The organism is Vogesella aquatica (assembly GCF_028548455.1).
GTDB classification, from domain to species: domain Bacteria; phylum Pseudomonadota; class Gammaproteobacteria; order Burkholderiales; family Chromobacteriaceae; genus Vogesella; species Vogesella aquatica.
On the sequence record NZ_JAQQLF010000017.1, the window covers coordinates 1 to 55,502 of the forward strand.

A 55,502-nucleotide genomic window follows, 5' to 3' on the forward strand; every position below is an offset into this window, starting at 1 on the left:
GTGTAGTTTGACGATCATGGATTGGGTGCTCGGGAGAGTTGTAGCAGGATACCCATGACTTCTCGTGCTGTGTTCAGTTTGAGTAGCCGATTGCTTATATGATCGTCAGGGATGCGACAGCTATACCCCTGCCAAGGCACAATTTCATTTGAGGGCCGCCATGCCATTCCCGGAACGCGATCAATTTCCCGAGTCACTTGAAACCGACAGGTTGCTTGTCCGGGTTGCGCGCCCCGGCGATGGGCAGATGTTCAATGCCGCAATCGTGGAGTCCCGTGAACAGCTCAAACAATGGCTTGGCTGGGTTGACCCGCCGCCGTCGTTGCGTGAGTCGGAGGCTTCCTGCTGCCGGGCGTTCGCCCGCTTTCTGCTCAACGAAGACCTGATGGTTTTCTTCATTGATAAAGCATCAGGCGAGCTGGTGGGCGGCAGTGGCTTGCACAATCCCGACTGGGTGCTGCGCCAGTTTGAGGTGGGTTATTGGGGGCGCAGCAGCTTTCTCGGCCAGGGCTTTATCACGGAAGGGGTGGCTGCCCTGACGGAGTACGCGCTGCAACAACTGGGCGCAAGCCGCGTGTTCCTTACCACCGACGAACAGAACCGGGCAAGTTGGCGCCTGGCAGAGCGGGCCGGGTTTCAACTGGAAGGCACCTTGCGTCATGATCGTCTTAACATTCAGGGCCAACTCAGGGATACCCGTGTTTACTCCCGCGTGCAACATGGTCGGCAGGGCTGAATGACATGAAGTCCAACGTTTACCGCGTTTTCAAGCAAGCTGGCATGGTTTGCTGTGATGGTGCCCGGTAAACGTTGGGCTTTGCTACGCGCAACCCAAGCTGCGCGTTGAACCCACGCTGTGCTTCGGGGTTTCCCGTGCCAAAGGGCAACCATCCGCCGCGACAGCCGGGCCTCGCAAACAGGGTGGCCTGCGGCCAACCTGCCGTGCCTGCCGCTCAGGCAGGGGGCGGCTGGCTTACAGCATTGCCGGACCGTCCACGTCGCCGTCCACGCCGGCCAGCGGGCCCAGTAGCTGCTGTTGCTGGTAGTGGTGGCACCAGCTCAGGTAGTCGTCTATCGGCATGGGTTTGCTGTAGTAGTAGCCCTGCCCGATATCGCAACCCAGCAGCCACAGCTGCTGCATGGTTTCCTGGTCTTCTATGCCTTCGGCTACCACCATCAGGCCCAGGTGGTGGGCCAGGTCGATAGTGGATTCCACAATGGCCATATTGCCGCGGTCGTCTACCAGCTGGCTGATGAAGCGCTGGTCGATCTTGAGCTCCTGCACCGGCAGGTGTTTCAGATAGCCCAGCGAGGAAAAACCGGTGCCGTAGTCGTCTATGGCCAGGCGCACGCCCAGCGCCACGATGTCTTGCAGGATGGCCAGGCCTTTTTCCGGCGCGCTCAGCATCAGGCTTTCGGTGACTTCCAGCCGTACCAGGGCGGGGTTGATGCCGGTTTCCTGCAGCAGCTGGCGCAGCATGGGCAAAAGCTCGGTATCAAACAGGCTGCGCACCGACAGGTTTACCGACACGGCCACACCGGGGAAGTCGGTTTGCCATAGTGCGCACTGGTGCAGCGCCTCGCGTATGGTCCAGCGGGTGAGGGGTTTGATCAGGCCGGAGCTTTCGGCAATGGGGATGAACTCCAGCGGCGAGATGAAGCCTTCTTCGGGGTCGAACCAGCGCGCCAGTGCTTCGGCGGCTACCAGCTTGCCGGTGCGGATATTGATCAGCGGCTGAAAGTGTTGCGTCAGCTGGTTTTGCGCCATGGCGTCGCGCAGCCGGCCAAAACGGTAGTGGTAGCGTACAAAGGCTTCGTCCTGGCTGGCGTCGTACATGGTGGCGGCTTGCCCGTGCTGCAGCGCTTGCAGCATGGATTGCTCGGCCTTGTGCAGCAGCGCTTCCGCGCTGGCGCCGTGCCGCGGGTACACCGCAATGCCGGCGGTGTAGTCGATGTGTACCGGGAAGCCGCGTATTTCAAAATCCAGATTGTAGCTGCCCACCATCTGGGTGGTTTTTTCCAGGTCAAACTGCGGTTTGCGCATGTGGAATATCACCAGCAGCTCTTCGCGGGCAATGCGCGCCAGCATGCCACCTTCGCCCAGTAGCTGTTGCAGGGTGCCGGTAATGGCTTGCATCAGTTCATTGGTGGCGTCGCTGCCGATGATGTTGCTGATTTCCGGCAGCCGCGACAGCCGCATGGCAATCACCAGCAAGCCGCCATGCCGCGACTGCGCCTGGCCGATTTCATCCTGCAGCAGCGGCAGGATGCGGGTGCGGTTGGGCAGCTTGGTTACCGGGTCGTGCAGGGCCAGAAACTGTAGCTGGTCCAGGTAGTGCTGGGCGGTGGCGGTATTGGCCAGCACGCCTTCGTGCAGCTTTTCCTGAAAGCGGCTACGCAGCAGGTTAAAGCAGGCGGCAATCACCGACACAAACAGCAGCGACGACAGATAGTGCGGGATCTGCACCGGGTCGTAGGGGTAGGCCAGTGCCGTGCCGCGCAGCGCCAGCAGCAGCACGCCTACTTCTAGCAGGAACAGGCCACTCCACAGCCAGCCTTTGCGCTGGCCTTTGATGAAAAAGGCCATGAACGGGAAGCTGTACGCCCAGAACAGGCCGGTGCCGCCCACGCCACCCACCACCACCAGCGCGCCAAATACCACCACGCCGCATAGCATCAGCAGGTTTTCGGCCCAGCGCAGATGTTGGCCGCGCCGCGCCAGGCGGATGGCAGGCAGCAAGAGCAGCAGGGCGCTGGCGGCTTCTATTGCGCCCAGCAGCGGGTAGGGTGCCAGCAGGGTGTTGAACAGGGAAAACAGCAGGGCAACGACAAAGCCGATGGGGGCAATGGTCAGCACATTATCCCTGCGCTCTTGTTGGCCCAGGATTTCCTTGCTGCCCTGGCCCAGCAGGCTGGAGACAAAGCGCCACGGTTTGGGTGCGTGTTGTTCGGGTGTCTTGGGCATGGCGTGCTTGGCGTTCGGTGTCGTAGCGGTATGAATTGTGCGTAATTTTCTCATGCCATCAGGCAGGTGTCTGTTTTATAGACATAGTTTCTCATGTTGATTGCATGGTTCGCGATATTGGCGCTGAAAGCAGGGTGCGAACCCCACATTGGCGACCTATCCTTCCGGCGAAGTACTTACACTAGCGACTTGTCGATTCCGGAATGTATCCCATGCTGCGCACTGCCTTGCTGTTGTTTTGCCTGTGTTTTGCCGCCCCCGTTCAGGCGCTGTCGGTAGTGTTCATCAATCCGGGGCATGCCAATGAAACCTACTGGTTTACCGCTAGCCGCTGCATGCAGGCAGCGGCAGAGGACCTGGGCATCAGCTTGCGCGTCGAGTATGCCGCACGCAATTACAAGCTGGCGCTGGAGCATGCCCGGGCCCTGGCTGGCCTGCCGCCAGCGCAGCGGCCGGACTATGTGATCTTGAGCAATGAATTTGGCACGGCTGCCGAAATGGTCAAGCTACTCAGTGATGCCGGTATCAAAAGCTTTCTGGCTTTCAGCGGGCGTGGTGCCGGCGCCGCTGGTGAAGAGCTGGGCAAGCCCCGGCAGAAATTCCCCTTGTGGCTAGGCTCGCTGGAACCGCGCGCCAGCGACGCAGGCTACCTGACAGGCCAGACGCTGATTGCGCAGGCGCGCCGCGCCGGTGTGCCACGTATTCACGGCAAAATGCCCATGCTGGTGATCGGCGGGGATCGCAGTACGCCCACATCAGTGTTCCGGCTGCAGGGTTTGTATCAGGCAGTGCGTGATGCCGGCGACGTGATTGTGGTGCAAGAAGTGATGGCCGCGTGGGATCGCCAGCGTGCTGCGCAGCAGGCCAGCTGGCTGTACCGCCGCCATCCGCAGGTGCGCATGGTGTGGGCCGGCAGCGACCAGATGGCCATGGGGGCCATGGCCCAGTGGCGGGCGCGCGGCGGCCAGCCGGGCAAAGATGCCTTTTTCAGCGGTATCAATACCTCGCCGGAAGCGCTGCAGAGTTTGAGCGACGGTAGCATGACCACGCTGGCGGGCGGCCACTTTGTTACCGGTGCCTGGGCGCTGGTAATGTTGTACGACTACGAGCACGGCAAGGACTTTGCCAGCGAGGGGCTGGAGCTACAGCGCCCGCTGTTTGTCCGCTTTGACGCCGCCTTGGCGCAGCGCTACCTGAAAGCCTATAGCGATGCCGACTTCAGCCGGGTGGACTTTGCCCGCTTTAGCAAGGTAAAGAACCCTGCCATCCAGCGCTATCGTTTCAGCTTCCAGGCCTTGCTGCCCTAGGCCGGACTGGCGCTGTCGCTAAAATGACACGCCATCCATTGTTGTATCTCTTCCACAAACAGCCTTACCTTCAGTGCATTACGGCGGGCGGCCGGGTATACGGCGTATACGTGGTCGCGCCCGAAGCTCTCGCCCGTGCAGTGGTAGTCTGCAAAGACCTGTTGCAGTTTTCCTGCCCTGATGTGGTGCAGTGCACTCCACCGAGGGCAGGGCAAAATGCCCTGCCCGGCGCAGGCTGCATCCAGTAACAGGTCAAAATTATCCGAGCGGATACGCCCTTGTGGTTCTACCCGCAGGCTGTGGCCATCGCGGGCAAAAAACCAGGCCGGGTTCAGTAGCGGGTGGCGGTATACCAGGCAGCGGTGTTGTACCAGATCTGCCGGGCTGTGCAGTGGCGGCGCACTGGCCAGATAGGCGGGGGAGGCGCACACCATCACGCGGTTATCGCCTATTACCTTGGCAATCTGCCCGGGCAGGTCGTGGTGCCCCAGGCGCAGCGCCAGGTCGTAGTTCTCGGCTACCAGATCTACGTAGCGGTCAGCCAGGCTGATATCCAGCTCTACCTCGGGATAGCGTTGCATGAAAGCCGGGCAAAAGCCGGACAGCACGGCGCGGCCAAACGATAGCGGCGCGGTGATGCGCAGCACCCCGCGTGGCTCACCGTCCAGCTCACGCAGGCGTTGGCCGACCCGCCCTAGCTGCTGCATGGCCTCGCTGGCGGTTTCCAGATAAATGCGCCCCGCTTCGGTCAGCGCTACCTGACGCGTGCTGCGCGTCAGTAGCCGTGTGCCGAGTGATGCCTCCAGCGCATTGAGTGCCTTGGTCATCGCCGACGGGCTCTTGCCCAGTTTTAGTGCGGCGCGCGACATGCTGCCGGTTTCTGCTACCGCAATAAACGCTTGTATCGCCTGAAAGGTATCCATCAGTTTTTCCATCCGGGAAAAAAAGAACTGCGTGCTTCGTACTTTATCCTGCCGCGCACTTGCGCTCATGATGTTTTTACCGCGGCACGCATTGTGCGCACCATACCAGGGAGAGAGTCATGAAAACTACATTGAAAGCCCTTGCTGTCTGTACTGCAGCGGCCTGTATGCCGCAGCTGGCACAGGCGGCCGGCACCTTGAACATCTACAACTGGGGCGAGTACTTTGCCGCGGATACTATTGCCGGATTCGAAAAAGAAACCGGCATCAAGGTGCGGCTGGACGTGTACGACAGCAACGAGGTGCTGCAGACCAAATTGCTGGCCGGTGGTAGCGGCTACGACCTGGTGTTTCCGTCGAATGACTTTTTGACCCGGCAAATCCAGAGCGGCGTGTACCAGAAGCTGGACAAACGCAAGCTGCCCAACCTGAAAAACCTGGACCCGGCATTCGTGCCCAAGGTGGATAGCGTGGACAAGGGCATGCAGTACAGCGTGCCGTATATGTGGGGCACCACCGCCATTGGCTACAACGTGGACAAGGTGAAGAAAGCACTGGGCGGCCAGCTACCGGCCAATACGTATGATCTGCTGTTCAAACCCGAGGTGCTGGCCAAGCTGCAGGGCTGCAATGTGGCCTATAACGACGCCGGCAGCGTAATGCTGCCGATGGCCATGCGCTACCTGGGGCTGGACCCGAACAGCACCAGCGCCAAGGACTACGACGCCGCCTACGCGGTGCTGGCCAAAGCCCGCCCGTACGTAAAGCGGCTGATCGCCACCCCGGTGATGAATGACCTGGCCAACGGCGAGGTGTGCGTCACCACCGGTTACTCCGGCGCTGTGCTGGTAGCCAAGCTGCGCGCCAGGCAGAACAAGAATGGCCAGAACATCGCCTACACCATTCCGCAGCAGGGCGCGCCGATGTGGTTCGACAGCATGGTGATCCCGAAAGACGCCAAGAACGTCGATAACGCCCACCTGTTCATCAATTACCTGCTGCGCCCGGACGTGATCGCCAACATCAGCAATGCGGTGATGTACCCCAGCCCCAACGCACAGGCGGCCAAGCTGATGAGCAAAGACCTCACCGGCGACCCGATGATCTACCCCGACGCCGCGCGCATGAAAAGCTTCTGGGTACAGCGCCCGCTGGAGCCTGCCGTGCAGCGCATCCAGACCCGGCTGTGGCAGAAATTCAAGACCGGCCGCTAGGAGCAAACCATGACACCCACCACCGGTTTTCTCTACGACACGCTGTTTTTGCAACATAACGCGGGCCGCCAGACCTACCACGGGGCCCATGGCGCTGCCGACGCCGGCGCCGAGTTCGACTGCCCCGAGCGGCTGGCCTACACCAAGGCGTTGCTGGACGCCACCGGCATGACGGCGCGGCTGCAACCGCTGGCCTACCAGCCGGCCGACGACGCCACACTGCTGCGGGTGCACACCCCGGCCTACCTGGCGCAGCTGGCGGCCAACTGTGCCGCTGCGGATGGCGATGGGGTAGTGCTGGGCCCCGACGCACGGGGCGGCCCGGCCACCGAGCGCATCGCCCGCGCCGCCGCCGGTGCGGCCTGCGCCGCCGTGGACGCAGTACTACAAGGCCAGGTTGGCCGCGCCTACGCGCTGATCCGCCCGTCCGGCCACCACGCCGGGCCCGACTACGCCATGGGCTACTGCTACTACAACAACGTGGCGGTGGCGGCGCGCCACGCCCAGGCCCGTTACGGCCTGCAGCGCATCGCTATCATCGACTGGGACGTACACCACGGCAACGGCACCCAGCACGTGTTCGAGGCCGACCCGCAGGTGCTGTTCTGCTCGCTGCACGAAGAAGGCAACTACCCGCTGGAAGGCGGTAGCGAGGCGGACCAGGGGCAGGGCGACGCTGCCGGCTACACGCTGAACATCCCGCTGCCGGCCGGCAGTGGCTACGCCGCCTACGCGCTGGCGTTCGAGCAGGTGTTGCTGCCGGTGCTGCAGCACTTCCGCCCCGAGCTGATCCTGGTGTCGGCCGGGCAGGACGCCAACGCCTATGACCCGCTGGGCCGCATGCGCCTTACCCGCCCCGGCTACCGCGCGCTGGCGGCCAGCCTCACCGCTGCGGCGGGTGAGCTGTGCCAGGGCCGCATCGTGATGCTGCAGGAGGGTGGCTACAGCCTGCCGTACCTGCCGATTGCCACCCTCGGCGTGATCGAGGGCTTGAGCGGCCAGCAGGTGGATTTTGACGACCCGCACTGGGTGCCGGACCGGCCGCTGACCAGCAACGAAGCCGCCGCCGTGGCGCGTGCCCGCGACGCCCAGCGCCGGTACTGGGCACTGCAAGGAGAGCAAGATGCGTAATGTGACTGTGGCCACTACCCAGATGGCCTGTAGCTGGGACCGTGCGGCCAACCTGGACCGCGCCGAAGCCCTGGTGCGCGCTGCGGCGGCGCAAGGGGCGCAGGTGATCCTGCTGCAAGAGCTGTTCGAAACGCCGTACTTCTGCATCGACCAGCGCCACCACCACAACGCATTGGCGGCGCCGTTCGACGGCCACCCATGGCTGGGGCGCTTTGCCGCGCTGGCGCGCGAACTGCAGGTGGTGCTGCCGGTAAGCTTTTTCGAGCAGGCGGGCAATACCCAGTTCAACAGCCTGGCCATGATCGACGCCGACGGCAGCGTGCTGGGCCACTACCGCAAGATGCACATTCCGGACGGGCCGGGTTACAGCGAGAAGTTCTACTTTGCGCCCGGCGACCTGGGCTTCAAGGTGTGGGACACCCGCTACGGCCGGCTCGGCGTCGGCATCTGCTGGGACCAGTGGTTTCCCGAAACCGCGCGCAGCATGGCGCTGATGGGCGCCGAGCTGCTGCTGTTTCCTACTGCCATCGGCAGCGAACCGCACGACCCGGCCATCCAGTCGCTGCGCCACTGGCAGAATACGCAGCGCGGCCACGCCGCGGCCAACGTGATGCCGCTGCTGGCCAGCAACCGTGTCGGCACCGAGCACGGCGAGGCCGGCACGCATATCATCTTCTACGGTGGCTCGTTCATCGCCGGCGAAGACGGCGAACTGCGTGCCGAGGCCGGCAGCGAGGATGGCACCATCCTCACCGCCACCTTCGACCTGGACGCGCTGGCGGCCAAGCGCCGCGCCTGGGGCGTGTTCCGTGACCGCCGCGTCGAGCACTACGGCACGCTGCTGCAGTACGCGGTTTGACCTGGCCACCCCGGCCCCGTGTTGCCTGTTTGCCAGGCGGCACGGGGCGTTTTCATGCCGCTGGCTGGCAGGCAGTAGCCGCGCCGGCCGGCTGGCGCTGGCGGTGTGCCAGCCACACAAAGCCGGCGCCCAGTAGCGACAGTGCCATCATCACCACCAGCAGCGCATCCGGTGGCCACCTCAGCAGCACTATGCCGGCCAGTGCCGGGCTGATGGCGCCACCGGCCTGGGCCAGGTTTTGTGCGCCGTAGTAGCTGCCGCGCAGGTGTTCCGGCGCGATGGCATCGATGTACAGGTACTCGGCCGGCACCAGCAGGATCTCGCCCAGCGTGAACACCACCATCCACCCCGCCCACGCCCACAGGCTGTCGCTGAGCGCACAGCCGGCCAGCCCGGCCGCCAGCAGCAGCGACGACGCCATGATCCAGCGCAGCAGAGTGTGCGGCCGCAGCAGTTTGCCCAGCGGGTACTGCAATAGCACCACGGTCAGCGAGTTGGTGGTAATCAGTACCGACATCCAGCGCAGCACCTCGGCGTCGCTAAGCGTCTGTAGCAGGTACAGCGCCAGGTAGTCGGAAAAGCGCGCCTGCACCATACAGGCCAGCAGGCTGCCAATGGTGAACAGGATTAGCGTGCGGTCGCGGCGCAGCAGCTGCAGTGTGGCGGCAAAGTCTGGCGCCGGTGCGGCGGACGCTGCGGCCAACTTGCCGGCAGGCACGCCGCGCAGCAGCGGCAAACAGGCCAGCACCAGTGCCGCCGCCAGCCAGAACGCCAGTGCCGCTTGCGTGGCGGCCACCAGGCTGGCCAGCAGCGGCCCGGTGGCGTAGCCGACATTGGCCAGCGTATAGCGCAGCGAAAAGGCGCGGCTGCGCTCGGCGGGTGGCAGCAGTGCCGCCAGTAGCGCCTTCAGCGTGATGCCAAACAGCACCAGCGCGCTTTCGGTGAGCAGCAGCGCGCCGGCGGCGGCCAGTGGCTGGCGGCAGAACGGTAGCAGGGCAAAGCCCGCCGCCATCAGCAGCAGCGCGGCCAGTAGCAGCCGGCGCGGCGCCAGCCGGTCTACCAGATAGCCGGCGTACAGGCTGCCCAGCGTGGCCAGCAACAGCACGCCGCCCAGCAGCAGGCCGATGTCACGCGGGCCCAGCGCCAGCTGGCGGCCCAGGGTCAGTACCAGCAGCGGCGATACCAGCGCACGCGCCACCGACAGGCCAAAGCTGCACGCCAGCAGGCGGCGTACGGTTGCAGGAAAAGCCATGAAGCAGCTCCTTGTGGATGATGGCGCCAGTGTGCAAGCAAAAGATGAAGTCAAAAACGGAAGCTTGCCGCATAATTTACTTCCCCTTTTTTGCGAGCACCGTCCGCCATGCGCCTGCACGAGCAATACCGGCTGCTGCAACAGCACTACGGCGAACAGCCGGTCAGCCCCGGCGTAGCCGAGCTGGCGGCGCTGCTGGCGTGCAGCCCGCGCAATGTGCGGCTGTAGCTGGCCAAGATGCAGCAGCAGGGCTGGCTGGCGTGGCAGCCGGGGCGCGGCCGCGGCCACCGCTCGGTATTGCAGTGCCTGCAACCGCCGCAAGACCTGCAATGGCAGCGCACCCACCGCCTGCTGCAGCGCGGCGAGCTGGAGCAGGCCTTTGCCAGCCTGCCGGCCGCCGGGCGCAGCCAGCTGATGGCGCAGCTGCCGGCCTACCTGGGCGCCAGCGCCAACCGCCGCCAACTGCGCATCCCCATTCACCGCCCGCTGGCCACGCTGGACCCGCTGCACGTTACCAGCCGGCTGGAAGCGCACCTGGTGCGCCAGGTGTTCGACCGCCTGTGCAGCTTCGACATTGCCACGCAAACGCTGCAGCCGGCGCTGGCGCACAGCTGGCAGGCCGACGCCAGCGCCAGGCAATGGCGCTTCTGGCTGCGGCCTGGCGTACAGTTTCATGACGGCAGCCCGCTGGACGCGTGGGCGGTAGCGGCCAGCGTACAGCGCCTGCACGAGCAAGCCGGCCCGTGGATGCAGCAGTACCGCGGCCTGCGCGCCATTCGCGTGCACGACGCGCTGTCGCTGAGCTTTGATCTGGCCGACACCGACTGGCTGTGGCCGCAGCGGCTGATTACCGCCAACGCGTCCATCGTGCCGGTGCGCCGTGGTGACGATTTTGCGCAGCTGCCGGTGGGCAGCGGCCCGTTCCGCGTTGCCCGCCACAGCGCGCAGCGGCTGAGCCTGGAGGCCAACCTGCGTTACTACCGCGAGCGCCCCTTGCTGGATGGCATCGACCTGTGGGTGCTGGCGGCGCCGGCCGGTACCGACTTTCACCTGCGGCTGGACCAGCCGGTTAGCGGGCGCAGCCAGCCGCTGCAGTCGGCGTGTACCTATCTGCTGGCCAACACGCGGCGGCCGTGGTGCCGCAACGACGCCCGCCGCCGCGCCTTGCTGCACTGGCTGTCGCAGCCACCGCTGGTGGCACCGGATGACCCCTTGCGTGAGCCGGCTAGCGGGCTGCTGCCGGACTGGCAGCAGCCCGGTGTACAGCCAGCCGCAGCGCCGCTGCCGGCTGGTCAGGTGCTGACGCTGGTGACCTACGAGCTGGCCAGCTTCCAGCCGCTGGCGCAGGCCATTGCCGACAGGTTGGCCGCAGCTGGCGTCGGCTTGCGCATCCGCACGCTGGACTACCCGCGCTACGAACGCTTTGCCGACTGGTGGCAGGATACCGACTTGGTACTGAGCAGCGAGGTGCTGCACGACGACCGCGACTACAGCTGTTACGAGTGGCTGGGCGGCAACCCGCTGCTGCGGGCGGCGCTGGGCGAGGGTGGCGCGGCGCGCATGGCGGCGGCGCTGCAGACGGTGCAGGCCACGCCGTCGCGTGAGGCGCGCATGCAGGCCTACCAGCGCATTGCAAACTGGCTGGTGGCCGAAGGCTGGCTGTTGCCGCTATCGCACGAGCGGCAAGGCGTGGCAGCCAGCCCCCGGGTGGGCGGGCTGGCGCTGGGGCTGAACGGCTGGATGGATTTTGCCAGCCTGTGGCTGCGCGACGACGACGGCTAAGCCGACTGCGGCCAACCCTGCGCTGGCAAGGTTGGCCGCAGCGCCCCTTATTTCACGCGGTACACCTGGCCGCTGTGCGCGCCCTCTACGCTTTTGCTGAACGCCAGCGCGGCGCGGGCGGCCGGTACCGGCTCGAAGCCGCGGAAGAACGGCGCGTACACCGGCATGGATTCCACCAGCACGCCGGGGCTGACGACATTGATGCGCAGGCCGCGCGGCAGCTCGATGGCGGCGGCGCGGGCAAAGCCTTCCAGCGCCGCATTCACCATGCTGGCGCCGCTGCCGGCCACGATGGGCTCGTCGGCCAGCACGCCGCCGGTGAGGGTAAAGCTGCCGCCGTCGTTAAGGCGGCGCTGGCCGGCCAGCACCAGGTTCACCTGGCCCATCAGCTTGTCGTCCAGGCCTACGCGGTAGTGCTCGGGGCGGAAGTCGGCCAGCGGGGCAAAGTGCACGTTGCCGGCGGCGCTGACCACCGCGTCCAGCGGCCCGGCGGCGTCGTACAGCGCTTCCACACTGGCCATGTCGGCCAGGTTGACGCGCAGCGTGCCGCTGTTGCGGCCGGCGGTGATGATTTCATGGCGTTGGCCCAGCTCGGCGGCGACGGCTTGGCCCAGGGTGCCGTGGGCACCGATCAGCAAGATACGCATGGTGTGTTTCCTTGTGCTTGTTTACGTATCGCCATGTTATCTTGGCTGATTGGCGCGATAATCCGGGTAAAAGTGGAATGACTGTCAACCTCAAGAAAACAATCGACCTGATCAGCGAAGCGCAGCAGCTGCAGTGGGCAATGGCATTCACCGCCGTGGTGGAAGAGGGCAGCTTTACCGCCGCCGCGCAGCGCATGGGGGTGAGCAAGGCGCTGCTGAGCCGCCAGGTGCGGCAGCTGGAGCAGGCGCTGGACGCGCAGCTGCTGTACCGCACCACGCGCCGCTTGCTGCTGACCGACGCTGGCGAGCTGTACCTGGGCCATTGCCGCGACTGGCTGCTGCGCGTGCAGTCGGCGCGCCAGGCACTGGCCGAGCTGCGCGAGGAGGTGGCCGGCCGGCTGCGGCTGACGGTGCCCACCAGCTTTGGCGGCGTGTTCATGGCGCAGGCGATGCTGGCCTTGCGCCAGCAGTACCCGGCGCTGGAGGTAGAGCTGGACCTGTCGGCGCGGCCGCACGACCTGGAGGCGGAAGGCTTCGACCTGGCGATCCGCGCCAATATCAGCCCGCCGGAGCGGCTGGTGGCGCGGCCGCTGGCCGAGGTGGCGGACTGGCTGGTGGCGGCGCCGGCTTATCTTGCCGGCAAGGTGTTGCCGCAGGTGCCGGCCGAGCTGGCTGCCCACGCCTGCCTGTGCAACAGCCATTTCAGCCACGGCCGGCAATGGGCGTTTCACCGTGACGGCGAGCTGGCCAGCGTGGCGGTGAGTGCGCCGCTGCTGGCCAACGACTACAACCTGTTGCGCAATTTTGCCCTGCAAGGCGCCGGCATTGCGCGCTTGCCCAGCTACCTGGTGGCGCCGGACGTGGCCGCCGGGCGGCTGCAGCGGCTGTTGCCGCAGTGGCACGGCCGCGGCCAGAGCCTGTACCTGGTTTACCCGCAGCGCCTGCCGCAACCGGCGCGGGTGCGGGCGCTGGTGGCGTTTCTGCAGCAATGGTTTGCCGCGCCGGCGCAGGCCGCGCTGCTGGGGCAGGCCTGAAGCGGCCCGCCAAAGACACTGCGGCCAACCTTGTCACGCAAGGTTGGCCGCATCGCATTGCAGATGAATCAAATCAGAAAGTATCGCCCGGTACGCGTACCCAGCCTTCCATCAGGATGCGGGCGCTACGGCTCATGATGGCCTTGGTGACCTTCCATTGGCCGTTTTCCTGCACCGCTTCGGCGCCCACGCGCAGCGTGCCGGACGGGTGGCCAAAGCGCACCGCCTCGCGTGCGCCGCCGCCGGCGGCCTGGTTTACCAGCGTACCGGGAATGGCCGCTGCGGTACCGATGGCCACCGCGCAGGTGCCCATCATCGCGTGGTGCAGCTTGCCCATCGACAGTGCCCGCACCAGCAGGTCCACATCGCCGGCGGCAATGGCCTTGCCGCTGGACGCGGTGTAGTCCTGCGGCGGTGCCACGAAGGCGATTTTCGGCGTGTGCTGGCGGGTGGCGGCTTCTTCCGCTGTCTTGATCAGCCCCATGCGTAGCGCGCCGGCCACGCGTATGGCTTCGAAACGCTGCAGCGCGGCAGCGTCGCTGTTGATGTGCTCGCGCAGCTCGGTGCCGGTATAGCCGATGTCGGCCGCGTTGACGAACACGGTGGGGATGCCGGCGCTGATCAGGGTGGCGGGCAGGGTGCCGATGCCGGGCACCTCCAGCGCGTCTACCAGATTGCCGGTGGGGAACATGGCGCCGTCGTCGCCATCGTCGGACGGCTCGAGGAACTCCAGTACGATCTCGGCGGCGGGGAAGGTGACGCCGTCCAGCTCGAAATCGCCAGTCTCCTGCACCTGGCCTTGGCTTACCGGCACGTGGGCAATAATGGTTTTGCGGATGTTGGCCTGCCAGATGCGCACGGTGCAGACGCCGTCTTGCGGCACGCGCTCGGGCGCTACCAGGCCGGCGTGGATGGCAAAGGCGCCGGCGGCGGTGGACAGGTTGCCGCAGTTGCCGCTCCAGTCCACAAACGGTTTGTCGATGGACACCTGGCCGTACAGGTAGTCCACGTCGTGGCCGGGTACGCTGCTCTGGCTCAGGATCACGCACTTGCTGGTGCTGGAGGTGGCCCCGCCCATGCCGTCGATGTGGGCGCTGTAGGGGTCGGGGCTGCCGATAACGCGCAGGAACAGCGCATCGCGCGCCGCGCCAGGCTGCTGGCAGGCGGCGGGCAGGTCTTGCAGGCGGAAAAACACGCCCTTGCTGGTGCCGCCACGGATATAGGTGGCGGGAATGCGGATCTGGGCCGGGTGGTTCATGCGGATGCGTCCTTTCTTGTCTGGTCTGGCAGTGCCTGCCAGATGGCAGCCAGTACGGTATCGGGTTGCTGCAGTATGTCGTGATTCCAGAAGCGCAGCACACGGTAGCCCTGTGCCTGCAGCCAGGCATCGCGTTGCGGGTCGCGCTGGCTGGCAAGGTGTTGGCCGCCGTCTGCTTCGATAATCAGCCGGGCTTGCAGGTGGACGAAGTCCACGATGTAAGGCCCGATCGGGTGCTGCCGGCGAAACTTGTGGCCATCCAGCCGGCGGTTGCGCAGGTGGTGCCACAGCAGCTGCTCGGCGTCGGTCATGCGCTGGCGTAGCTGCCGCGCGTGCTGATTGGCCGGCATGCGCTGCTCCCTTCGTTTGTTGCCTTGTGCTGCTTGCCCCTCACCCCAACCCCTCTCCCCGCTGGGGCGAGGGGCTTTGGTGGTGCGGGTGTGATGTTGGCCGCAGGATCAAGTCTGGTTCCGATGCTGCGACAGCTTGTAGTGCAGGGCACCGTCAACTTCGGGGCCGTTTTGCCCTTACCCCAACCCCTCTCACCGCTAGGGCGAGGGGCTTTGGTGGTGTAGGTGCGATGTTGGCCGCAGGGTCAAGTCTGGTTCCGATGCTGCGATGGCTTGTAGTGCAAGGCACCGTCAACTTCGGGGCCGTTCTGCCCCTCACCCCAACCCCTCTCCCCGGTGGGGCGAGGGGCTTGGTGGTGTAGGTGCGGTGTTGGTCGTAGCCAACGCTGTGCATGGCGATTGCGGCCAACCTTGCGCCCTGTCACCCCTCTCCCGCGGGCGGGAGAGGGGCCGGGGGTGAGGGTGGCGCGGCTCAGGCCGCGCCGGCCAGGAAGTCCTGCGCAAAGCGCTGCAGCACGCCGCCGGCCTGGTAGACGCGCACCTCGGCAGCGGTGTCGAGGCGGCAGGTTACCGCTACCTCCACGCTGCTGCCGTCGCGGCGGTGTACTACCAGCGTCAGGTCGCCACGCGGCGCCAGCTCGCCCTGGATGTCGTAGGTTTCGCTGCCGTCCAGGCCCAGTGTCAGCCGCGTGGTGCCGGGTTTGAACTCCACCGGCAACACGCCCATGCCGATCAGGTTGGTGCGGTGGATGCGCTCGAAGCCTTCGGCCACGATCACTTCCACCCCCGCCAGGCGCACGCCCTTGGCCGCCCAGTCGCGCGAGCTGCCCTGGCCGTAGTCGGCGCCGGCCACGATGATCAGCGGTTGCTTGCGCGCCATATAGGTTTCGATAGCTTCCCACATGCGCATGACCTTGCCTTCCGGCTCGACGCGTGCCAGCGAGCCCTTTTTCACTGCGCCGTCTACCACGGCCATTTCGTTCACCAGTTGCGGGTTGGCAAAGGTGGCGCGCATGGCGGTGAGGTGGTCGCCGCGGTGGGTGGCGTAGCTGTTGAAGTCCTCTTCCGGCAGGCCCATCTTGGCCAGGTATTCGCCGGCGGCAGAGCTGGCCAGGATGGCGTTGGACGGCGACAGGTGGTCGGTGGTGATGTTGTCCGGCAGCACCGCCAGCGGGCGCATGCCCTTCAGCGTGCGCGGGTTGGCCGCCAGCGCGCCCATGCCTTCGGTGTCCCAGTACGGCGGGCGGCGGATATAGGTGGACATCGGGCGCCACTGGTACAGCGGGCTGTCGGCCTGCTGCGCTTCGCCCAGGTCGAACATCGGGATGTACACCTGCTTGAACTGCTCCGGCTTCACGCTGGCGGCCACGATGGCGTCGATCTCCTCGTCCGACGGCCACAGGTCTTGCAGGCGGATCTCGCGGCCGTCTACCACGGCCAGCACGTCTTGCTCGATGTCGAAGCGCACGGTGCCGGCCAGCGCGTAGGCCACCACCAGCGGCGGCGACGCCAGGAAGGCTTGCTTGGCGTAGGGGTGGATGCGGCCGTCGAAGTTGCGGTTGCCGGACAGCACGGCGGTGGCGTACAGGTCGCGCTCGATAATCTCTTGCTGGATGGCCGGGTCCAGTGCGCCGGACATGCCGTTACAGGTGGTGCAGGCGTAGGCCACGATGCCGAAGCCCAGCTGTTCCAGCTCTGGCAGCAGGCCGGCTTCTTCCAGGTACAGCTTGGCCACCTTGGAGCCCGGTGCAAACGAGGTTTTCACCCACGGTTTGCGGGTGAGGCCCAGTGCGTTGGCTTTTTTGGCTAGCAAGGCTGCGGCCACCACGTTGCGCGGGTTGCTGGTGTTGGTGCAGCTGGTGATGGCGGCAATGATCACCGCGCCGTCCGGCAGTTGGCCGCGGGCTTCTTCGTCGCGGGCAGCGGCCAGCTTGGCGGCGTCGGCAATGCCGCGCTCGGCTAGCGCCGAGGTGGGCAGGCGTTTGTGCGGGTTGGACGGGCCGGCCATATTGCGCACTACGCCGGACAGGTCGAAGCGCAGCACGCGCGGGTATTGCGCGGTTTTCAGGTCGTCGGCCCACAGCCCGGTGTGGCGGGCGTAGTTTTCCACCAGCGCCACTTGTTCCGGCTCGCGGCCGGTGAGCTTCAGGTAGGCAATGGTTTGCGTGTCGATGTAGAACATGGCGGCGGTGGCGCCGTACTCCGGGCACATATTGGAGATAGTGGCGCGGTCGCCGATGGACAGGCTGTCGGCGCCTTCGCCGAAGAACTCCACCCAGGCACCTACCACGCGCTCTTTACGCAGGAACTCGGTCAGCGCCAGCACGATGTCGGTGGCGGTAATGCCGGGTTGGCGCTGGCCGGTGAGCTCTACGCCCACGATGTCGGGCAGGCGCATCATCGACGGGTGGCCCAGCATGACGGTTTCGGCTTCCAGGCCGCCGACGCCGATGGCGATCACGCCCAGCGCATCAACGTGCGGGGTGTGGCTGTCGGTGCCGACACAGGTGTCGGGGAAGGCCACGCCGTCACGCAGCTGAATCACCGGCGACATTTTTTCCAGGTTGATCTGGTGCATGATGCCGTTGCCGGCCGGGATCACGTCCACGTTCTTGAACGCGGTGCGCGTCCAGTTGATGAAGTGGAAGCGGTCTTCGTTGCGGCGCTCTTCGATGGCGCGGTTTTTGTCGAAGGCTTGCGGGTCGAAGCCGCCGCACTCCACCGCCAGCGAGTGATCGACGATGAGCTGGGTGGGCACCACCGGGTTTACCTGCGACGGGTCGCCGCCCTGGTCGGCGATGGCGTCGCGCAGGCCGGCCAGGTCCACCAGCGCGGTCTGGCCCAGGATGTCGTGGCACACCACGCGCGCCGGGTACCAAGGGAAGTCCAGGTCCTGGCGGCGTTCGATCAGCTGGGTCAGCGCGTCGGTCAGCAGCGCGGGTTCGCAGCGGCGTACCAGCTGCTCGGCCAGCACGCGGGAAACATAGGGCAGGGTGGCGTAGGCGCCGGGGGCGATGGCGTCCACGGCAGCGCGGGTGTCGAAGAAGTCGGCCGGGCTGCCGGGCAGCGGTTTGCGGTATGGGCTATTCATGGCTTGGGCACGAGGGTGTGGTGCCTGCCTGGCGGCCAACGTTGGCCGCAGGCGGGCGTGTTATTCGGCAAAAAGGCCACGCTGCGGGCAGCGTGGCCGGGTGCTTAGCGCTGGGCCAGCGGTACGAAGGGCTGGTCTTCCGGCCCGGTGTAGTTGGCCGATGGGCGGATGATCTTGCCGTCGATGCGCTGTTCGATCACGTGGGCACTCCAGCCGCTGGTGCGGGCAATGACGAACAGTGGGGTGAACATGGCGGTGGGCACGCCCATCATGTGGTAGCTCACGGCGCTGAACCAGTCCAGGTTGGGGAACATCTTCTTGATGTCCCACATCACCGATTCCAGACGCTCGGCAATGTCGTACATCTTGGTGTCGCCGGCGGCTTTGGACAGCTCGTGGGCCACTTCCTTGATGACTTTATTGCGCGGGTCGCTGATGGTGTACACCGGGTGGCCAAAGCCGATTACGACTTCTTTGCGCTCAACGCGGGCGCGGATGTCGGCTTCGGCTTCGTCCGGGCTGTCGTAGCGTTTCTGCACTTCGAAGGCCACCTCGTTGGCGCCGCCGTGTTTCGGGCCGCGCAGCGCACCGATGGCACCGGTGATGGCGCTGTGCATGTCGGAGCCGGTGCCGGCGATAACGCGGGCGGTGAAGGTGGAGGCGTTGAATTCGTGCTCGGCGTACAGGTTGAGCGAGGTGTGCATGGCGCGTACCCATTGCTCGGACGGTTTCTGGCCGTGCAGCAGGTGCAGGAAGTGGCCGCCGATGCTGTCGTCGTCGGTTTCTACCTCGATGCGCTTGCCGTTGTGGCTGAAGTGGTACCAGTACAGCAGCATCGAGCCCAGGCTGGCCATCAGGCGGTCGGCAATGTCACGGGCGCCGGCGATGTTGTGGTCGTCTTTTTCCGGCAGCGCGCAGCCCAGGGCCGATACGCCGCTGCGCATCACGTCCATCGGGTGGGCGTTGGCCGGCAGCGCTTCCAGTACCGCTTTCACGGCGGCGGGCAGGCCGCGCAGGCTCTTCAGTTTTTTCTTGTAGCCAGCCAGCTCGGCCGGGCTGGGCAGCTTGCCGTGCACCAGCAGGTAGGCCACTTCTTCGAATTCACAGTGGGCGGCCAGGTCCAGGATGTCGTAGCCGCGGTAGTGCAGGTCGTTGCCGCTGCGGCCAACGGTACACAAGGCGGTGTTGCCGGCCGCTACGCCGGACAGGGCGACGGATTTTTTCGGTTTGCCAATCACTACTTCACTCATGCCACTTCTCCTTTGTGCTGCCGTACCCGTATGCGGGCGGCCTGCTGTGTCATTGCGGCGGGGCCGCGATCGTGAACCGGGTGCAGGGCTGGCCAGGCGCTCTGTGTTATCTGTGGCGTGCGGCCAACCCTGCTAAAGGTGCCTTACTTGTTTTTGCCTTCGGCGAACAGGGCGTCCAGCTTCTGTTCGTAGCCGTGGTAGCCCAGGTGGTCGTACAGGTCCATGCGGGTCTGCATGGTATCCACCACGTTTTTCTGGCTGCCGTCGCGGCGAATAGCACCGTACACGTTCAGCGCGGCCTGGCTCATGGCGCGGAAGGCGGACAGCGGGTACAGCACCAGGCCCACGCCGTTGGCGCCCAGCTCTTCGGTGGTGTACAGCGGGGTAGCGCCAAACTCGGTGATATTGGCCAGAATCGGCACTTTCACCGCCTCGGCAAACTGCTTGTACATGGCCAGGTCGGTGATGGCTTCCGGGAAGATCATGTCGGCGCCGGCTTCCACGCAGGCCACGGCGCGCTCGATGGCGGCGTCCAGGCCTTCCACCGCCAGCGCGTCGGTGCGGGCCATGATCACCATGCCGTGTTTGCGGGCATCGACGGCGGCTTTAACGCGGTCGACCATTTCTTCCTGGCTCACGATGGCTTTGTTGGGGCGGTGGCCGCAGCGTTTCTGCTGCACCTGGTCTTCGATATGCACGGCAGCGGCACCGGCTTTTTCCAGACTGCGTACGGCGCGGGCGATGTTGAAGGCGCCACCCCAGCCGGTGTCGATGTCGACCAGCAGCGGCAGCTCGCTGGCGTCAGTGATGCGGCGTACGTCGATCAACACGTCTTCCAGCGTGGTGATGCCCAGGTCGGGAATGCCGCAGGAGCAGGCGGCCACGCCGCCGCCGGACAGGTACAGTGCCTTGAAGCCGCTGTGTTCGGCCAGGCGCGCAGCGTAGGCATTGACTGCGCCCACCACTTGCAGGGGTTTTTCTTGGGCTACCGCATCGCGGAAGCGTTGACCGGGTGTCGTCATCTGGCGTCTCCTGCCTGTGTTCTGGGGTACTTGCCTGGCATTCTAGCAAGTGCTTGGTTTTTTGATAAGCGTTTTTTGTCTGGCAATCTGCCAGGCTGGGCGAGTGTGGCGCATTTGTCTGCCACATCTTGAAACACGGCACAGCGGGCGCATCTGGTATATAGCCTGCTGCTTGCGTGTGCCTGTTTACTGGCGGGTGAACTTATTTTGACGTATGCAGGTCATAGCCTTGCCTTGCATCGGCGTGAGCCGCTACTAAACAAAACCAAGCAGGGCGAATCAGGGAGAAATTGATAACGATGAGTGATCGTGAACTCGACCAGCAGCTGGTGGAGAGGGCGCAGCGTGGTGAGAAGCGCGCTTTCGACCTGCTGGTGTCGAAGTATCAGCGGCGATTGTCGCGCCTGTTGTCGCGCTTTATTCGTGACTCGGCCGATATCGAGGATGTCACGCAGGAGGCGTTTGTCAAAGCCTACCGCGCGCTGCCCTCGTTTCGTGGCGAGAGTGCTTTTTACACCTGGCTGTACCGTATTGGCATCAATACGGCGAAGAATTTCCTGACCTCGGCCGGCCGCCGGCCCGTGGTCAGCGCGGAGTTCGAGGATGAGGATGGCGAGAGTCTGGATATGGCTAGCCAGATACCGGACCACCACACCCCGGAAGCCGAGATGATGAATCAGCAGATACTCTCTGCCGTGAATGCGGCGGTAGAGCGTTTGCCTGAGGAGTTGCGCACAGCGATCAGCCTGCGGGAAATGGAAGGCTTGAGCTATGAGGAAATTGCCAGCGCAATGAACTGCCCGATAGGCACGGTGCGCTCACGGATTTTCCGTGCGCGTGAAGCAATCGCGACCGAGTTGCGTCCTTTGCTGGATACAGCCAAGAACAAAAGATGGTGAGCAGATTATGAAAGAAACCCTTTCTTCCCTGATGGATGGCGAACTGAGCGACAAGGACGCCGCTCAGGCCATGCAAATGCTGGGTAACGACGACCAGCTCAAAGCCGCCTGGCAGGAGTATCACCTGATTGGTGATGCCCTGCGTGGCAATGCCCTGCTGCAGGTGGATGTGCGCGAACAGGTGTCGGTAGCACTGCAGGCCGAGCCTACCGTGCTGGCGCCACGCAGCATGGCGCGCAAGCCGGCCAGGCCGGTGGCCCGCTTTGCCCTGGCTGCTTCGGTAGCGATGGCGGGTGTGGTGGGCTGGTACAGCTGGCAAGGCCAGCAGGCGAGTGATCCGGCCCTGATGGCGCAAGCTGTGCCCACGCCGAGTGCCCAGGTACAAGTCGTGAATGCGGCCAACCAGTCCTATCTGGATGCGCATCAGGACATCAGCCTGAGTGATGGCCTGGCGCGTGCCAGCCTGGTGCAACCTGCGGCGAAAGGTCTGCATTGATGCGTGTCATAGCTGCCTGTGTTGTAGCAGCCTTGCCGTTGGCCGCTTTGGCGGACGACGACTGGGCGTTGCTGGACAAAGCTGCCGAAGCGGCGGTAAACCTGCCGCTGGCTGCCACCTATATGCACCAGCTCGGTGGCGAGCTGGAAACCTTCCGTCTGCAGCGTGTGGTGGAATCCGGCGTGGTGCGCGAGCGGCGCGAATCGCTGGATGGCATGCCACGCGAGATCGTGCGGGTAGGTAACGAGCTGACCTGCTACGCGCCGGATGCCAAATCGCTGAATGCGGCCAAGCTCAGTGCCATCAAGCTGTTCCCGGCCTTGTTGCCCGATAATGTGGAAGAGCTGGCGCAGGGGTATCAGCTGGCGCGCGGCGGTATGGATCGTGTCGCGCAGAAAGATTGCCAGTGGCTGGTGCTGAAACCCAGGGACGTAGCCGGGCGCTACACCCAGCGTTTCTGTATCGACCCGCAAAGTGCGCTGCCGCTGAAAGTGGTGACCGCCACCGCCAAAGGCGAGGTGGTTGAGCAGTTTGCCTTTACCGAATTGCAGCTGCAGCCACCCAAGGATAAATCCCAGCTCAAGCCGCGTTACAAGCAAAGCCTGGCGCTGGGCAAGGTAGGTGGTGTGCAGCAGGGTATGCAGCCTATGCACGACATCAAGGGCTTGCCCAGTGGCTTTCGCATGGTGCGCTTTGTAAACCGCCCGCTGCCCGGCCATGAGAAAGCCGTACAGCATTACGTGTTCTCTGACGGTTTTGCCAAGGTGTCGCTGTTTGTCGAGGCGGCCAGCGGCGAGGGCGTCAACCAGAGCTCGGCCACGGCGGCCAATGGCATTGGCGTGGCTTCGCGCCAGAGCGGGGACATGTTGCTGACGGTGGTGGGCGATCTGCCCGAAGCCGGCCTGCAGTCCGTGCTGAAGAATATCCGCCTGACTGCTCGCTAAATGATAGAAACCGAAGCGCGCGTGCTGTCCGTGGAACCCGGCTTTGCCTGGGTTGAACCACGGCCGCACTCGCCTTGCGGGCAGTGTCACCCTGAACATGGCTGCCGCTCCTTGCAAATGGCACGCATGTTTGCCCTGCGCGAGCCGCGCTTTCGGGTGCTGGACCCGCTGGGCGTTGCCCCGGGGCAGCGCGTGAATATCGCGGTGCCGGAGTCGGGCGTGCTGCGTAGTGCCGGCTTGCTGTACGTGTTGCCAGTGCTGGCGCTGATCGCCGGCGCCATGCTGGGTAGCCGTTACGGCGACACCACGGCTGCGCTGCTGGCGCTGGTTTGTTTGTTGTTCACTTTGGGCTGTGTGCATCTTTATGCACGGCGCTTGGCGGCAGATGTCCGCTATCAGCCGCATATTGCCAGCCTTGTCGATGTTCAGACTGTTTCCATGGAGTTTGTCAAAACATGCCGATCAAGAAGCTGATTGTCTCTTCCATGATGGTAGCCGGCCTGCTGGGCGGCTCTGCCCCCCTGATGGCGGCCCCGCAGCTGGCGCTGCCGGATTTCACCCAGCTGGTGGAAAACCAGGGCCGTGCCGTGGTGAATATCCGCACCGTGCAAACCGTGCGCGAAGTGGTGCGTGACGTGCCGGAAGGCATGGAAAACGACCCGTTTGCCGAATTTTTCCGCCGTTTTGCCCCGCCGCAGCTCAGAGAGTACCAAGCTGGTGGCATGGGCTCCGGTTTTATCCTGTCTGCTGACGGTTACGTGCTGACCAATGCGCATGTGATTGCCGATGCTGACGAAATGATTATTACGCTAAACGACAAGCGCGAATTCAAGGCCAAGGTAGTCGGCTCCGATGCCCGCACCGACGTGGCCTTGCTGAAAATCGATGCGGCTGGCCTGCCATTTGTGAAGCTGGGCAAGGTAGACCAGCTCAAAGTGGGTGAGTGGGTGCTGGCCATCGGCTCGCCGTTCGGTTTTGACAGTACCGTTACCTCGGGCATTGTGTCGGCCAAGGGCCGTCACCTGCCTGACGAATCGTACGTGCCTTTCATCCAGACCGATGCGGCGGTCAACCCGGGTAACTCCGGCGGCCCGCTGTTCAACCTGAAGGGTGAGGTGGTCGGCATCAACTCGCAGATTTACAGCCGTTCCGGTGGTTTCATGGGTATTTCGTTTGCCATCCCGGTGGACGTGGCGCTGGATGTGGCCGAGCAGCTCAAAAAGAACGGCAAGGTCAGCCGCAGCCGGATTGGTGTGTCGATCCAGGATGTGTCCAAGGAGTTGGCCGCATCTTTTGGCTTGCAGGATGCCCAGGGTGCGTTGATTACTTCGGTTGAAAAAGACGGCCCGGCCGCCAAGGCTGGCGTACGCGCTGGCGATGTGGTGCTGCAGGTGGGCGGCAAGGCGGTAGATGGCAGCGAAGACTTGCCGCGCCTGTTGGGTGGTGTGTTGCCCGGCAGTAAGGTGGAGCTTGGCGTGTGGCGTGGCCGCGCGCTGGTGAAAGTGGCGCTGGTGACGGCCGAAATGCAGGATGAAGACCCGCGTACGGCCGAGCGCGCCTACAAGGGCAAGCAGGAAGGCGGCCAAGATGAGGTTGGCACCACGACCGGCCTCGCCTTGCAGGCGGTAGCGCCGGCCTTGTTGCAGAAGCTTGGCGTGAAGTTTGGCCTGGCGGTGCGTGGCGCCACCGGCCCCGCACTGAAAGCCGGCATGCAGCAGGGCGATGTGATTGTCGGGGTAGGTGGTGAAGAACTGCAGTCCGCCCGCCAGCTGGTGCAGGCGATCCAGGCGGTCAAGCCGGGAGATGCCTTGGCCTTGCGCGTACTACGTGACGGTGCGCCATTGTTTGTTGCCCTGAAACCCGAGAAGAAAACCCGTTGAAAACCCTGACTTTATACTTTCGGGAGTACTGCAGCCTGTGCCACCAGATGCTGGCGCAGCTGCAGCCGCTGCAGGCACAGTACGGCTTTGATATCGATGTAGTCGATGTGGATGCCGACCCGATACTGGAAGAGCGCTACAACGAGCTGGTGCCGGTTCTGGTGGATGGTGATACCGAAATCTGCCATTGGCACCTGGACGAAGCCAAGTTGGCCGCACGATTGGCTGCACACACGGGCGAAATCGGCTAAAATCCGCGCCAGTGTTGAGTTAGCAAGGGCACATCTCGGTGCCCTTAATTTTTGCTGGATTCCGATGAAACATATCCGAAATTTTTCGATCATTGCCCATATTGACCATGGCAAATCGACCCTTGCAGACCGTTTTATCCAGTATTGCGGCGGTCTGGAAATGCGTGAAATGAGCGCCCAGGTGCTCGACTCGATGGATATCGAGAAAGAACGCGGCATTACCATCAAGGCGCAAACCGCAGCCTTGCAATACAAGGCGCGTGATGGCCAGGTGTATAACCTGAACCTGATCGACACCCCGGGGCACGTGGATTTCTCCTACGAAGTATCGCGCTCGCTGTCTGCCTGCGAAGGCGCACTGCTGGTGGTGGATGCCTCGCAGGGTGTGGAAGCGCAAACCGTAGCCAACTGCTACACCGCCATCGAGCTGGGTGTCGAGGTGGTACCGGTACTGAACAAGATCGACTTGCCAGCGGCCGACCCGGAACGCGTTAGCCAGGAAATCGAAGACATCATCGGCATTGAAGCCATCGACGCCGTGCGCGCCTCGGCCAAGTCCGGCATTGGTATCGAAGACATCCTGGAAACCGTGGTCAGCAAGATTCCGCCGCCGGAAGGCGACCCGGAGGCGCCGCTGAAAGCGCTGATCATCGACTCGTGGTTCGATAACTACGTGGGTGTGGTGATGTTGGTGCGCGTCATTGACGGCAAACTCAAGCCAAAAGACAAGATCAAGTTTATGGCTACCCAGGCCGAGCACCTGTGCGAACAGGTCGGTGTGTTTACGCCGAAATCGGTACAGCGGCCAACCCTGAATGCAGGCGAAGTAGGTTTTGTCATTGCCGGCATCAAGGAACTGAAATCGGCCAAGGTGGGCGACACCATCACGCTGGCTGCCAAGCCGGCCAGCGAGGCGCTGCCTGGCTTTAAAGAGGTGCAGTCGCAAGTGTTTGCCGGTCTGTACCCGGTAGAAAGCCACGACTACGAAGCGCTGCGCGATGCACTGGAAAAACTGCAGCTGAACGACGCCTCGCTGAAGTACGAGCCGGAAGTGTCGCAGGCGCTGGGCTTTGGCTTCCGCTGCGGCTTCCTGGGGCTGTTGCACCTGGAAATCGTGCAGGAGCGCCTGGAGCGCGAGTTCGACATGGACCTCATCACCACCGCGCCAACGGTGAACTACGAAGTGGTGATGAAAGACGGCGTGGTCGAGGTGGTATCCAACCCGTCGCGCATGCCGGACGCCGGCAAGTACGAAGACCTGCGCGAGCCCATCATTACCGCCACCATCCTGGTGCCGCAAGACTATGTGGGCTCGGTGATGACGCTGTGCAATAACAAGCGCGGCGTGCAGCGCAATATGCAGTACATGGGCCGCCAGGTCATGCTGACCTACGATCTGCCAATGAACGAAGTGGTGATGGACTTCTTTGACAAACTCAAATCCACCAGCCGTGGCTACGCCTCGCTGGATTACGAGTTCAAAGAGTTCCAGAGCGCCGACCTGGTCAAGCTGGACGTGCTGGTCAACAGCGAAAAAGTGGATGCATTGAGCCTGATCGTGCACCGCGCTTCCAGCGTGTACCGTGGCCGCGAGCTGGTGTCCAAAATGCGCGAGCTGATTCCGCGCCAGATGTTCGATATCGCGGTGCAGGCAGCCATCGGCGGCCACATCATCGCCCGCGAAACCGTGAAGGCTCTGCGCAAAAACGTCTTGGCCAAGTGCTACGGCGGTGACATCACGCGTAAGAAAAAGCTGCTGGAAAAACAGAAAGCCGGTAAGAAGCGTATGAAACAGGTGGGTAATGTGGAGATTCCACAAGAAGCCTTCCTGGCCATTCTGCAAGTCGGGGATAAATAATGGGTTCGAATCTGGTCTGGATCTGGTCGGTGCTGGCCGTTGTTGGCGTGATGTTGATCCTGTTTTCCGGCAAGGATGCCGACGGCAAGTCCGCGTCTACCGAGTGGGGCTATCTGGCCGTGCTGGGTGGCTGCTTTGGCCTGCTGTCCGGCTACATGACCTTCTCGGCCGTGATGCTGATCATCGTGCTGGTGACCGGCAGTATCTGGGCGCTGGACAAGTTCATGCTGGCGCGCCGCCGCGAGCCGGGTGCCATGGTGCCGCACTACATCGACTTCCCGCGCGGGTTTTTTCCCATCATCGCGGTGGTGTTCCTGTTGCGCTCCTTCCTGGTTGAGCCATTCCAGATTCCTTCCAGCTCCATGCGCCCCGGCCTGATCGTGGGTGACTTTATCCTGGTGAACAAGTTCAGCTACGGCCTGCGCGTACCGGTACTGAACAACGTACTGGTGCCGGTGGGCAAGGTTGAGCACGGCGACGTGGTGGTGTTCAACTACCCTGAAGACGAAAAGGTCAACTTCATCAAACGCGTTATCGGCCTGCCTGGCGATGTGGTGAGCTACCGTGACAAGCAGCTCACCATCAACGGCAAAGCGGTAGAGCATGTGAGCCAGGGCGAACACCAGTACCTTGAAAAAGGTCTGATGATGGTGCAGACCCAGCAGTATCAGGAAACTATCGAGGGCAAAACCTTCCGTACCCTGGTCGTGCCGGAGGCCCCGGCCTATATGCCGCAAGGCGTGCGCCAGTTTGCCGGCCATGAAAACTGTGAATATGTCGAGAACGGCTTTACCTGCAAGGTGCCGGCCGGGCAGTACTTCATGATGGGTGACAACCGCGACAACAGCGAAGACAGCCGTTACTGGGGCTTTGTGGAAGACCGCCTGCTGGTAGGCAAGGCCTTCCTGGTGTGGATGAACTTTGGCGACCTGAGCCGTATCGGTAGCCGCATTCATTAAGCGAGGCATTATGCGCAAGCAGCAGGGGTTTTCTTTATTGGTGGTCATGGCCATGGGTATCGTGGCGGCGACCGTGGTACTGATGTTTCTCAAGATCGTGCCGGTGTATTCCGAATACTATGCCGTCAAGGAAACACTGGACGCCATGGCGCAAAACCCCGGCAAGACTGAAGACGAGCTGCGCCGCGATTTTGCCAACCGTGCCGCGGTGCAGGACATCGTATCGCTGCGCGCAGGTGACCTGGTGATCGTCAGCAGCCCCACTGTTATTGGTGTGGGTGCGCGCTACCGCCGTGAAGTACCGTTACGCGACCATGTGAAACTGGTCTTTGATTTTGAATACCAGGCAGGGGCACCTGTACTGAAAGACGCAAAATAAACTGTGAGCAATCAAGACAACCGTTTCCGGCGCCTGACCCAGGCGCTGGATTATTTTTTTACGCAGCCTGCGCTTTTGCGCCAGGCGCTGACGCACCGCAGCTTTGGTACGCCCAATAACGAGCGTTTCGAGTTTATCGGCGACAGCATCCTGAACTACACCGTAGCACGCATGCTGTTCGACCGGTTCCCGCAGCTGAGCGAGGGCGAGCTGTCGCGCTTGCGCGCCAACCTGGTTAATCAGAACACGCTGGCCGAGCTGGCGCACGAGTTGAAGCTGGGCGATTACCTGTACCTGGGCGAGGGCGAGCTGAAAAGCGGCGGTTATAACCGGCCGTCGATTCTGGCCGATGCGCTGGAGGCCACCTTCGCGGCCATCAGCTTTGACGCCGACTTCATGGCGGCAGAGCAGGTGGTGCGCCGGCTGTACGCCAGCCGCGTGGCCGCCATCGACCCTACCAAGCACGCCAAGGATGCCAAGACCCGTCTGCAAGAAGCACTGCAAGCGCGCCGCCATACCCTGCCGCGCTATACCATACTGCAGCAGAGCGGCGAGGCGCACGAGCAGAGCTTCCGCGTGCAGTGCGACCTGGCCGAGCTGTCCATCATGACCACCGGGGATGGCAACAGCCGCCGCGGTGCAGAACAGCAGGCTGCCGAAGCGGCGCTGTTGCTGCTTGAACAACACTTTGCCGCTGGCAAGAAATAAACCATGACCGATATCACACACCGCTGCGGCTTTGTGGCCATCGTAGGGCGCCCGAACGTGGGCAAATCCACCCTGATGAACCACCTGATTGGCCAGAAGATCAGCATCACCTCCAAAAAAGCGCAAACCACCCGCCACCGCGTAAACGGTATCTATACCGAGCCGGCGGCACAGTTCGTGTTTGTCGATACCCCCGGCTTTCAGACCTTTCACAAGGGCGCACTCAACGAAACGCTGAACAAGAGCGTAAAAGACACGCTGGGCAGCGTGGACTGCGTGCTGTTCGTACTGGAAGCCATGCGCTTTACCGGCGCCGACCGCGAAGTGATGGCGCTGCTGCCCAAAAATACGCCGGTGATGCTGGTGATCAACAAGCTGGATAAAGCCAAAGACCGCCTGCTGCTGTCGGCTTTCATCGAAGAAGTGCGCGCCGAGTTCGAGTTTGCCGACGTGGAAGTGGTCAGCGCCAAGCACGGCCAGCGCCTGGCCGAGCTACTGGACAAAGTGCGCCCGCACCTGCCCGAATCGGTACCGCTGTACCCGGAAGAAATGGTTACCGACAAGAGCCAGCGCTTCCTGGCCGGCGAGATCGTGCGTGAAAAGCTGTTCCGCTACCTGGGCGAAGAGCTGCCGTACGAAATGAACGTCGAAGTGGAGTCGTTCGAAGTGGACGGCAGCATGTTCCGCATCCACGTGGCCGTGCTGGTGGATAAAGAAGGGCAGAAGCCCATCGTGATCGGCCGTGGTGGCGAGAAGCTGAAAAAAATCTCCACCGAAGCGCGCCTGGACATGGAGCAGCTGTTCGACTGCAAGGTGTACCTGGAAGTCTGGGTAAAAGTGAAATCCGGCTGGGCCGACGACGTGCGCTTCCTGCGCGATTTCGGCCTGAATTAAGCCCCTGCCAAAGGTTGGCCGCATGCTAGCACGTACCCCCGCACCGCCTTACTGGGCCGTGATATTCAGCAACCAGCGCAGCGCCGCCGACGCGGCCGGTTACGGCGTCACCGCCGAGCAGATGGTGACGCTGGCGGCCGCTCAGCCCGGTTTTCTGGGGGCAGAGAGCGCGCGCGGGGCCGACGGCTTTGGCATTACCGTATCGTACTGGCAAAGCGAGGCCGACATTGCTGCCTGGCGTGCCCACGCCGAACACCGTGTGGCGATTGCTGCCGGTTTCGACCGCTGGTACGCTTGCTTTGCTACCCGCGTGGCCTACGTTGGCCGCGACCATCTGTGGGACAAGCCCGCCAGCGATGCGCCAGGTCAAGGTTGATCGCCAGCCGGCCTACGTGCTGCACACCCAGCCGTACCGCGAAACCAGTTTGCTGGTAGAGGTGCTCAGCCGCGACCACGGCCGCTTCACGCTGGTAGCGCGCGGCGCGCGCCGCCCGCGCTCCGACCTGCGCGGCCAACTGCTGCCGTTCCAGCCATTGCAGCTGGCCTGGTTCGGTAAGGGCGAGCTGCGCACGCTGCACACGGTAGACTGGCGCGGTGGTGTGCCGCAGTTTGCCGGCCAGCGCCTGGTGTGCGGTTTCTATCTGAATGAATTATTGCTGCGCCTGTCGCCGCGCGACGACTCGTCCCCCGAGCTGTTCCAGCTGTACGACCGCACCGTGCGCGGCATGGCGCGTAGTGACAGCCTGCCCGACGTGCTGCGCCGCTTCGAACTGAACCTGCTGACTGTGCTGGGCTACGCGCCGCCGTGCAGCGAGGACGCCGCCGGCCAGCCGGTGTTGCCGGATGCTTATTACCTGTGCCGTTTCGGCGAGCTGCCGCAGCGCGTGGCCGCCCCGGATGCGGGCCCGCGCCAGCTGGTAGTAGCCGGTGACAGCTTGCTGGCGTTGGCGGCCGCCGATTTTGCCCTGCCGCACAGCCGCCGCGATGTACGCGGCCTGCTGCGGCTGTATCTGGATGAACTGCTGGGGGCCGAGCCGCTGGCCACCCGCGAACTGCTAACCACGCTCTACGCGCTGCAAGAAGACAGCGCCCCAAGCCGGAGACCATCATGATTCTGCTAGGCGTCAATATCGACCACGTTGCCACCCTGCGCCAGGCGCGTGGTACCCGTTTCCCCAGCCCGATCGAAGCCGCCCTGGTGGCCGAAACCAGCGGTGCCGACCTGATTACCCTGCACCTGCGTGAAGACCGCCGCCATATCCAGGACCACGACGTGGACGCCATGCGCGCCACCATCAAGACGCGCATGAACCTGGAAATGGCGCTGACCGACGAAATGCTGGCCAACGCGCTGCGCGTGAAGCCGGAAGACGTATGCCTGGTGCCGGAAAAACGCGAGGAAGTCACCACCGAAGGCGGCCTCGACGTGATCCGCTACTTTGACGAAGTGCGCGAGTTTACCCGCCAGCTGACCGATGCCGGCATTCGCGTATCCATCTTCATCGACCCGGACGTCAAGCAGATCCAGGCCGCCTGGGACGCCGGTGCCCGCGTGATCGAGCTGCACACCGGTGCCTACGCCCACGCCGACTTCCAGCACGAGGCGCAGCAAGTCGAGCTGTCGCGCATCCGCGAGGCCGCCGTATTTGGTGACCACCTGGGCATGGTGGTGAACGCCGGCCACGGTTTGAATTACCACAATGTGAAGCCGATCGCGGCTATCCAGGAAATTGCCGAGCTGAACATCGGTCACGCGCTGGTCAGCCACGCGCTGATGGTAGGCTTTGCAAGTGCTGTGCGCGAAATGAAAGCGCTGATGATCGAAGGCCGTCAGGGGCTGTAATGATCTACGGCATCGGCACCGACATGGCGCGCATCGCGCGCTTTCAGGCCATGCTGGACCGCTGGGGCCTGCGTGCCGGCCGCCGTTTGCTGGCGCCGGTAGAGCAGGACGAGTTGGCCGCAGCGGCCAACCCGGCGCGGCTGCTGGCCAAGCGCTTTGCCGCCAAAGAGGCGCTGGCCAAGGCACTAGGCACCGGCGTGCGCGAGCCGGTACTGTTGACTGCCATTGCGGTTAGCCACGATGCGCTGGGCAAGCCGATGTTTGCCTTTGACGATGCGCTGCATGCGTTTCTGCGCGAGCGCGGCGTCAGCCGCGTGCATTTGTCCATTACCGACGAGGCCGAGCACGCGCTGGCCTTCGTGGTGTGTGAAACCGGCCTTGCGGCCAACCTTTAAGCCCGATCATGAGCACACTTACGCTACCGCGCGGCCCGGTGATGGCCGACGTTGCCGGCTTCCGCCTCAGCGACGATGAAAAACAACGCCTGTGTCACCCGCTGGTGGGCGGCGTTATCCTGTTTCGCCGCAACTTCGACAGTGTCGAGCAGCTGAAGGCGCTGAGCGCCGAGATTCGTGCGCTACGCCAGCCGGAGCTGCTGATTGCCGTCGATCACGAAGGTGGCCGTGTGCAACGCTTCCTGGCCGGCTTTACCCGTCTGCCGCCGATGCGGGTGCTGGGCGAGCTGTGGGACGTGCAAGGTCAGACGGTGGCCGAAGCCGCCGCCGAGGAAACCGGCTACGTGCTGGCCGCCGAGCTGCGCGCCTGCGGCGTGGACCTCAGCTTCACCCCGGTGCTGGACCTGGACTGGCAACACTGCGCCGTGATCGGCAACCGCAGCTTCCACGGCGACCCGGCGGTGGTGATTGCGCTGGCCAGTGCGCTGCAGCGCGGCCTGAATCGGGGTGGCATGGGTAGCTGCGGCAAGCACTTCCCCGGCCACGGCTTTGTCGATGGCGACACCCACGTGGCCATGCCGCAAGACCCGCGCAGCCTGGACGATATCCGCGCTGCCGACCTGAAACCGTTTGCCGCCCTGGCGGCTAGCGGCATGAAGGCGGTGATGCCGGCGCATGTGATCTACCCGCAGGTGGACGATACCTCTGCTGGTTTTTCGCGCATCTGGCTGCAGGACATCCTGCGCGGCGAGCTGGGTTTTGACGGCACCATTTTCAGTGACGACCTCACCATGGAAGGCGCCGCCGGCGCTGGCGATATCGTGGCCCGTGCCGGGCGCGCGTTTGCCGCCGGTTGCGATATGGCCCTGGTGTGCAACCGCCCCGAGCTGGTAGACGACTTGCTGGCCAGCTTGGCCGCACCGGTGCAGCCGCAGCTGGCGCAGCGCCTGCAGGCGATGGCCGGGCAGGGTACGCCGGCCGAGTGGGCAGTACGGGTAGCAGGTAGCGACTTTGCCGCTATTGCCGCCCGCGTCGGCGCCCTGGCCGTGCCGCCACAACAGTTGGCCGCAGCGCCGCAAGTGGGCGAGGCGCATTAGTCACGCTTGGCTAGTTTTAACGTGAACAAGGCCTGTCTGCGTAGGCAGACAGGCCTTGTTGTATGCCGGCAGCCCGCAGGGCAGGCGTGGCGGCGTGATCAGAACAGCTCGATATCGCCGGTATCGTTACTGCCGCTGTTGGCCAGCTGAATTTCGCTAGGGCGCGCGCGGGTGCGACGCTGGTCATTCCACTGCTTTTCATGCATGTGCAGGCGTGCCAGCGAGGTGCGCAGCTTGGCGGCCAGGTTGCGCAGGTCATCCGGGGATACCGCGTGGATGCGGCTGCAGTCCAGCGCGTCCTGGTTTAGCTGGATCAGGATGTCGCCGGATGCTTTCGAGTCTTGTACTGCCTGAGCCTGCATGCTTACCGCGTTGCCGATTTCGCTGGCCGAGCTATTGATCTCGCCAATGGAGCGGGTGATGTTGTCCAGCTTTTCGCGCGAGGTGCCGGCGTGGGTGGCGGCAAAGTCGGCGCGCTCTAGCGAGGTGCTCATGGCGCTGACGACTTTCTCGGTACCACGCTGCACGTCGCCCATGATGTTCTGTACCTGCTGGGTGGCTTCCTGGGTGCGGTGTGCCAGCTTGCGTACTTCGTCGGCTACCACGGCAAAGCCACGGCCGCTCTCGCCGGCACGCGCGGCCTCGATGGCGGCGTTCAGTGCCAGCAGGTTGGTCTGGTCGGCGATGTCCTTGATGGAGGAGAGAATGCCGCCGATGTTGCCCGAGGCTTGCGCCAGTGCGCGTACATCGCGGGTGGCTTCTTCCAGCAGGCTGGCTACGTCGGTAACACCATTGATCACGATCAGCGTAGCTTCGCGGCTTTCGCCCATATCCTGCTCGGCATGTTGCGCTGCAGCAGTTATTTGCTCCAGGTCCACGCGCAGGCGCTCGGCCTGTTCTATCATGCGGGAAATGGCACCAATCAGCACCTGGCCATGGCTGGACTGCAGCAGGTTTTTCTGCAGGATAGCGCTATAGGTATCGGTGAGCTCTTGCGACATGGGGATCAGCCGTGCGCTGGAGCCCAAGACCTGGGTAAAAATATCGTCCAGTTCTTCCAGTAAGGCGTTGAAGTGGCGGCTGCAGCCTTCCCAGTCCGGGCTGGTGGCCAGGTCCAGTGTCTTGCTGAAGTCGATAGGCTCTTGTTTAAGTGATTGCAGGTGCTGGCGAAAGATACGGGCCGGCTTGATGAAATGCTTGTGGATGCGCCAGGCCAGGGTGGCCATCACGGCCAGGCCGGTAAGCAAGCTGCCAAGCAAGGTGGAGAAGGTATTTTCCGGCAAGAGCAAGCTTAAGGCAGGAAGCAGTAGCAGCGGAATAAGTGCAGGTGCAATCAGACGAATCAGCGTAGCTTTCATGTTCTTCTCGGGATGGCAGATGCCACGGTTGTACTCGCAGTGTAATGCAACACTGTTTGGTGAATGTGACACATGACGATGGCCAAAGTATACCCCTGTCCATGTAGGGTTTTGAAAGCAATTGAGCAGGAATTTTGAAGATGCAGAAGTTTTTACGCTGGATGCTGGGTGGCATGAACGATCGCTTTGCCAGCCGCGAGGTACAGGAAGCCGTTGAGCTGCTGATTGCCGAAGTGGAGCCCAAGGTCAAGCTGCTGCCCGGTGGGCGGCGCCAGCTACGCCGCGGGGTGCGGCATCTGCTGTCGCAGCTGCAGGACGTGGGCCGCTTGCTGCCCGCGCCGCTGGACCTGAGCCCCGCCGGCTATAGCAGCGACCGGCGCGTGGGTTTGCTGTTTGCTTCGCCACAGAGCCTGTGCGATAGCCTGCGCGCCAGCGATGCCATCAAGGCGCATCTGGCTAGCCCGCAGTCCCCGCAGCAGCTGCAGCTCATGCTGGTGATGCAGCTGAACGAAGAAACGCGGCTGGGTAGCCAGCTGTTGCCGGATGGCAGTGTGCGTAGCGACGTGCCACAGCGCGTACTGTGCTTCGAGCGGCATCGCTTCATTGCCGCCAGTGCCAGTCACGAAGATTTGCTGCACGCTGCCCGCCAGCAGGCTTATGGCTTGCTGTGCCGCAACCTGGCGTATGGTATCAGCCAGGCGGAAAGCGAGCGCCGCTTGCTGGAAGTGGAGCGCCGTGCGCTGCAGCTACAGCTGCAGCACAAAACCAATGTGCTCAATGCCGAGGCCTTGAACCTGCATGGCAGCATGACGCCAGCGCAAATGGCAGAGCGTCTGGCGCAGGTGGAGCAGGCCTTGGCCGCATCGCAGTTGGTGGCGTCGCTGCAGGGTAAGCTCAAGCTGATCCGGCAGGTTATCGAGGCGCCGGATGATTTTGTGCGCGCCAGCCTGGAAACGGCCTGGGTAGACCGCATGGGTGTGGTGCTGTCACCAGCTGAGGGTGGGCAGCAGCTGGACTACGCCAATATCGAGATGGGCTATTTGCAGCGCCGTCGCCGTGTGGTGTTTGCGGCCAACCTCAGTCGTGGTGATTTGCGCGAATGGCAGCAGCGCTGGCCCGCGCTGGAAAGCTGAGTTTAGCCACCACACACAATCAGCGGCACCTGCATTTCTGCCGCCGATAGCCCGCCATGGTTGCCCAGCAACGGCGGGCGTTTTTCATCGCCTACCATCTGCAGCAGCCCCCAGTTGTCTTTCATCAGCAGGACAAAATCCCCGGCGCGCTCGGCCAGCCGCGGGTGGTGTGGCGCCGGGCCAAACCAGCCGTGTGCGATGACGTCTTGTGCCGGCAAGCACCAGGCGATATGCCCCAGCGTGTGTTCGAACGCAGTGCAGAAGCCATCGGCCAGGCCGGCTTTGACATGGCAGATGGCGGCCCGTGGCTCGCCGCTCAGTGGCTGGCGCAGCATGGCGGCCAACGCCGGATAATCGTTCAGAAACAATAGCCGTTCTGGCGGGATGTCCAGCTGGCCGTGGTCTGCCGTAATCACCAGCTTGCAGCGGGCGGGCAGCGTGGCGGCCAGCTCGGCGCAGTGCTGCTGCAGCCGTGCCAGCAGCGCCTGGGCTTTGGGGTGGGTGGTGCCTTTACCATGCATCAGCGAATCCAGGTCGGGGATGTAGGCGTAAACGAACTTGCGCTCGGGCGTGGCTGCCAGGTCGGCCAGGCTGGCAAACAGCTCGGCGTAACTGCGCCACGGCAGGTGCTGCGCCTGCCCAGCGTGATGGCGGCTGTAGTGTGAGTCGGCAATGTACTGCGGTTGCAGCACATAGTGTTGTCTGCCATGGCCTTGCAAGGCTGATGGCTGGCTGTACAGGCAGGCCGCCAGCGCGGCATCGTCCAGGGCTGGTGCGCTGTCGGCCTGCCAGTGGTAGCGCAGCGGCAGTGGCGTGGCAATGCCCTTGGCCTCCGGCGCCCAGACATGCCACGCCAGCAGGCTGTGCTGGCTGGGCGGCACGCCGGTCATCAGCGTGGTGATGGCGGCGGTAGTGGTACTGGGGAAAACCGACGACAGCGTGGCGCATTGCCGCTGTTGCAGCCAGCCGCCGGGTGCCAGCGCGTTGAGTTGGGCGCAGCCCATGCCGTCGATCAGTAGCAGGATAACGGTGTCGCAGTCATCCAGATTGTTCAGGGCCGGGTGCTGCAGCGGCGGGCAACTGGCGTTGCCATGCAGGCGTGCGGCCAGGTTGGCCAGGCTGTGCTGGTAACCGGGTAGCTGGCACTGCGCCAGCAGGCTGTCGGGTAGGGGGCTCACTGTTGTGCTTTCGTGCATGTGTTTATAGTGTCGGTTTTACCTTGTCTGCCAGGTTTTGTAAGCATCATGAGTGATTTGCGTGTGAGCTGTACCGAGTGCGGCGCCTGTTGTTCGGCGTTTCGCGTGTCTTTCCACCGCAGTGAGTTGGCCGCAGAAGGCAGCGCAGGCGTGCCCGTAGGCATGGCTGTGCACGAGGTGGGCAATACCTGGCGCATGGTGGGCACCGACGACAGCGCCGCCGACGGTAAGCCACCGCGCTGCGTGGCACTGTGCGGTGCGGTAGGCGAGTCGGTCAGTTGCAGTATTTACGCGCAGCGCCCCTCCCCCTGCCGCGAGTTTGGGGCGCTGGCCAGCGTTGGCATCTACGAAGCAGCCTGCAACCGCGCCCGCGCCCGCCATGGCCTGCCACGGCTGAAGGTGGAGGATAGCTGGTAGGCCGTTATGACAGGTAGCCGGGTGTGCGTGCCACCGGCACGCCCGGGCTAGGTGGCCTGGTTGTTTGCGTGGCAAAGCACGCGGCTAGCTGTACGCCAGGCTCAGGTGGTTATCCCATTTAACCGGGAAACGCTGGCTGCGGCGCGGGTCGATCTGCAGGGTCTGGCTGTCTATCCACACGATTTCGCCCAGCTCGTTGCTGGTAATGAAGTGGCGCTGGTCGCGGCTAAGCGCGATGCCGGCCGGTTTGGTGAGCGCCACCTGCCCCAGGTAGCTGCCCTTGCCGTCCCAAAACACCACCGAATCGCCTTTGGTGGCGGTGCAGGCGATGCGGTTGGCTCCGGCGGCCACGCTGGCTGCGTAGCCGTTGCTGGCCAAGGCTAGCGTATCGGGTGTGTCCAGCAGGCGCAGGCCCAGCTCGGCGTTCCATATCGCCACCAGCGGCGCGGCGCCGTCGCCTTCGTACTGCAGCGCCACGGCGAAATCGTGCTGGTTGATGAGGGCCAGGTGGCGCAGCGACAGGCGCTTGTCGTCCAGTGTGTAGCTGGCGATGCTGCGGCCTTGTGCCGGGTCCACGATGTCGATCTGCGGCTTCATATTGCTGCGGTTCAGCTTGATGCGGCCGCTTTCCGGCAGCGTCAGAATGCCGCCGTTGGCCACCAGGATGCTGCCATCGTCCAGCGCCATGAGCTCATGCGGGCCGATGCCGCCCGTGGGCATCTCGCGCAGTGGCTGCAGGGTTTGCGCATCGCGCTCGGTCAGCAGGCCGTTGCCGTTATCGATGTCGTTGTCGGTGGTATACAGCTTGCCGTGTGCCAGAATGCCGTGGCCAAAGCCGTGGCGGTTGTCCGGGTAGTCGTACCACGCCAGCTGCTGGCCGCTGCGCCAGTTGAAGCGGGCGATCTGGTAGCCGGGGCGGCGGGCAAATACCAGGCATTCACCGGGGCGTGCCGGATCCAGCTCCAGGTGGTGGCCGCGCTCGGGCAGCGTCAGCAAGCCGCTGGCACCGGCCAGACCAGCGCGGTGCTGGTTGCGGCCAACGTCGCAGGCCGAGATGATGGCCGGCTGGTCTGCGTCGCCAGCCCAGCTGCGCAGCGGCAATGCTGCCAGGGTAAGGGCGCCGGCTTGCAGCAGCTGGCGGCGGCTTAGCTTAGTCGCCATCGGATTCATTAAAGCTCAAGGTGATGTCCAGGGTGTGGGCTACCGGGCCTTCTATCTGGGCCAGCAGTTTTTCCAGTGCCTGCGCAGCGGGTTTTTCGCGGCCGCTATTGCCGTTTTGTGCCAGGTTTTCCGGCAGCTTTTCCAGCGCGGCTGCTACCGCCAGTGTGGCGTCTTGCAGGGCACGGGCTTGCGCTGGCTGGCCTTTGGCTTGTAGCAGGCTGCTAATGCCAGGCTGGGTCTGGTTGCCGGCAAGCACGGTTTGCAGCAGGCTGAACTGGGCTTTTAGCAGTGCGCGGCCTTCACCGCTACGCTGCGCGTTCACCAGCTCGGGCTTTTGCTGCGGCAAGCGCGAGATTTCCTTGTGCATCTCGTTGACGCCGGCCAGGGTCAGGTTGATGACCTCTTCCAGCGGCTGGCTGGCGCTGGCGTACTGGGCGCCGGGCTGGCCGCTGCGACCCAGGTTGGCCGCAAAGCTTTCCCAGGCTTGTAGCAGCGCCGGGGTGTGGCCGGCAATCTCCTGGCCGTTTTGTTGCAGCCAGGCGCAACGTGCGGCATCGCCCAGGTTTTTCTGTTGCGAGAACAGCTGGTATTCGATGGCGGCAAAGCCTTTGGCGGCGGCGCCGGCTTCTTCGTAGCTGTCTTTGCTGCGGCCCAGGTTTTCGCTAACCGCTTGTTCGATCAGTGCGGCGCGGGCTGGCTTGAAGGCGATGACACGCTGGCTGCGTAGCTCGGCGGTAGGCCCCCAGTTCAGCGGGGCAACGGCCATCCAGCTGCGGTAGCTTTGTCGCCATTGTTCGCGCGCGCTGGCCAGGTTGGCCGCACTGTTGTCCTGGCATAGCTTGGCCAGGCTCTGGTTTAACGCCTGGCTTTGCTGGTTTAGTGTGCTGTAGCGGGGCAGCAGGGTGTGCTGTGCCAGGCTGTCGATGAATGTTTGCTCGGCACTGGCGGCGTGGGCGAGCGGCGCGGCCAGTAGCAGGGCGGCCAGCAGGGTGCGGGACATGCGGTTTCCTTTGCGTGTGCCAGGCCCGTGTACCGGGCCTGGCGGGTGTGTGCTTGGCGGGCTTACAGCGAATTCAGGAAGCGCAGCACGGCATCGCGGTCGGCCTTGCTGAAGCTGGCAAAGCGCTGCTTGGCGGCTTCGGCTTCACCACCGTGCCACATGATGGCCTCGGTCAGGTTGCGTGCGCGGCCATCGTGCAGGTACTGGGTGTGGCCGTTTACGTCCATGAACTGGCCAATGCCCCACAGCGGCGGCGTTTTCCATTCGCGCCCGTCTGCCAGGCCATCCGGGCGGTTATCCGCCAGGCCAGGGCCCATGTCGTGCAGCAGCAGGTCGGTGTACGGGCTGATTTTCTGCCCGGACATTTCCGGCAGGCCCGCCAGTTTGCCGGTGGTATAGCTTGGCGTGTGGCAGGTGGTGCACTGTGCCTGGCTGAACAGCAGCTTGCCACGGCGTACCTCCAGGGTGTCGGCATCGCGCTGTGCCGGTACCGCCAGCGTGCGGCTGTAGAAGATGACGGCGTCCATCTTGCTGGCGTTGATTTCCGGCTGGCCACCGTGCGGGGCTTTCAGACAGTCACGCTGCGATGGCATGCATTCTTCTTTGGGGAATTTGGGCGAGGTAATGCCGATATCGCCATTGAATGCCCCCGCGGCCTGGTGGGCGATGGTAGCGACGTTGGCTTTCCAGCCAAAGCGGCCCAGCATGGTTTTGCCTGCATACGCGTCGTGCACGTAGTTTGGCTTGCCGCTAATGCCCTGGCCGGCAGCGGCCTGCGCTTTGGCGTTGGCCAGAATGTCTTTTTCGCTAATGGCTTCCAGCAGACCCAGGCCTATCATTTGCGGGGCGATGCGTGGCGAAATCTGTACTTGCGGGTGCAGCGGGCCGTAACCCAGCTCGGTGAGCTGGTAGTCGGGCTGGCGCAGGCTATAGCTTTCGCCATCGGCAAAGCGGCCAACTTGCTCGGTGTAGCGGATGGCAACCTTGCCTTCCGGTTTAACCCCGGGAATGGCGTCGTTATTGAACTGGCCACCGTAGTTGGGCTCGGGCAGGGTGCTGCCGTTTTTGCCCGGAATGGACAGGCGGAACAGCAAGGCCAGCGGTTGCTCGGCTTGCAGGCCATTTTCGAAATTGGGCGTGGCGCCACGGCCATCCAGCGCGTGGCAGGCGCCGCAGGAGCGGGCGATGAAATGCGGGCCCAAACCATCGCGCGCGGTGGTGGACGACGGGGCTTCTACCCAGGCTTTCTTGAAGAAGGAGTTGCCGATGAAAAACTGTGTCTGGCGGTCGCTGGCCATGTTGGCCGCAGGTAGCGAGAAGGCATTGCGGCCAACCTCGTACACGGTGGTGTTGCCGCCCAGTTTTTCATCGCCATCCTGGTAAGGGGCTACTTCCTGGGCTGCAGTAAAACCCAGTGTGCCCAGGATTGCAGCCGTGCCACCCAGCGTGGCTGCAAGGGAGAGATATTTCTTTTGCATGGTGTTTTCCGGTCAATGCAAATACCCGCCTGCGGCTGCAGGCGGGGTGGTGGGTGGTGGTGGGTACGGCTTAGCCGTTAACGTTCAGCTTCTTGATGCCCAGTGCTTTGGCAGCTTCAACCAGGCTGGTGGCCTGCTTTTTCAGCGCGGCAACCGTGGCTTGCACGCGGCTGCGGCCTTCTTTTTTCACGATTTCCTGGTCGAAAGGTGCCTGGATGCCTTCAGCGGCTTTCAGGGTGGCTTCCATATCGGCAGTGACACGCTCGGCGGTTTTGGCGTTGCTGGTGGCAACCAGGTCACGCAGGCTGGCACCTTTTACCACGCTGCCATCAGCACGCTTGTACTCGCCCAGCCATACGTTCTGGATGCCTTTGGCGTTGGTAATGATGTCGCGGTGGGTGTTGTCGGAGAAGCAGCTGTGTTCGTCTTCCTGGTTGCGGCTATCCAGTGCCACCTCCATGCGCTCGCCAGCCAGCTCGGCGCGCGACAGTACGCCAATACCCACCATGATCTGGCGGATGGCGTCCGGGTTCTTGGCGAATTTGGCGCGGTAGTTGTTGCTGCCCGGTTTCCACTGGCTGGTAACACTGGCCAGGTCGTCCACCAGCAGTTCGGCGGCGACTTTCAGGTACTCGCGGCGGCGGTCGGCGTTAGGGGCTTTGCCGTCGACAAAGTCGGTAAAGCTGCGTTTGCCCGGCCCGGCTACGTCAAAGTCCTGGCCCCACAGCAGGAATTCGATGGCGTGATAGCCGGTGGAGACGTTTTCTTCACCGCCGCGCTCGTTCAGCGACGACAGTTTTTCTTTGGTGATGGCGACTTTGCGGTTGTTGATGATGCCTGCGTTCGGTTTGCCCTTCACGCCATCAATATAGGCTTCGTCCAGTGGCCAGGCGTTGATCTGGCCTTCCGGGCCTTTGGCGTCGTCGATCGGGCCGCCGTAGAAGCGGAAAGCTTCGGTCTGGCCGTATGGCTCGCGTGCCGCCAGCCAGGTCTTGCGTGCTTTGGCCAGAGTGTCTTCGGTCGGCGCGGCCACAAAGGCATCGATCGCTGCTTTCAGTTCACGCGCGCCTTGCAGCGAATCTTCGTAGCTGGCAAAAACAATCTGGCTATAGGTTTCTACCACGCTGGTACGGGTAACATCCGCGGCGAAAGCCGCAGGGGCGAGCAGGGCAGAACCAAGGGCGAGAGCAAGCAGTGTCTGGCGCATGAACGTGTATCTCTTTATTGGTTGTAAAAAGTAGTACTGATGATAAGTATTATCATTTGAGGAGTCAATTGGCTTGGGTGGCGCTTTATTTTGGCTTGCGCGGGCTTTTTCGTGGTGCGGCGCTGGGTGATGCGCCACCTTCGTGGTATCCTTGCGCCCCTTTTTTTGCACAGTGACCCGTCACCGTTACATGCGAGACCCTTGCGATCACTACACTATCGACCTGATTGGCGGCACGCGCGCCAAGCCCGGGCGCAAGCCGCTGGGCGAGCGCGCCATGACGCCGGCAGAGCGCAAGCGCCGTAGCCGCGAACTGCGCCGCAACCGTTTGCAGGAGCTATCCGTGACGGTAGAGCTTTCGCGTGATGCGCAAAAGGCGCTGGACAAGATGATCGAGTGGTGGGGGGTGAGCAAGAAGGAAGCCATCAACCGTGCCATGCTGATTGCCTGCCAGTCGCAAACCGGGCGCACGGGCACGCTGTTCGAATTCGATGCCGAATTCCTGCTGCCGCAGCCGGTGAAAAAACGCAGCCGGAAAAAAGCCGAATAGGCAGTGTGCCAGCAAAAAAGCCAGTCGATTATGACTGGCTTTTTTTATTGCTACTTTTGCTGCTACGCAGTGCCCCTTAATCGCTTTTCATTTTTTCGTTGCCTGTGGAGATGGCGGGCAGGTTCTGCATGGCAGCGTGGCGGGCATCGTCTTCGCTATGCAGATAGCGCCGCGTGGTCTGTATGCTGCCATGGCGCAGGTTCTGGCTCACCATCAGCAAACTAATGCCTGCATCCAGCTGGTGCGTGGCGGCCGTGTGGCGTAGCCAGTGCGTGCTGGCTTGCTGCAAGCTTGGCCGCATGGTGTCGGGTGCCTGCTCGGCTGCGCGTCGCAGAATCTCTTTTATCAATAGATAAAGTGCCTTATCGCTAATGCCTTGCTGTGCGCCACGGCCGTCGGCCAAGCGACAAAGCAGCGGGGTGTCTTCCTGGCTGCCGGGTAGCGGGCTCAGGCCAAGGTGCTGGCGGTAGCGCTGTAGCGCCGCCAGCAAAGGCGGGCTGACGGGTATGTCGCCGGTGCCGGTTTTGCCGTGTACGCGCCACCACCAGTTGCCGCGTTTCTGATGTATATCACCCATGCGCGCCGCGCTGGCCTCGCTGCGGCGTGCGCCGCTGTAATACAGCAAGCTGAATGCCCAGATGGCACGTTCGCGGTGTGCCAGTTGTCGTGGCGAATTGGCTGGCAGTGTTTGCAGGGTGTGGCAAATGTGGGCCCAGCAGTCTGCGTCAAAAAAGCGGCCATTCTCTACCGTGCGGCGCTGTCTTGGAGACTTGTGCAGGCGGAATGGGTTGCCATTCAGGTGGCCGGCATGATTCAGATAGCTGTATAGCCCGCCCAGGATGGTAAAGGCGTGTTCGATGCTACTGGCAGAGAGCGGCCCTGTAAGCGGGCGCCACTGCGGGTGGCTGCGCGGCACGGCTGGGCCTATCCATTGCTCTGCGGGGTGGGGGTGGGCCAAAAAACGCCGGTAGTCGTGGACATCCTCCCTTTTTACATTGGCCAGGCCTTGCTGTCGGCTCCCCAGCCATAGCAGAAAGCGCTCGGCTTCTTTGCGATAACTGCGCAGGGTGGCCGGGCGCTGGGCGTATTCCGCCAGCCACACCAGCACCGCTTCGGTATCGCTGTTGGCGCTGATCAGGCTGTTTTGCGGGGTGGGGGCGAGTTCTGGCAGCAATTTTTGCGGCTTTCTTTGATAAAAAGTTCCGATAAGTATAATTATCGGAAAAATAATTGGCAAATCATTAAAAATTACATGTATTACGTAATAAATATTAAGAGGCAAAAAGGGTATAATGCGTAAAAATCAGGAGGTTGTTATGGATATCTATGCGCGCATCCGGCAGGTGGCTTTTGATATGGTGGCGGAGGGGGAGTGGCCTACGGTGGTAGAGGTGCGGGCACGGCTAGGGACTGGCTCGAACACCACTATCAACAACACGCTGAAGCAGTGGCGGCAGGAGTTTCTGTCGCGCATGGCGACCAGTGTGCGCCGGCCAGACTGGCCGCCGGCACTGGCGGATGCCTTTGGCCAGCTATGGCAAAAGGCTTGCGACTTGGCAGAGGAAAACCTGGCCACGCTGCGCGAGGAGGTTAACCTCAAGCTGGAGCAGGTGGTGGCAGAGTTGGCCGCCGCGCAGCGCGAGCTGGATGCGCGCGCAGATCAGTTGGTCAGCCTTTCTGCCGAGCTGGCGCAGCAGCGCGAGCAGGGGCAGCAGGCCAGGCAGCAACTGGCGGAAGAGCAGGGGCGGCGACAGGCGCTGGAAGAAAGCGTGTCCGGCCTGGCGGCATCGCTGGACGAGGCACGTACGCAAACCTTGCAGCAACAAAAAGAAGCGGATGAGCGCGTAGCGGCGCTGGAGGCGCGCCAGGAAGCGCGCGTGCAGCAGCTGGCTGCCGAGGCCGCGCAGCGCGAGGCGCTGGCGTACGAGCGCTTTGAAGGCATGCGCGTACGTTTGTACGAGCAAGTCGAGGAAGAGCGTGCGCAAATGAAGCAGCGCATGCAGCTGCTGGAGCAGCAGCTGGCGGCGGCGACGCAGCAGCTGGATGGTTTGCGGCGTCAGCAGCAACAGCAGCAAGCGGACAGTGCGCGCGAGCTGGGCAAGGCCGCGGCTATGCAAGAAGCTGCGGCGCAGCGTGAAACACAACTGCAGCAGGCCTGTCAGCAGTGGCAGCAGGCAGACGTGGAGCGCCAGCAGCAGTTGATGGCGCTGGCGGGCGAGGCGTCGGCCCTGCGTACCGAGCTGCTGATCGTGCGCGAGCAGCGCATGCCGCAATTGCTGCAATGGCTGCTACTGCATCGCGAACAGTTGGCCGCACTGCCGGCGAACGAGGCGGCGGTGCAGTTGGCGGGCTGGCTGGGCTTGTCGGCTGAATCAGCCGAATAGGCGGCTAAAGCGCGTGCAGATTTGCTCTAGCGCTACGCGGTCGTTGTCGTCGAACGACGCTAGCTCGATGGAGTCGACATCCAGCACGGCGCGTACGGTGCCGGCTGTATCCAGCAGGGGAACCACGATTTCCGAGCGTGACAGTGACGAACAGGCAATGTGGCCAGGGAAGGCGTCGACGTCTGGTACCACCAGGGTGGTGGCCTGCTGCCAGGCGTTGCCGCATACGCCTTTGCCTTTGCGGATGCGTGTGCAGGCGATGGGGCCCTGGAAGGGGGCGAGCACCAGCTCGTCGCCTTTTACCAGATAAAAGCCGGTCCACAGCCAGCCAAAGGTGTGGTGTATGGCGGCTGCGGTGTTAGCCATGGCGGCAATCAGGTCGTCTTCACTATCGATCAGGGCAAAAGCCTGCGGTAGCAGGGTGGCGTAGCGCTCGGCCTTGGTCTGGCCGTCGATGATCAGGTTTTCAGCCATGCTCATTCCTGGATAAGGTGGAAAGGGCGAGCAGCATAACAAAAAAGCCGGTGGCTGTGCCCCGGCTTCTGGATGCCTTGCTTGCGCAGGCTTACATCATGTGTTGGCCGCCATTGATGGCAAAGTCGGCGCCCGTGATGAAGCCGGCGATATCGCTGGCCAGGTAGCTTACCAGGCCGGCGATTTCTTCCGGCTGGCCCAGGCGGCCTACCGGGATCTGGGCAATGATCTTGTTGCGCACATCTTCCGGTACGGCCATCACCATATCGGTGCCGATGTAACCCGGGCTGATCGTGTTGACGGTAATGCCTTTGCGCGCTACTTCCTGCGCCAATGCCATGGTGAAACCGTGCATGCCGGCTTTGGCAGCGGAGTAGTTGGTCTGGCCGAACTGCCCCTTTTGGCCATTGATGGAAGAGATGTTGATCACGCGGCCAAAGCCACGCTCCAGCATGGCGTCTACCACGGGCTTGCACACATTGAACAGCGAGTCCAGGTTGGTGCTGATAACAGCGTCCCAATCGGCCTTGCCCAGTTTGCGGAAGCTGCTGTCGCGGGTAATGCCTGCGTTATTTACCAGCACGTCTACCGGGCCGATATCGGCAGTGATCTGGGCAATGGCTGCCTGGCAAGAATCGAAATCGCTCACGTCGCATTGTACGGCGTGCACGTCAAAGCCCAGGCCTTTCATGTCTGCTGTCCAGGCTTGTTCTTTGCCGGAGCGGCTGTAGGTGGTTACCACGGTGTGGCCGGATTGTGCGAGGGCCTTGCAGATGGCAGTGCCGATGCCGCCCATGCCGCCGGTAACCAGTGCAATTCGTTTTGTCATGGTGCTGACTCCTTGTCTGTATGTAATGTGGGTACACACATTACCGTTGAAATTTTTCTTCTGGGTGACAGATTAGAGTCAGTACCATGAAATGTAAATGGTGTTTTCCCTTATAGATATTATTTATTTGGCATCTTGCGCGTGGGTCACCAGTTTTTGGAGTAGTGCCAGCCTGCCCGGGGTGATGTGGCCATCGTCACACGCTAGCTTGATGGCGCAGGATGGCTCCATGCGGTGGCTGCAGTTGTGGAAGCGGCACTGGCCAATATACGGGCGAATTTCAGGGAATAGCGCTGGCAGCTCGGTAGCGCCGATATGGCCCAGGCCAAACTCTTGCAAGCCTGGCGAGTCGATCAGGTGGCTTTCGTTGTCCAGATGGTAAAGCGCTGCGTGGGTAGTGGTGTGCTTGCCGGAGTCCAGGGCGACGGAGATGTCCCCTACGCGTGCGGCAGCTTCGGGCAGCAAGGCATTGGTCAAAGTGGATTTTCCCATGCCGGATTGTCCGACAAGAACGCTGGTGTGGCCTTGCAGTAGCGGCCGCAGCTCGGTGGCGCCATCCAGTGCGCTGACCACGGCCAGCTTGTAACCCAGCTTTTCATAGGCTTGCAGCTTCTCTAGCCATGCACCGGTTTCGGGCAGGTCGCGCTTGTTGACCAGGATGACCGGCTCGATATCAGCCGCTTCGGCAGCAAGCAGACAGCGGTTCAACAGCTCTTCATTCGGGCTGGGTACGGCAGCGGTAACAAAGATGATGCGGCTAACGTTGGCCGCAATCAGTTTGGTGCGCCAGTCGTCCTGGCGGTAAAGCAGGCTGCTGCGCTCGTCTACCGATTCGATGACGGCTTGTTCATCGTTGATGATGCTCAGCTGGACGAAGTCGCCGCAGGCAAAGTCAACGCGCTTGCCGCGGCTGGTGCAGTCGTAGGTGCGTCCGGCCGTTTCCACGATGAAGCGGCGACCGTAACTACGGATAATCTGGCCTTGCTGTTTCATGCGCGGGGAAGCAGGGCTTCTGCTTTGGCGGCACAGATGAAATCGTTCAGCGTCAGGCCGCCGGCGTCGTGGGTGCTGAAGCGCACCACCGCGCGGTTGTAGTGTACCGACATGTCCGGGTGATGGTCTTCGGCGTGGGCTACCCAGGCCAGGGCATTCACGAAGGCCATGGTTTTGTAATAATCACCAAACATGAAGGTTTTGACCAGTTCGATGCCTTCTACGTGCCATTGCGGCAGATGGCCCAGCAGCTCGCTAACGGTTTGCTGGCTTAGTGGGTGGGCGCCGTGTTGAGCCTCGCAGTGTAGCTCGAGCAGATTCATGTCGTGGTTCCTTGCAGATGGGCGATACGCAGGCTCGCCGGTGGGTGGGAGTCGTAAAATGCGGAGTGTAGCGGGTCTGGCGTGAGCGTGCTTGCATTGTCACGGTAGAGCTTGAGCAATGCGCTTTGCAGTGCGCCGGCCGAGCTGTTGGCTGCGGCGTAGTCATCGGCTTGGTATTCCTGCTGGCGCGATAGCAGGCTGCCTAATGGCGCCAGTAAAAAAGTAAAACCGGGGGCGCATAGAATGAAGAGCAGCAGCGAGTTGGCCGCATTGCCCTGGCTGACGTTCAGCCCGCTGTGAAAATCGGCGTTGTACATCAGCGCGGCAAAAGCCGCCAGAAAAAGCAGCGTGCTGGCAAAAGTCAGTGCCAGACGTGTGCGGATGTGGCCGTGGTGAAAATGGCCCAGCTCGTGCGCCAGTACCGCCTCGATCTCGTCAGCATCCAGTTGTTCCAGCAGGGTGTCAAAAAACACGATGCGTTTGTTCTGGCCCAGGCCGGTAAAGTAAGCGTTGCCATGTGCAGAGCGGCGCGAGCCATCCATCACAAACAGGCCCTTGCTGGTAAAACCGCAGCGCTGCAGCAGTGCCTGTATGCGGCTTTCTAGTGCGCTGTCTTGCAGTGGTGCAAAGCGGTTGAAGTGCGGAGCGATGAGTGTAGGGTAGGCCCAGCTTAGCAATAGTACAAAGCCGCACCATGCCAGCCACGTCCATAGCCAGAAGTACGGCCCGCCGTTTGCTAGCAGCCACAGCGCCCCGGCGAGCACGGGGGCGCCGATCAGTATGCCTAGCAACGCACTGCGCAGCAGGTCGGCCGCAAACAGTGCCGGCGTGGTCCGGTTGAAGCCGAAGCGGCGTTCCAGCACGAAAGTGCGATACACGGAAAGTGGTAAGCCTGCGCAGCTGCTGGCCAGCAGGCACAGCGCTATGGTGCACATACCGGCTAGCAATGTATTGTCAAACCAGCTGCTGCCAAGCCGTGCAGCGAGGTTGATGCCGCCGCCGAAGGTCAGTAGCAGCACGGTGATTGTGTCGAGCAGTAGCCCGGCAATATGCAGCTTGCTGCGGGCGCAGGTATAGTCTGCCGCCTTCTGGTGGGCCTGCAGCGTGATGCTGTGAGCAAAGCTGGCGGGCACCTGCTGCCGGTGGTGGTGCACATGCTTGATCTGGCGGCGCGCTAGCCAGGCTTGTGCTGTCAGGCTGCTCATCAGGGCAAGCAGGGTGGCCCATGAAAATGCATTCATCGAGTACGTTTGCCCTGTATGGGGTAAATGTCAGAAAATGGCTGAATTTTGAAAGAGACTCATTATGCCGCAAGATCCGACGCACCTCATCTGGCTGGACATGGAAATGACCGGTCTGAACCCCGATGGCGACCGCATTATTGAGGTGGCCATGATCATCACCGACAGCCAGCTGAATGTCGTGGCCGAGTCGCCCGTCCTTGCCGTACATCAGCCGGATAGCGTGCTGGATGCCATGGACGACTGGAACAAGAACACGCACGGCAAGTCTGGCCTGGTGGCCCGCGTCAAGGCATCAGTCGTGAGCGAGGCGCAGGCCGAGCAGCAGTTGCTGGGCTTTCTGCAGCAGTACGTACCTGCCGGCAAGTCGCCCATGTGCGGCAATACCATCTGCCAGGACCGTCGTTTCATGGCGCGCTGGATGCCGCAGCTGGAGGCGTATTTCCACTACCGCAACCTGGATGTTTCCACGCTCAAGGAGCTGTGCAAGCGCTGGCGGCCGGATATCGCCAAAGGGGTGGTGAAAAAAGGCAAGCACGAGGCGCTGGCCGATATTGTGGAGTCCATCGAAGAACTGCGCTACTACCGCGAACATTTCCTGAAAGTGTAACGTCTTTCCATGTCTAACGACCGTATCTGCATTAACGAGCAGCCTGTGTGGGCGCGTTTGCATCAGCATCAGCGTGCCACGCGGCACCTGCACATGAAAGAGCTGTTCGCACAGGATCCGCAGCGCTTTGACCGCTATTCCTTGCAGTTGGATGGCTTGATGCTGGACTACTCCAAAAACCGTGTAACTGACCGCACGCTGGAGTTGTTGCAAGAGCTGGCACAGGCGGCAGATCTGTCGGGCTGGATGCGTATGATGCGTGCAGGTGAGCGCATTAATATCAGCGAAAAGCGGGCTGTGCTGCACAGCGCTTTGCGCTTGCCGGCGCAGGCCAGCCTGGAGCTTGATGGCGAAGATATTGTGCCGGCGGTACATGCCGTGCTGGCGCGTATGGCGTCGTTTGCGCAGCGGGTGCGCGCTGGCGAGTGGTTGGGCTTTAGCGGCCAGCCTGTGCGCCAGGTGGTGAACATCGGTATTGGCGGTTCGGACCTTGGTCCGCTGATGGTGGCTGAGGCGCTCAAGCCCTATGCCGACCCGGCGCTGACCTTCCACTATGTTTCCAATGTGGACGGCCAGCATCTGGCGCAGGTGCTGCAGCAGTGCGATGCCGCCAGTACGCTGTTCATCGTGGCATCGAAATCGTTTGCTACACCGGAAACCCTGCTGAATGCCCAGGCCGCCAGGCGCTGGTTCTTGCAGTATGCGGCCGAGGCAGATATTGCCCGCCATTTTGTGGCGGTGTCTTCCAATGCGCCCGCAGTGCAGGATTTTGGTATCGATACGGACAATATGTTCGATTTCTGGGATTGGGTGGGCGGGCGTTATTCTGTGTGGTCGGCTATCGGCTTGCCGGTGATGCTGCAGATCGGCCCCGAGCGCTTTGCCGAGTTTCTGGCCGGCGGTGCCCGGATGGACGAGCACTTTTTCCATACCCCGTTCGAGCGCAATATGCCCGTTTTGCTGGGTCTGATCGGTGTCTGGTACAACACCTTCTACGGTGCGCATACCCATGCCATCATGCCTTACGACCACGGCCTGCGCCGCTTGCCCGCGCATATCCAGCAGATGGACATGGAGTCCAACGGCAAGCGCGTGGGTCGCTATGGCGAGCGGCTGGATTTCGATACCGGCCCGGTGATCTGGGGCGAGGAGGGGGTAAATAGCCAGCATGCGTTCTTCCAGCTTTTGCACCAGGGTACTCGTCTGGTGCCGTGCGACTTCATTATTGCCATGAATACGCATTACCCGCTGGGTAATCAGCACCGGGTGCTGGTGGCCAATTGCTTTGCACAAACCGAGGCGCTGATGCGTGGTAAAACCGAGGCTGAGGTATTGCAGGAGTTGGGCGATCTTGCTGGTGACGAGCTGGATGTGCTGTTGCCGCAGAAGCTGTTTCCGGGTAACCAGCCTAGCAATACCATCGCACTGGACAAGGTCACGCCTTACAACCTGGGCATGCTGCTGGCCATGTATGAGCACAAGGTATTTGTGCAGGGGGTCATCTGGGGCGTGAATTCATTCGATCAGTGGGGTGTGGAATACGGCAAGCAGCTGGCTAGCCGTTTGCTGGGCGAGCTTGAATCTGGTCAGGTGGCGGCGCACGATGCGTCCACTGCGGGGCTGATGCGGCACTATCTGGAGGCCTGCCATGACAAAGTATGAGTTGGCGGCCGAGCTTGGCCGCCGCCTCGCCGCCGCGGGGCAGCGTGTGACGGTGGCCGAGTCCTGCACCGGTGGCGGCGTGGCGTCGGCGCTGACAGCTATTCCCGGTAGCTCTGCCTGGTTTGACCTTTCCGTGGTGACCTACAGCAACGAGGCCAAGCAGCGTTTGCTCGGCGTGCCGGAAGCTGCCTTGCTGGCGCATGGTGCAGTCAGCCTGCCGGTGGCGGCTGCCATGGCTGAGGGGGCACGTGCTTTGGCCGGTGCTGATTGGGCCATATCTGTTACCGGTATAGCCGGGCCAGGTGGTGGTACCGCCGACAAGCCCGTTGGCACGGTTTGTTTCGGCCTGGCGTACGCGGCTGGTACCCGGGTGGCCTGTTGTCATTTTGACGGTGATCGTGATGCGGTGCGTGAGCAGGCTGTGTTGTGGGTGCTGGGCGTTTTGTTGAGCTGTCTTTCCGGGCAGGGTGTGCCAATGTTGCACGGATAGATGCCTTATGGCTGGTATTTTGGCAATAATTATGCAAAATCGCAGGTGTGGTCTTGTATGGCTGTGCGTATAATCACGCCCCTGCTCGCATAATCCAAGCAGGTTTGTTGGCGCGAATGCGACGGCAAACCTGCTTTTAATACGTTGGCCGTGTGTGGCGGGAAAATTATCGCTACTATGAGCCAGCTACTTAACTGACACGACGTTGGGAGAGACATCTCATGCAAATTACCAAGAAAAAGAGCCTGGCCGTTGCTGCTGCAACCCTGATGGCTGCTGCTTCCTCCAGTTTTGCTTTCACCCCTGCCGTGGTTTACGACCAGGCCGGCAAGTTTGACAAGAGCTTCAACGAAGCGGCCTATACGGGCGCCGAGCGCTTCAAGAAAGCCACTGGCATTGCTTACCGCGAAGCTCAGATCGCCAATGAGGCGCAAAAAGAGCAAGTGCTGCGCAACCTGGCGCGCAAGAACGTAGACTTGGTCATTGCTGTGGGCTTCTCCTTTACCCAAGCCGTTCAGACCGTGGCTGCCGAGTTCCCGAAAGTGAAATTCGCGATTGTTGACGATGTGGCCAAAGGCGACAATGTGCAGTCCGTGATCTTCAAGGAACAGGAAGGCTCCTACCTGGTAGGTATGGCCGCAACCCTGGCTTCCAAGTCGAAGAAAGTCGGTTTCATTGGTGGCATGGACGTGCCGCTGATCCGCGCGTTCGGCTGTGGCTATGCACAGGGTGCCAAGGCTGCGGATGCCAAGGTAGAAGTCGTATCCAACATGACCGGCACTACCCCGCAAGCGTTTAACGACCCGGCACGTGGTGGCGAGCTGGCTCGCAGCCAGTTTGACCGTGGCGTAGACGTGGTCTTCCACGCTGCCGGCGGTACCGGCATGGGTGTGCTGCAGGCGGCCAAAGACAAGAACAAACTGGGTATCGGTGTGGATTCCAACCAGAACCACCTGTTCCCGGGCTTTGTGCTGACTTCCATGCTCAAGCGTGTGGACAATGCTGTTTACCAGCTGATGCTGGATGGCCAGAAAGGTACCTGGAAAGCAGGCGTGGTGACCATGGGCCTGAAAGAAGGCGGTGTGGATTGGGCGCTGGATGCGAACAACCGCAAGCTGATCTCCAAAGACATCGAAACCAAAGTGAACCAGGCCAAGAAAGACATCATTTCGGGCAAGGTAAAAGTGGTTGACTACCGCGCTGGCAATAGCTGCCCGGTAAAATAATGTTGTAATCGTCTGTCTGATCCAGACGACTTGTGCGGCAAGCAGTTCATTCTGCTTGCCGCACTTTATTGTGTCTGTCGCGGCGGGGTAGTGTGGTCGGCCGCGGCTGGATATCACCCTGGCTGCTTGGCAGGGTTGGCAAGACATTTCCGCCCGTTGGTGTTGGTCTGGGCGGGAGGTACAGCGGTCTGCACCAGCACGCCGTTGTCTGATTATTCGAGTTTCCATTTGCCGTACGCGGTGGGCCGGTCGGGCTTGCCTGGCTTTGTCACGGTTGCATTTTGTCGTGGCGGCATGGAAATGGCATTTTAACCGAGAGCGAGATCACTATGGCCGAATTAGCCATCGAGCTCATTGGCGTCAACAAACACTTCGGTGAAGTGCACGCCAATAAGAACATTACTTTCGGAGTTCGCAAAGGTACGGTTCACGGCATTATTGGCGAGAACGGTGCCGGCAAATCCACCCTGATGAGCATTATCTACGGCTACTATCAGGCGGATTCCGGAACAATCAAGATTAACGGCAAGGCCGAGCGCATTCGTTCGTCGCATGCGGCTATCGGCCTGGGTATCGGCATGGTGCATCAGCATTTCATGCTGGTAGACCCGTTTACCGTGCTGGAAAACATTGTGCTGGGTGCCGAAGGCGGCATGACGCTGGACGGTAGCCTGGCTGCGGCGCGTACCCATTTGCAAAAGCTGAACCAGGATTACGGCCTGCAAGTCGACCCCGATGCGATTGTGGGCGAGCTGGGGGTGGGCACGCAGCAGCGTGTGGAAATCCTGAAAACCCTGTACCGCGGTGCTGACGTGCTGATTCTGGATGAGCCGACCGCCGTGCTGACGCCGCAGGAAGCCGACGATCTGTTCCGCATCCTGCGTTTGCTGCGCGAGCAGGGCAAGACGGTGATCCTGATTACGCATAAGCTGCGCGAGGTGATGGATATTACTGACGATGTCACGGTAATGCGTGCCGGCGAAATCGTGGGCCAGGTACGGACCGCAGACGTTACCAAGGAAGACCTGGCTGACTTGATGGTTGGCCGCAAGGTGAACATGCACCTTGATAAGGCTGCTGCCGTGCCGGGCGAGAAGGTGCTGGGCGTATCCGGCCTGAATCTGGTCGATGGCCGTGGCGTGGCGCTGCTGAAAGATATCAGCTTCGATCTGCATGCCGGCGAGATTGTCGGTATTGCCGGGGTGTCCGGTAACGGCCAGTCCGAGCTGCTGGAAGTGCTGTCTGGCATGCGTGATGCGACGTCTGGCTCGGTGCAGTTCAAGGGTCAAGAGCTGGTCACGCTGAAAACACGCGAGCCGAAGGCCGCTGCGTATCGCAAGCTGGGTATTGCGCACATTCCGGAAGACCGCTCGCGCGAGGGTATGGTGAAGGACTTCATGACCTTCGAGAACGCCATCCTGGGCTACCACGACGACCCGAGCGTGCGCCGTGGTTTCCTGTTTAACCGCAAGGCCATCATCGAGCGTTGCCGTCGTTTTATCGACGAGTTCGATGTGCGCCCGGCGCTGACGCACCGCCGTATCGGCCTGTTTTCGGGTGGTAACCAGCAGAAGGTGATTCTGGCGCGTGAAATTCACGCCAATCCGGACTTGCTGCTGATTGGCCAGCCTACCCGCGGCGTGGATATCGGTGCGATCGAGTTCATCCACAAGCGCCTGATGCAGCTGCGTGACGAGGGCAAGGCGTTGTTGCTGGTGTCGGTGGAGCTGGACGAGATCATGGCCTTGAGTGACCGCATCATCGTGATGAACGGTGGTGCCATTTCCGGCGAGCTGCCGGCGGCAGAAGCGACCGCCACCTCGCTGGGTTTGTTGATGGGGGGACATAAATGAGTCAGCCAGCCAATATGCCGCGCTGGGCCAGTTTGTGGCTGATGCCGCTGCTGAACCTGTTTGCGGCACTGTTTGTGTCGGGTCTGGTGATTGCACTGATCGGCGAAGACCCGGTGGAGTGCCTGAAGCTGATGATCAACGGCGCCTTCGGCTACCCGGAGGGTATCGGTTACACGCTGTTCTATACCACCAGTTTCATTTTTACCGGCCTAGCGGTAGCGGCAGCGTTTCATGCCGGCCTGTTCAATATCGGTGGCGAGGGCCAGATGTATCTGGCGGGTCTGGGCGTGACCCTGGTGTGCCTGCAGTTTGATTACCTGCCGGCCTACGTGGTGATTCCATTGGCCATGTTGGCCGCCATCGTGTTTGGCGGGGCGTGGGCATTGGTGCCGGGTTATCTGCAAGCCAAGCGTGGCAGCCACATTGTGGTAACCACCATCATGTTCAACTTTATCGCCAGCTCGCTGATGACCTGGCTGCTGGTGGACAAGCTGCGTATGGAAGGCTCGCAAACGCCTGCCACCCGCGAGTTTGCCCAGAACGCCTGGGTGCCGATGCTGCACGAGCTGTTTGCCCCGCTAGGTTTCGAGCTGCCCAATACGCCGCTGAACGCCAGCTTCTTCCTGGCGCTGGTGGCGCTGGTGCTGTTCTATCTGGTGGTATGGCATAGCCCGAAAGGCTTTGTCACCCGCACGGTGGGCCTGAACGAAAAAGCAGCCCGCTATGCCGGTATTCCGGTGGACAAAGTGGTGATCGCCGTGATGTGCGTGTCCGGTGCGCTGGCCGGCCTGGCTGCCATCAACGAGCTGCTGGGTTCTACCCATCGCATGAATATGGGCTTTACCAACGGTATCGGCTTTGTCGGTATTGCCGTGGCGCTGATGGGCCGTAACCACCCGGTAGGCATTTTGCTGTCTGCGCTGCTGTTCGGCGCGCTGACGCAGGGTGGCCTGGACTTGTCGTTCGAGAAGCCGGCCATTACGCGCGAGATGATCATCTTCACCCAGGGCTTGATCATCCTGTTCTGCGGTGCGCTGGAAAACCTGTTCCAGACCCCGCTCTCGGCTGCGTTCAAACGCATGCTGAAGAACCAGTAAGGAGTACAGCATGGACATGATTTTTAGTGTGCTGGACGCCACGCTGCGTGTGAGTACCCCGCTGGTGCTGGCGGCGCTGGCCGGTTTGTTCTCCGAGCGCTCCGGTGTGGTGGATCTGGCGCTGGAAGGCAA

Annotated in this window: 54 protein-coding genes and 1 pseudogene (1 of these 55 running past the window's edge); 34 read left to right on the plus strand and 21 right to left on the minus strand. The window is 62.5% G+C overall.

The annotated features are described in order from the left end of the window. Nucleotides 1–160 precede the first annotated feature (160 nt). Nucleotides 161–736 (plus strand): GNAT family N-acetyltransferase, encoded by a 576-nt coding sequence (locus tag PQU95_RS13490; protein WP_272752490.1) that lies wholly within the window; start codon nt 161–163, stop codon nt 734–736. A gap of 237 nt (nt 737–973) precedes the next feature. Here the strand turns inward: PQU95_RS13490 and PQU95_RS13495 are convergent, their stop codons facing one another. Next, a complete protein-coding gene (locus PQU95_RS13495) occupies nt 974–2,965 on the minus strand; it encodes a putative bifunctional diguanylate cyclase/phosphodiesterase (protein ID WP_272752491.1) in 1,992 nt (663 codons plus the stop codon). A gap of 212 nt (nt 2,966–3,177) precedes the next feature. Between PQU95_RS13495 and PQU95_RS13500 the strand changes: the two genes are divergently transcribed. Then, a complete protein-coding gene (locus PQU95_RS13500; protein ID WP_272752492.1) occupies nt 3,178–4,272 on the plus strand; it encodes an ABC transporter substrate-binding protein in 1,095 nt (364 codons plus the stop codon). Here the strand turns inward: PQU95_RS13500 and PQU95_RS13505 are convergent. Next, entirely contained in the window at nt 4,269–5,195 is a 927-nt protein-coding gene (locus PQU95_RS13505; protein WP_272752493.1) for a LysR family transcriptional regulator, read from the minus strand. The genes PQU95_RS13500 and PQU95_RS13505 overlap by 4 nt on opposite strands. A 119-nt stretch (nt 5,196–5,314) precedes the next feature. Here PQU95_RS13505 and PQU95_RS13510 point away from each other — a divergent pair, with 119 nt between their 5' ends. The 3 genes from PQU95_RS13510 to aguB are packed head-to-tail and all read left to right on the plus strand — an operon-like array spanning nt 5,315 to nt 8,399. Further along, complete coding sequence (locus tag PQU95_RS13510) at nt 5,315–6,409, plus strand: polyamine ABC transporter substrate-binding protein (RefSeq protein WP_272752494.1); 1,095 nt, start codon at nt 5,315–5,317, stop codon at nt 6,407–6,409. Nucleotides 6,410–6,418: 9 nt separating this feature from the next. Then, nucleotides 6,419–7,540, plus strand: a complete 1,122-nt coding sequence (locus tag PQU95_RS13515) for an arginase family protein (protein WP_272752495.1) — start codon at nt 6,419–6,421, stop codon at nt 7,538–7,540. Next, on the plus strand, nt 7,533–8,399 hold the full coding sequence (gene aguB, locus PQU95_RS13520; protein ID WP_272752497.1) for an N-carbamoylputrescine amidase: 867 nt from the start codon (nt 7,533–7,535) through the stop codon (nt 8,397–8,399). The genes PQU95_RS13515 and aguB overlap by 8 nt, the downstream gene beginning before the upstream one ends. Nucleotides 8,400–8,451: 52 nt before the next feature. Here the strand turns inward: aguB and PQU95_RS13525 are convergent, their stop codons facing one another. Next, nucleotides 8,452–9,651: an MFS transporter gene (locus PQU95_RS13525; RefSeq protein WP_272752498.1), complete on the minus strand. Its 1,200-nt coding sequence runs from the start codon at nt 9,649–9,651 to the stop codon at nt 8,452–8,454. Between the two features lie 108 nt (nt 9,652–9,759). On the opposite strand from PQU95_RS13525, the pseudogene PQU95_RS13535 reads away from it, so the two are divergent. Further along, nucleotides 9,760–11,433 (plus strand): annotated as a pseudogene (locus tag PQU95_RS13535) (SgrR family transcriptional regulator). A 47-nt stretch (nt 11,434–11,480) separates the two neighbouring features. Here the strand turns inward: PQU95_RS13535 and PQU95_RS13540 are convergent. Continuing rightward, complete coding sequence (locus PQU95_RS13540) at nt 11,481–12,080, minus strand: short chain dehydrogenase (RefSeq protein WP_144371570.1); 600 nt, start codon at nt 12,078–12,080, stop codon at nt 11,481–11,483. Between the two features lie 77 nt (nt 12,081–12,157). Here PQU95_RS13540 and PQU95_RS13545 point away from each other — a divergent pair, with 77 nt between their 5' ends. After that, nucleotides 12,158–13,114 carry a LysR family transcriptional regulator gene (locus tag PQU95_RS13545; RefSeq protein ID WP_272752499.1) on the plus strand — a complete coding sequence of 319 codons (957 nt, stop codon included), beginning with the start codon at nt 12,158–12,160 and terminating at the stop codon, nt 13,112–13,114. A gap of 73 nt (nt 13,115–13,187) precedes the next feature. On the opposite strand, the gene prpF is transcribed toward PQU95_RS13545, so the two are convergent. From prpF to prpB, 5 genes are all read right to left on the minus strand, one after another. Beyond that, complete coding sequence (gene prpF / locus PQU95_RS13550) at nt 13,188–14,372, minus strand: 2-methylaconitate cis-trans isomerase PrpF (protein WP_272752500.1); 1,185 nt, start codon at nt 14,370–14,372, stop codon at nt 13,188–13,190. After that, nucleotides 14,369–14,722, minus strand: coding sequence for an endonuclease domain-containing protein (locus tag PQU95_RS13555; RefSeq protein ID WP_272752501.1), 354 nt, complete (start codon nt 14,720–14,722; stop codon nt 14,369–14,371). The genes prpF and PQU95_RS13555 overlap by 4 nt, the downstream gene beginning before the upstream one ends. Before the next feature lie 472 nt (nt 14,723–15,194). Next, the gene (gene acnD, locus PQU95_RS13560) at nt 15,195–17,813 is read right to left on the minus strand and encodes a Fe/S-dependent 2-methylisocitrate dehydratase AcnD (RefSeq protein ID WP_272752502.1); all 2,619 of its coding nucleotides are present in this window, start codon (nt 17,811–17,813) and stop codon (nt 15,195–15,197) included. 104 nt (nt 17,814–17,917) lie between these two features. Continuing rightward, nucleotides 17,918–19,063, minus strand: coding sequence for a bifunctional 2-methylcitrate synthase/citrate synthase (gene prpC / locus PQU95_RS13565; RefSeq protein WP_272752503.1), 1,146 nt, complete (start codon nt 19,061–19,063; stop codon nt 17,918–17,920). Nucleotides 19,064–19,206: 143 nt separating this feature from the next. Next, nucleotides 19,207–20,085: a methylisocitrate lyase gene (gene prpB / locus PQU95_RS13570; RefSeq protein ID WP_272752504.1), complete on the minus strand. Its 879-nt coding sequence runs from the start codon at nt 20,083–20,085 to the stop codon at nt 19,207–19,209. Nucleotides 20,086–20,384: 299 nt separating this feature from the next. On the opposite strand from prpB, the gene rpoE reads away from it, so the two are divergent. From rpoE to nagZ, 16 genes are all read left to right on the plus strand, one after another. Continuing rightward, on the plus strand, nt 20,385–20,984 hold the full coding sequence (rpoE, locus tag PQU95_RS13575) for an RNA polymerase sigma factor RpoE (protein WP_147682240.1): 600 nt from the start codon (nt 20,385–20,387) through the stop codon (nt 20,982–20,984). A 7-nt stretch (nt 20,985–20,991) separates the two neighbouring features. Then, nucleotides 20,992–21,480 carry a sigma-E factor negative regulatory protein gene (locus PQU95_RS13580; RefSeq protein WP_272752505.1) on the plus strand — a complete coding sequence of 163 codons (489 nt, stop codon included), beginning with the start codon at nt 20,992–20,994 and terminating at the stop codon, nt 21,478–21,480. After that, nucleotides 21,480–22,424 carry a MucB/RseB C-terminal domain-containing protein gene (locus PQU95_RS13585; RefSeq protein ID WP_272752506.1) on the plus strand — a complete coding sequence of 315 codons (945 nt, stop codon included), beginning with the start codon at nt 21,480–21,482 and terminating at the stop codon, nt 22,422–22,424. Before PQU95_RS13580 ends, PQU95_RS13585 begins: the two co-directional genes overlap by 1 nt. Continuing rightward, nucleotides 22,425–22,898, plus strand: coding sequence for a SoxR reducing system RseC family protein (locus PQU95_RS13590; protein WP_272752507.1), 474 nt, complete (start codon nt 22,425–22,427; stop codon nt 22,896–22,898). Then, nucleotides 22,880–24,304 carry a Do family serine endopeptidase gene (locus tag PQU95_RS13595; RefSeq protein ID WP_272752508.1) on the plus strand — a complete coding sequence of 475 codons (1,425 nt, stop codon included), beginning with the start codon at nt 22,880–22,882 and terminating at the stop codon, nt 24,302–24,304. Before PQU95_RS13590 ends, PQU95_RS13595 begins: the two co-directional genes overlap by 19 nt. Then, nucleotides 24,301–24,555 carry a glutaredoxin family protein gene (locus tag PQU95_RS13600; RefSeq protein WP_272752509.1) on the plus strand — a complete coding sequence of 85 codons (255 nt, stop codon included), beginning with the start codon at nt 24,301–24,303 and terminating at the stop codon, nt 24,553–24,555. Before PQU95_RS13595 ends, PQU95_RS13600 begins: the two co-directional genes overlap by 4 nt. Before the next feature lie 64 nt (nt 24,556–24,619). After that, the gene (lepA, locus tag PQU95_RS13605; protein WP_026107985.1) at nt 24,620–26,413 is read left to right on the plus strand and encodes a translation elongation factor 4; all 1,794 of its coding nucleotides are present in this window, start codon (nt 24,620–24,622) and stop codon (nt 26,411–26,413) included. Next, complete coding sequence (lepB, locus tag PQU95_RS13610) at nt 26,413–27,372, plus strand: signal peptidase I (protein ID WP_272752510.1); 960 nt, start codon at nt 26,413–26,415, stop codon at nt 27,370–27,372. Before lepA ends, lepB begins: the two co-directional genes overlap by 1 nt. Before the next feature lie 10 nt (nt 27,373–27,382). Continuing rightward, nucleotides 27,383–27,751, plus strand: a complete 369-nt coding sequence (locus tag PQU95_RS13615) for a DUF4845 domain-containing protein (RefSeq protein ID WP_272752511.1) — start codon at nt 27,383–27,385, stop codon at nt 27,749–27,751. A 3-nt stretch (nt 27,752–27,754) separates the two neighbouring features. After that, nucleotides 27,755–28,459 (plus strand): ribonuclease III, encoded by a 705-nt coding sequence (gene rnc, locus PQU95_RS13620; protein ID WP_147682249.1) that lies wholly within the window; start codon nt 27,755–27,757, stop codon nt 28,457–28,459. Between the two features lie 3 nt (nt 28,460–28,462). Continuing rightward, nucleotides 28,463–29,353 carry a GTPase Era gene (gene era, locus PQU95_RS13625; protein WP_017509102.1) on the plus strand — a complete coding sequence of 297 codons (891 nt, stop codon included), beginning with the start codon at nt 28,463–28,465 and terminating at the stop codon, nt 29,351–29,353. 22 nt (nt 29,354–29,375) lie between these two features. After that, on the plus strand, nt 29,376–29,729 hold the full coding sequence (locus PQU95_RS13630; protein WP_272752512.1) for an antibiotic biosynthesis monooxygenase family protein: 354 nt from the start codon (nt 29,376–29,378) through the stop codon (nt 29,727–29,729). After that, a complete protein-coding gene (recO, locus tag PQU95_RS13635; protein WP_272752513.1) occupies nt 29,710–30,465 on the plus strand; it encodes a DNA repair protein RecO in 756 nt (251 codons plus the stop codon). The genes PQU95_RS13630 and recO overlap by 20 nt, the downstream gene beginning before the upstream one ends. Beyond that, a complete protein-coding gene (gene pdxJ / locus PQU95_RS13640) occupies nt 30,465–31,196 on the plus strand; it encodes a pyridoxine 5'-phosphate synthase (protein ID WP_272752577.1) in 732 nt (243 codons plus the stop codon). The genes recO and pdxJ overlap by 1 nt, the downstream gene beginning before the upstream one ends. Further along, entirely contained in the window at nt 31,196–31,591 is a 396-nt protein-coding gene (gene acpS, locus PQU95_RS13645) for a holo-ACP synthase (RefSeq protein WP_272752514.1), read from the plus strand. The genes pdxJ and acpS overlap by 1 nt, the downstream gene beginning before the upstream one ends. An 8-nt stretch (nt 31,592–31,599) precedes the next feature. Continuing rightward, nucleotides 31,600–32,688 carry a beta-N-acetylhexosaminidase gene (nagZ, locus tag PQU95_RS13650; protein ID WP_272752515.1) on the plus strand — a complete coding sequence of 363 codons (1,089 nt, stop codon included), beginning with the start codon at nt 31,600–31,602 and terminating at the stop codon, nt 32,686–32,688. A gap of 98 nt (nt 32,689–32,786) precedes the next feature. Here the strand turns inward: nagZ and PQU95_RS13655 are convergent, their stop codons facing one another. Next, entirely contained in the window at nt 32,787–34,046 is a 1,260-nt protein-coding gene (locus PQU95_RS13655; protein ID WP_272752516.1) for a methyl-accepting chemotaxis protein, read from the minus strand. 140 nt (nt 34,047–34,186) lie between these two features. Between PQU95_RS13655 and PQU95_RS13660 the strand changes: the two genes are divergently transcribed. Beyond that, a complete protein-coding gene (locus PQU95_RS13660; RefSeq protein ID WP_272752517.1) occupies nt 34,187–35,179 on the plus strand; it encodes a hypothetical protein in 993 nt (330 codons plus the stop codon). 2 nt (nt 35,180–35,181) lie between these two features. Here the strand turns inward: PQU95_RS13660 and PQU95_RS13665 are convergent, their stop codons facing one another. Further along, the gene (locus tag PQU95_RS13665) at nt 35,182–36,357 is read right to left on the minus strand and encodes an alkaline phosphatase family protein (protein ID WP_272752518.1); all 1,176 of its coding nucleotides are present in this window, start codon (nt 36,355–36,357) and stop codon (nt 35,182–35,184) included. A 66-nt stretch (nt 36,358–36,423) separates the two neighbouring features. Here PQU95_RS13665 and PQU95_RS13670 point away from each other — a divergent pair, with 66 nt between their 5' ends. Continuing rightward, a complete protein-coding gene (locus PQU95_RS13670; protein ID WP_272752519.1) occupies nt 36,424–36,792 on the plus strand; it encodes a YkgJ family cysteine cluster protein in 369 nt (122 codons plus the stop codon). An 84-nt stretch (nt 36,793–36,876) separates the two neighbouring features. On the opposite strand, the gene PQU95_RS13675 is transcribed toward PQU95_RS13670, so the two are convergent. The 4 genes from PQU95_RS13675 to PQU95_RS13690 form a co-directional block, all read right to left on the minus strand. Beyond that, entirely contained in the window at nt 36,877–37,953 is a 1,077-nt protein-coding gene (locus tag PQU95_RS13675; RefSeq protein ID WP_272752520.1) for a DUF1513 domain-containing protein, read from the minus strand. Further along, entirely contained in the window at nt 37,943–38,953 is a 1,011-nt protein-coding gene (locus PQU95_RS13680; RefSeq protein ID WP_272752521.1) for an imelysin family protein, read from the minus strand. Before PQU95_RS13680 ends, PQU95_RS13675 begins: the two co-directional genes overlap by 11 nt. 62 nt (nt 38,954–39,015) lie before the next feature. Next, nucleotides 39,016–40,431: a di-heme oxidoreductase family protein gene (locus tag PQU95_RS13685; protein ID WP_272752522.1), complete on the minus strand. Its 1,416-nt coding sequence runs from the start codon at nt 40,429–40,431 to the stop codon at nt 39,016–39,018. Between the two features lie 70 nt (nt 40,432–40,501). Beyond that, nucleotides 40,502–41,638 (minus strand): imelysin family protein, encoded by a 1,137-nt coding sequence (locus tag PQU95_RS13690; RefSeq protein WP_272752523.1) that lies wholly within the window; start codon nt 41,636–41,638, stop codon nt 40,502–40,504. Between the two features lie 190 nt (nt 41,639–41,828). On the opposite strand from PQU95_RS13690, the gene PQU95_RS13695 reads away from it, so the two are divergent. After that, nucleotides 41,829–42,188, plus strand: coding sequence for a hypothetical protein (locus tag PQU95_RS13695; RefSeq protein WP_017509117.1), 360 nt, complete (start codon nt 41,829–41,831; stop codon nt 42,186–42,188). A 76-nt stretch (nt 42,189–42,264) separates the two neighbouring features. Here the strand turns inward: PQU95_RS13695 and PQU95_RS13700 are convergent, their stop codons facing one another. Continuing rightward, nucleotides 42,265–43,362 carry a tyrosine-type recombinase/integrase gene (locus PQU95_RS13700; protein ID WP_272752524.1) on the minus strand — a complete coding sequence of 366 codons (1,098 nt, stop codon included), beginning with the start codon at nt 43,360–43,362 and terminating at the stop codon, nt 42,265–42,267. A gap of 142 nt (nt 43,363–43,504) precedes the next feature. On the opposite strand from PQU95_RS13700, the gene PQU95_RS13705 reads away from it, so the two are divergent. Beyond that, nucleotides 43,505–44,572, plus strand: a complete 1,068-nt coding sequence (locus PQU95_RS13705; RefSeq protein WP_272752525.1) for a DNA-binding protein — start codon at nt 43,505–43,507, stop codon at nt 44,570–44,572. On the opposite strand, the gene msrC is transcribed toward PQU95_RS13705, so the two are convergent. From msrC to PQU95_RS13730, 5 genes are all read right to left on the minus strand, one after another. Next, complete coding sequence (gene msrC / locus PQU95_RS13710) at nt 44,561–45,046, minus strand: free L-methionine (R)-S-oxide reductase MsrC (protein WP_272752526.1); 486 nt, start codon at nt 45,044–45,046, stop codon at nt 44,561–44,563. The genes PQU95_RS13705 and msrC overlap by 12 nt on opposite strands. 91 nt (nt 45,047–45,137) lie before the next feature. Further along, nucleotides 45,138–45,875, minus strand: coding sequence for a beta-ketoacyl-ACP reductase (locus tag PQU95_RS13715; protein WP_272752527.1), 738 nt, complete (start codon nt 45,873–45,875; stop codon nt 45,138–45,140). Between the two features lie 123 nt (nt 45,876–45,998). Then, nucleotides 45,999–46,868: a ribosome small subunit-dependent GTPase A gene (gene rsgA / locus PQU95_RS13720; RefSeq protein ID WP_272752528.1), complete on the minus strand. Its 870-nt coding sequence runs from the start codon at nt 46,866–46,868 to the stop codon at nt 45,999–46,001. After that, nucleotides 46,865–47,191: a 4a-hydroxytetrahydrobiopterin dehydratase gene (locus tag PQU95_RS13725; RefSeq protein WP_272752529.1), complete on the minus strand. Its 327-nt coding sequence runs from the start codon at nt 47,189–47,191 to the stop codon at nt 46,865–46,867. Before PQU95_RS13725 ends, rsgA begins: the two co-directional genes overlap by 4 nt. Then, the gene (locus PQU95_RS13730) at nt 47,188–48,432 is read right to left on the minus strand and encodes a M48 family metallopeptidase (RefSeq protein ID WP_272752530.1); all 1,245 of its coding nucleotides are present in this window, start codon (nt 48,430–48,432) and stop codon (nt 47,188–47,190) included. The genes PQU95_RS13725 and PQU95_RS13730 overlap by 4 nt, the downstream gene beginning before the upstream one ends. A gap of 64 nt (nt 48,433–48,496) precedes the next feature. On the opposite strand from PQU95_RS13730, the gene orn reads away from it, so the two are divergent. From orn to PQU95_RS13765, 7 genes are all read left to right on the plus strand, one after another. Then, nucleotides 48,497–49,042, plus strand: coding sequence for an oligoribonuclease (gene orn / locus PQU95_RS13735; RefSeq protein ID WP_272752531.1), 546 nt, complete (start codon nt 48,497–48,499; stop codon nt 49,040–49,042). 9 nt (nt 49,043–49,051) lie between these two features. Beyond that, on the plus strand, nt 49,052–50,704 hold the full coding sequence (pgi, locus tag PQU95_RS13740; RefSeq protein ID WP_272752532.1) for a glucose-6-phosphate isomerase: 1,653 nt from the start codon (nt 49,052–49,054) through the stop codon (nt 50,702–50,704). Further along, the gene (locus tag PQU95_RS13745; RefSeq protein ID WP_272752533.1) at nt 50,691–51,194 is read left to right on the plus strand and encodes a CinA family protein; all 504 of its coding nucleotides are present in this window, start codon (nt 50,691–50,693) and stop codon (nt 51,192–51,194) included. Before pgi ends, PQU95_RS13745 begins: the two co-directional genes overlap by 14 nt. 221 nt (nt 51,195–51,415) lie before the next feature. After that, a complete protein-coding gene (locus PQU95_RS13750) occupies nt 51,416–52,420 on the plus strand; it encodes a BMP family lipoprotein (protein ID WP_272752534.1) in 1,005 nt (334 codons plus the stop codon). 329 nt (nt 52,421–52,749) lie between these two features. Further along, the gene (locus tag PQU95_RS13755; protein ID WP_272752535.1) at nt 52,750–54,273 is read left to right on the plus strand and encodes an ABC transporter ATP-binding protein; all 1,524 of its coding nucleotides are present in this window, start codon (nt 52,750–52,752) and stop codon (nt 54,271–54,273) included. Further along, complete coding sequence (locus PQU95_RS13760) at nt 54,270–55,370, plus strand: ABC transporter permease (RefSeq protein ID WP_272752536.1); 1,101 nt, start codon at nt 54,270–54,272, stop codon at nt 55,368–55,370. Before PQU95_RS13755 ends, PQU95_RS13760 begins: the two co-directional genes overlap by 4 nt. A 10-nt stretch (nt 55,371–55,380) precedes the next feature. Next, nucleotides 55,381–55,502, plus strand: partial view of an ABC transporter permease gene (locus PQU95_RS13765; protein WP_272752537.1) — the beginning only. It continues 826 nt past the right edge of the window; the window shows 122 of its 948 coding nt (coding positions 1–122); the start codon lies at nt 55,381–55,383; its stop codon lies off the right edge, out of view.

Coding starts and splice junctions, on each gene's coding strand:
- PQU95_RS13490 (WP_272752490.1), top strand. CDS start 161: ATGCCATTCCCGGAACGCGATCAATTTCCCGAGTCACTTGAAACCGAC.
- PQU95_RS13495 (WP_272752491.1), bottom strand. CDS start 2,965: ATGCCCAAGACACCCGAACAACACGCACCCAAACCGTGGCGCTTTGTC.
- PQU95_RS13500 (WP_272752492.1), top strand. CDS start 3,178: ATGCTGCGCACTGCCTTGCTGTTGTTTTGCCTGTGTTTTGCCGCCCCC.
- PQU95_RS13505 (WP_272752493.1), bottom strand. CDS start 5,195: ATGGATACCTTTCAGGCGATACAAGCGTTTATTGCGGTAGCAGAAACC.
- PQU95_RS13510 (WP_272752494.1), top strand. CDS start 5,315: ATGAAAACTACATTGAAAGCCCTTGCTGTCTGTACTGCAGCGGCCTGT.
- PQU95_RS13515 (WP_272752495.1), top strand. CDS start 6,419: ATGACACCCACCACCGGTTTTCTCTACGACACGCTGTTTTTGCAACAT.
- aguB (WP_272752497.1), top strand. CDS start 7,533: ATGCGTAATGTGACTGTGGCCACTACCCAGATGGCCTGTAGCTGGGAC.
- PQU95_RS13525 (WP_272752498.1), bottom strand. CDS start 9,651: ATGGCTTTTCCTGCAACCGTACGCCGCCTGCTGGCGTGCAGCTTTGGC.
- PQU95_RS13540 (WP_144371570.1), bottom strand. CDS start 12,080: ATGCGTATCTTGCTGATCGGTGCCCACGGCACCCTGGGCCAAGCCGTC.
- PQU95_RS13545 (WP_272752499.1), top strand. CDS start 12,158: ATGACTGTCAACCTCAAGAAAACAATCGACCTGATCAGCGAAGCGCAG.
- prpF (WP_272752500.1), bottom strand. CDS start 14,372: ATGAACCACCCGGCCCAGATCCGCATTCCCGCCACCTATATCCGTGGC.
- PQU95_RS13555 (WP_272752501.1), bottom strand. CDS start 14,722: ATGCCGGCCAATCAGCACGCGCGGCAGCTACGCCAGCGCATGACCGAC.
- acnD (WP_272752502.1), bottom strand. CDS start 17,813: ATGAATAGCCCATACCGCAAACCGCTGCCCGGCAGCCCGGCCGACTTC.
- prpC (WP_272752503.1), bottom strand. CDS start 19,063: ATGAGTGAAGTAGTGATTGGCAAACCGAAAAAATCCGTCGCCCTGTCC.
- prpB (WP_272752504.1), bottom strand. CDS start 20,085: ATGACGACACCCGGTCAACGCTTCCGCGATGCGGTAGCCCAAGAAAAA.
- rpoE (WP_147682240.1), top strand. CDS start 20,385: ATGAGTGATCGTGAACTCGACCAGCAGCTGGTGGAGAGGGCGCAGCGT.
- PQU95_RS13580 (WP_272752505.1), top strand. CDS start 20,992: ATGAAAGAAACCCTTTCTTCCCTGATGGATGGCGAACTGAGCGACAAG.
- PQU95_RS13585 (WP_272752506.1), top strand. CDS start 21,480: ATGCGTGTCATAGCTGCCTGTGTTGTAGCAGCCTTGCCGTTGGCCGCT.
- PQU95_RS13590 (WP_272752507.1), top strand. CDS start 22,425: ATGATAGAAACCGAAGCGCGCGTGCTGTCCGTGGAACCCGGCTTTGCC.
- PQU95_RS13595 (WP_272752508.1), top strand. CDS start 22,880: ATGCCGATCAAGAAGCTGATTGTCTCTTCCATGATGGTAGCCGGCCTG.
- lepA (WP_026107985.1), top strand. CDS start 24,620: ATGAAACATATCCGAAATTTTTCGATCATTGCCCATATTGACCATGGC.
- lepB (WP_272752510.1), top strand. CDS start 26,413: ATGGGTTCGAATCTGGTCTGGATCTGGTCGGTGCTGGCCGTTGTTGGC.
- PQU95_RS13615 (WP_272752511.1), top strand. CDS start 27,383: ATGCGCAAGCAGCAGGGGTTTTCTTTATTGGTGGTCATGGCCATGGGT.
- era (WP_017509102.1), top strand. CDS start 28,463: ATGACCGATATCACACACCGCTGCGGCTTTGTGGCCATCGTAGGGCGC.
- PQU95_RS13630 (WP_272752512.1), top strand. CDS start 29,376: ATGCTAGCACGTACCCCCGCACCGCCTTACTGGGCCGTGATATTCAGC.
- recO (WP_272752513.1), top strand. CDS start 29,710: ATGCGCCAGGTCAAGGTTGATCGCCAGCCGGCCTACGTGCTGCACACC.
- acpS (WP_272752514.1), top strand. CDS start 31,196: ATGATCTACGGCATCGGCACCGACATGGCGCGCATCGCGCGCTTTCAG.
- nagZ (WP_272752515.1), top strand. CDS start 31,600: ATGAGCACACTTACGCTACCGCGCGGCCCGGTGATGGCCGACGTTGCC.
- PQU95_RS13655 (WP_272752516.1), bottom strand. CDS start 34,046: ATGAAAGCTACGCTGATTCGTCTGATTGCACCTGCACTTATTCCGCTG.
- PQU95_RS13660 (WP_272752517.1), top strand. CDS start 34,187: ATGCAGAAGTTTTTACGCTGGATGCTGGGTGGCATGAACGATCGCTTT.
- PQU95_RS13670 (WP_272752519.1), top strand. CDS start 36,424: ATGAGTGATTTGCGTGTGAGCTGTACCGAGTGCGGCGCCTGTTGTTCG.
- PQU95_RS13675 (WP_272752520.1), bottom strand. CDS start 37,953: ATGGCGACTAAGCTAAGCCGCCGCCAGCTGCTGCAAGCCGGCGCCCTT.
- PQU95_RS13680 (WP_272752521.1), bottom strand. CDS start 38,953: ATGTCCCGCACCCTGCTGGCCGCCCTGCTACTGGCCGCGCCGCTCGCC.
- PQU95_RS13685 (WP_272752522.1), bottom strand. CDS start 40,431: ATGCAAAAGAAATATCTCTCCCTTGCAGCCACGCTGGGTGGCACGGCT.
- PQU95_RS13690 (WP_272752523.1), bottom strand. CDS start 41,638: ATGCGCCAGACACTGCTTGCTCTCGCCCTTGGTTCTGCCCTGCTCGCC.
- PQU95_RS13695 (WP_017509117.1), top strand. CDS start 41,829: ATGCGAGACCCTTGCGATCACTACACTATCGACCTGATTGGCGGCACG.
- PQU95_RS13705 (WP_272752525.1), top strand. CDS start 43,505: ATGGATATCTATGCGCGCATCCGGCAGGTGGCTTTTGATATGGTGGCG.
- msrC (WP_272752526.1), bottom strand. CDS start 45,046: ATGGCTGAAAACCTGATCATCGACGGCCAGACCAAGGCCGAGCGCTAC.
- PQU95_RS13715 (WP_272752527.1), bottom strand. CDS start 45,875: ATGACAAAACGAATTGCACTGGTTACCGGCGGCATGGGCGGCATCGGC.
- rsgA (WP_272752528.1), bottom strand. CDS start 46,868: ATGAAACAGCAAGGCCAGATTATCCGTAGTTACGGTCGCCGCTTCATC.
- PQU95_RS13725 (WP_272752529.1), bottom strand. CDS start 47,191: ATGAATCTGCTCGAGCTACACTGCGAGGCTCAACACGGCGCCCACCCA.
- PQU95_RS13730 (WP_272752530.1), bottom strand. CDS start 48,432: ATGAATGCATTTTCATGGGCCACCCTGCTTGCCCTGATGAGCAGCCTG.
- orn (WP_272752531.1), top strand. CDS start 48,497: ATGCCGCAAGATCCGACGCACCTCATCTGGCTGGACATGGAAATGACC.
- pgi (WP_272752532.1), top strand. CDS start 49,052: ATGTCTAACGACCGTATCTGCATTAACGAGCAGCCTGTGTGGGCGCGT.
- PQU95_RS13745 (WP_272752533.1), top strand. CDS start 50,691: ATGACAAAGTATGAGTTGGCGGCCGAGCTTGGCCGCCGCCTCGCCGCC.
- PQU95_RS13750 (WP_272752534.1), top strand. CDS start 51,416: ATGCAAATTACCAAGAAAAAGAGCCTGGCCGTTGCTGCTGCAACCCTG.
- PQU95_RS13755 (WP_272752535.1), top strand. CDS start 52,750: ATGGCCGAATTAGCCATCGAGCTCATTGGCGTCAACAAACACTTCGGT.
- PQU95_RS13760 (WP_272752536.1), top strand. CDS start 54,270: ATGAGTCAGCCAGCCAATATGCCGCGCTGGGCCAGTTTGTGGCTGATG.